Origin of the sequence: Nocardia brasiliensis IFM 10847 (assembly GCF_000710915.1) — a bacterium.
Lineage (GTDB): Bacteria > Actinomycetota > Actinomycetes > Mycobacteriales > Mycobacteriaceae > Nocardia > Nocardia brasiliensis_A.
Genome location: NZ_BAUA01000165.1, coordinates 1 through 55,845, shown reverse-complemented (window position 1 = coordinate 55,845; position 55,845 = coordinate 1). Strand labels below are relative to the sequence as shown.

Annotated in this window: 45 protein-coding genes, 1 tRNA gene and 2 pseudogenes; 31 read left to right on the top strand and 17 right to left on the bottom strand. The window is 68.6% G+C overall.

Annotated features, from left to right (window positions below; translation table 11 throughout):
• Positions 1–730: 730 nt before the first annotated feature.
• The 3 genes from NBRGI_RS32340 to NBRGI_RS32330 all read right to left on the bottom strand — a co-directional run bounded on the left by NBRGI_RS32340 (position 731) and on the right by NBRGI_RS32330 (position 2,331).
• Positions 731–813: transfer RNA gene (locus NBRGI_RS32340), tRNA-Tyr, on the bottom strand.
• Between the two features lie 217 nt (positions 814–1,030).
• Positions 1,031–1,450, bottom strand: coding sequence for a VOC family protein (locus NBRGI_RS32335; protein ID WP_081878323.1), 420 nt, complete (start codon positions 1,448–1,450; stop codon positions 1,031–1,033).
• Positions 1,447–2,331: a sigma-70 family RNA polymerase sigma factor gene (locus tag NBRGI_RS32330; RefSeq protein WP_029900974.1), complete on the bottom strand. Its 885-nt coding sequence runs from the start codon at positions 2,329–2,331 to the stop codon at positions 1,447–1,449. The genes NBRGI_RS32335 and NBRGI_RS32330 overlap by 4 nt, the downstream gene beginning before the upstream one ends.
• Before the next feature lie 101 nt (positions 2,332–2,432).
• Between NBRGI_RS32330 and NBRGI_RS32325 the strand changes: the two genes are divergently transcribed.
• Together NBRGI_RS32325 and NBRGI_RS32320 are read left to right on the top strand one after the other, a co-directional pair.
• Positions 2,433–2,846: a VOC family protein gene (locus NBRGI_RS32325; RefSeq protein ID WP_029900973.1), complete on the top strand. Its 414-nt coding sequence runs from the start codon at positions 2,433–2,435 to the stop codon at positions 2,844–2,846.
• Between the two features lie 47 nt (positions 2,847–2,893).
• Entirely contained in the window at positions 2,894–3,286 is a 393-nt protein-coding gene (locus tag NBRGI_RS32320) for a VOC family protein (protein WP_081878322.1), read from the top strand.
• A 5-nt stretch (positions 3,287–3,291) separates the two neighbouring features.
• Here NBRGI_RS32320 and NBRGI_RS32315 read toward each other — a convergent pair whose 3' ends face one another.
• Positions 3,292–4,821, bottom strand: coding sequence for a carboxylesterase/lipase family protein (locus NBRGI_RS32315; protein WP_029900971.1), 1,530 nt, complete (start codon positions 4,819–4,821; stop codon positions 3,292–3,294).
• A gap of 62 nt (positions 4,822–4,883) precedes the next feature.
• Here NBRGI_RS32315 and NBRGI_RS32310 point away from each other — a divergent pair, with 62 nt between their 5' ends.
• The 4 genes from NBRGI_RS32310 to NBRGI_RS32295 all read left to right on the top strand — a co-directional run bounded on the left by NBRGI_RS32310 (position 4,884) and on the right by NBRGI_RS32295 (position 9,518).
• The gene (locus NBRGI_RS32310) at positions 4,884–6,164 is read left to right on the top strand and encodes an ROK family transcriptional regulator (RefSeq protein ID WP_051728195.1); all 1,281 of its coding nucleotides are present in this window, start codon (positions 4,884–4,886) and stop codon (positions 6,162–6,164) included.
• Positions 6,165–6,220: 56 nt separating this feature from the next.
• Positions 6,221–6,592: a hypothetical protein gene (locus NBRGI_RS32305; RefSeq protein WP_148311028.1), complete on the top strand. Its 372-nt coding sequence runs from the start codon at positions 6,221–6,223 to the stop codon at positions 6,590–6,592.
• A 191-nt stretch (positions 6,593–6,783) separates the two neighbouring features.
• Positions 6,784–8,130, top strand: a complete 1,347-nt coding sequence (locus NBRGI_RS32300) for a hypothetical protein (RefSeq protein ID WP_029900968.1) — start codon at positions 6,784–6,786, stop codon at positions 8,128–8,130.
• Positions 8,130–9,518 carry an outer membrane protein assembly factor BamB family protein gene (locus NBRGI_RS32295; RefSeq protein ID WP_029900967.1) on the top strand — a complete coding sequence of 463 codons (1,389 nt, stop codon included), beginning with the start codon at positions 8,130–8,132 and terminating at the stop codon, positions 9,516–9,518. The genes NBRGI_RS32300 and NBRGI_RS32295 overlap by 1 nt, the downstream gene beginning before the upstream one ends.
• Positions 9,519–9,521: 3 nt before the next feature.
• On the opposite strand, the gene NBRGI_RS32290 is transcribed toward NBRGI_RS32295, so the two are convergent.
• The 6 genes and pseudogenes from NBRGI_RS32290 to NBRGI_RS32260 all read right to left on the bottom strand — a co-directional run bounded on the left by NBRGI_RS32290 (position 9,522) and on the right by NBRGI_RS32260 (position 16,927).
• Positions 9,522–10,601: a PQQ-dependent sugar dehydrogenase gene (locus NBRGI_RS32290; RefSeq protein WP_029900966.1), complete on the bottom strand. Its 1,080-nt coding sequence runs from the start codon at positions 10,599–10,601 to the stop codon at positions 9,522–9,524.
• A gap of 122 nt (positions 10,602–10,723) precedes the next feature.
• Positions 10,724–11,371 (bottom strand): response regulator transcription factor, encoded by a 648-nt coding sequence (locus NBRGI_RS32280; protein ID WP_029900965.1) that lies wholly within the window; start codon positions 11,369–11,371, stop codon positions 10,724–10,726.
• 112 nt (positions 11,372–11,483) lie between these two features.
• Positions 11,484–12,992: an alpha/beta hydrolase gene (locus tag NBRGI_RS44475; RefSeq protein ID WP_051728194.1), complete on the bottom strand. Its 1,509-nt coding sequence runs from the start codon at positions 12,990–12,992 to the stop codon at positions 11,484–11,486.
• Between the two features lie 335 nt (positions 12,993–13,327).
• Positions 13,328–14,119, bottom strand: a pseudogene (locus tag NBRGI_RS50105) (Acg family FMN-binding oxidoreductase); the annotation flags it as partial.
• A gap of 130 nt (positions 14,120–14,249) precedes the next feature.
• Positions 14,250–16,475 (bottom strand): catalase/peroxidase HPI, encoded by a 2,226-nt coding sequence (katG, locus tag NBRGI_RS32265; protein ID WP_029900964.1) that lies wholly within the window; start codon positions 16,473–16,475, stop codon positions 14,250–14,252.
• Between the two features lie 35 nt (positions 16,476–16,510).
• Positions 16,511–16,927 carry a Fur family transcriptional regulator gene (locus tag NBRGI_RS32260; RefSeq protein ID WP_370466279.1) on the bottom strand — a complete coding sequence of 139 codons (417 nt, stop codon included), beginning with the start codon at positions 16,925–16,927 and terminating at the stop codon, positions 16,511–16,513.
• 235 nt (positions 16,928–17,162) lie between these two features.
• On the opposite strand from NBRGI_RS32260, the gene NBRGI_RS32255 reads away from it, so the two are divergent.
• Both NBRGI_RS32255 and NBRGI_RS32250 read left to right on the top strand, forming a co-directional pair.
• Positions 17,163–18,173, top strand: a complete 1,011-nt coding sequence (locus tag NBRGI_RS32255) for an alpha/beta hydrolase (RefSeq protein WP_029900962.1) — start codon at positions 17,163–17,165, stop codon at positions 18,171–18,173.
• Complete coding sequence (locus NBRGI_RS32250) at positions 18,170–19,591, top strand: MFS transporter (protein ID WP_029900961.1); 1,422 nt, start codon at positions 18,170–18,172, stop codon at positions 19,589–19,591. The genes NBRGI_RS32255 and NBRGI_RS32250 overlap by 4 nt, the downstream gene beginning before the upstream one ends.
• Here the strand turns inward: NBRGI_RS32250 and NBRGI_RS32245 are convergent.
• Positions 19,584–21,689, bottom strand: coding sequence for an AMP-binding protein (locus NBRGI_RS32245; protein WP_029900960.1), 2,106 nt, complete (start codon positions 21,687–21,689; stop codon positions 19,584–19,586). The two genes, NBRGI_RS32250 and NBRGI_RS32245, sit on opposite strands and share 8 nt — an antisense overlap.
• 288 nt (positions 21,690–21,977) lie before the next feature.
• Here NBRGI_RS32245 and NBRGI_RS32240 point away from each other — a divergent pair, with 288 nt between their 5' ends.
• Together NBRGI_RS32240 and NBRGI_RS32235 are read left to right on the top strand one after the other, a co-directional pair.
• Positions 21,978–23,042, top strand: a complete 1,065-nt coding sequence (locus NBRGI_RS32240; protein ID WP_036561720.1) for an alpha/beta hydrolase — start codon at positions 21,978–21,980, stop codon at positions 23,040–23,042.
• 134 nt (positions 23,043–23,176) lie between these two features.
• Positions 23,177–23,857, top strand: coding sequence for a hypothetical protein (locus NBRGI_RS32235; RefSeq protein WP_029900958.1), 681 nt, complete (start codon positions 23,177–23,179; stop codon positions 23,855–23,857).
• A 33-nt stretch (positions 23,858–23,890) separates the two neighbouring features.
• On the opposite strand, the gene NBRGI_RS32230 is transcribed toward NBRGI_RS32235, so the two are convergent.
• Together NBRGI_RS32230 and NBRGI_RS32225 are read right to left on the bottom strand one after the other, a co-directional pair.
• Complete coding sequence (locus NBRGI_RS32230; protein WP_029900957.1) at positions 23,891–25,285, bottom strand: condensation domain-containing protein; 1,395 nt, start codon at positions 25,283–25,285, stop codon at positions 23,891–23,893.
• Positions 25,282–31,626 carry a type I polyketide synthase gene (locus NBRGI_RS32225; protein ID WP_029900956.1) on the bottom strand — a complete coding sequence of 2,115 codons (6,345 nt, stop codon included), beginning with the start codon at positions 31,624–31,626 and terminating at the stop codon, positions 25,282–25,284. The genes NBRGI_RS32230 and NBRGI_RS32225 overlap by 4 nt, the downstream gene beginning before the upstream one ends.
• Positions 31,627–31,970: 344 nt before the next feature.
• On the opposite strand from NBRGI_RS32225, the gene NBRGI_RS32220 reads away from it, so the two are divergent.
• From NBRGI_RS32220 to NBRGI_RS32170, 11 genes are all read left to right on the top strand, one after another.
• Positions 31,971–34,172: an MMPL family transporter gene (locus tag NBRGI_RS32220; RefSeq protein WP_036561718.1), complete on the top strand. Its 2,202-nt coding sequence runs from the start codon at positions 31,971–31,973 to the stop codon at positions 34,170–34,172.
• A 101-nt stretch (positions 34,173–34,273) separates the two neighbouring features.
• Positions 34,274–34,708 (top strand): SRPBCC domain-containing protein, encoded by a 435-nt coding sequence (locus tag NBRGI_RS32215; RefSeq protein WP_029900954.1) that lies wholly within the window; start codon positions 34,274–34,276, stop codon positions 34,706–34,708.
• The gene (locus tag NBRGI_RS32210) at positions 34,695–35,039 is read left to right on the top strand and encodes an ArsR/SmtB family transcription factor (protein WP_029900953.1); all 345 of its coding nucleotides are present in this window, start codon (positions 34,695–34,697) and stop codon (positions 35,037–35,039) included. The genes NBRGI_RS32215 and NBRGI_RS32210 overlap by 14 nt, the downstream gene beginning before the upstream one ends.
• Positions 35,040–35,051: 12 nt before the next feature.
• On the top strand, positions 35,052–35,486 hold the full coding sequence (locus NBRGI_RS32205) for a VOC family protein (protein WP_051728193.1): 435 nt from the start codon (positions 35,052–35,054) through the stop codon (positions 35,484–35,486).
• 194 nt (positions 35,487–35,680) lie between these two features.
• A complete protein-coding gene (locus tag NBRGI_RS32200; protein WP_148311027.1) occupies positions 35,681–36,649 on the top strand; it encodes a hypothetical protein in 969 nt (322 codons plus the stop codon).
• 160 nt (positions 36,650–36,809) lie between these two features.
• Positions 36,810–37,784 (top strand): ABC transporter ATP-binding protein, encoded by a 975-nt coding sequence (locus NBRGI_RS32195; RefSeq protein WP_051728192.1) that lies wholly within the window; start codon positions 36,810–36,812, stop codon positions 37,782–37,784.
• Positions 37,781–38,596 (top strand): ABC transporter permease, encoded by an 816-nt coding sequence (locus NBRGI_RS32190; RefSeq protein ID WP_029900949.1) that lies wholly within the window; start codon positions 37,781–37,783, stop codon positions 38,594–38,596. Before NBRGI_RS32195 ends, NBRGI_RS32190 begins: the two co-directional genes overlap by 4 nt.
• A gap of 5 nt (positions 38,597–38,601) precedes the next feature.
• Complete coding sequence (locus NBRGI_RS32185) at positions 38,602–39,735, top strand: sensor histidine kinase (RefSeq protein ID WP_029900948.1); 1,134 nt, start codon at positions 38,602–38,604, stop codon at positions 39,733–39,735.
• Complete coding sequence (locus NBRGI_RS32180; RefSeq protein ID WP_029900947.1) at positions 39,732–40,352, top strand: response regulator transcription factor; 621 nt, start codon at positions 39,732–39,734, stop codon at positions 40,350–40,352. The genes NBRGI_RS32185 and NBRGI_RS32180 overlap by 4 nt, the downstream gene beginning before the upstream one ends.
• Positions 40,353–40,524: 172 nt before the next feature.
• Positions 40,525–41,985: an alpha/beta hydrolase gene (locus NBRGI_RS32175; protein ID WP_029900946.1), complete on the top strand. Its 1,461-nt coding sequence runs from the start codon at positions 40,525–40,527 to the stop codon at positions 41,983–41,985.
• A gap of 60 nt (positions 41,986–42,045) precedes the next feature.
• Positions 42,046–42,531, top strand: a complete 486-nt coding sequence (locus NBRGI_RS32170; RefSeq protein WP_029900945.1) for a pyridoxamine 5'-phosphate oxidase family protein — start codon at positions 42,046–42,048, stop codon at positions 42,529–42,531.
• A gap of 56 nt (positions 42,532–42,587) precedes the next feature.
• Here NBRGI_RS32170 and NBRGI_RS32165 read toward each other — a convergent pair whose 3' ends face one another.
• A complete protein-coding gene (locus NBRGI_RS32165) occupies positions 42,588–43,430 on the bottom strand; it encodes a MerR family transcriptional regulator (RefSeq protein ID WP_029900944.1) in 843 nt (280 codons plus the stop codon).
• 396 nt (positions 43,431–43,826) lie between these two features.
• On the opposite strand from NBRGI_RS32165, the gene NBRGI_RS32160 reads away from it, so the two are divergent.
• The 5 genes from NBRGI_RS32160 to NBRGI_RS32140 all read left to right on the top strand — a co-directional run bounded on the left by NBRGI_RS32160 (position 43,827) and on the right by NBRGI_RS32140 (position 47,651).
• Positions 43,827–44,294, top strand: coding sequence for a helix-turn-helix domain-containing protein (locus tag NBRGI_RS32160; protein WP_324192196.1), 468 nt, complete (start codon positions 43,827–43,829; stop codon positions 44,292–44,294).
• A 159-nt stretch (positions 44,295–44,453) separates the two neighbouring features.
• Positions 44,454–45,464 carry a hypothetical protein gene (locus NBRGI_RS32155; protein WP_029900942.1) on the top strand — a complete coding sequence of 337 codons (1,011 nt, stop codon included), beginning with the start codon at positions 44,454–44,456 and terminating at the stop codon, positions 45,462–45,464.
• A 15-nt stretch (positions 45,465–45,479) separates the two neighbouring features.
• On the top strand, positions 45,480–46,133 hold the full coding sequence (locus tag NBRGI_RS32150; RefSeq protein ID WP_029900941.1) for a hypothetical protein: 654 nt from the start codon (positions 45,480–45,482) through the stop codon (positions 46,131–46,133).
• 103 nt (positions 46,134–46,236) lie between these two features.
• Positions 46,237–47,151 (top strand): bile acid:sodium symporter family protein, encoded by a 915-nt coding sequence (locus tag NBRGI_RS32145; protein ID WP_029900940.1) that lies wholly within the window; start codon positions 46,237–46,239, stop codon positions 47,149–47,151.
• 119 nt (positions 47,152–47,270) lie between these two features.
• On the top strand, positions 47,271–47,651 hold the full coding sequence (locus NBRGI_RS32140) for a low affinity iron permease family protein (RefSeq protein WP_029900939.1): 381 nt from the start codon (positions 47,271–47,273) through the stop codon (positions 47,649–47,651).
• 106 nt (positions 47,652–47,757) lie between these two features.
• On the opposite strand, the gene NBRGI_RS32135 is transcribed toward NBRGI_RS32140, so the two are convergent.
• Positions 47,758–48,483, bottom strand: a complete 726-nt coding sequence (locus NBRGI_RS32135; protein ID WP_029900938.1) for a GntR family transcriptional regulator — start codon at positions 48,481–48,483, stop codon at positions 47,758–47,760.
• Positions 48,484–48,604: 121 nt separating this feature from the next.
• Between NBRGI_RS32135 and NBRGI_RS32130 the strand changes: the two genes are divergently transcribed.
• From NBRGI_RS32130 to NBRGI_RS32120, 3 genes are read left to right on the top strand one after another with little or no spacing between them, the layout of a single operon-like run.
• Positions 48,605–50,020 (top strand): sugar porter family MFS transporter, encoded by a 1,416-nt coding sequence (locus NBRGI_RS32130; protein WP_029900937.1) that lies wholly within the window; start codon positions 48,605–48,607, stop codon positions 50,018–50,020.
• Entirely contained in the window at positions 50,017–50,919 is a 903-nt protein-coding gene (locus tag NBRGI_RS32125; protein WP_029900936.1) for an N-acetylglucosamine kinase, read from the top strand. The genes NBRGI_RS32130 and NBRGI_RS32125 overlap by 4 nt, the downstream gene beginning before the upstream one ends.
• A 51-nt stretch (positions 50,920–50,970) precedes the next feature.
• Positions 50,971–51,990, top strand: coding sequence for an SIS domain-containing protein (locus NBRGI_RS32120; RefSeq protein WP_200882255.1), 1,020 nt, complete (start codon positions 50,971–50,973; stop codon positions 51,988–51,990).
• A gap of 7 nt (positions 51,991–51,997) precedes the next feature.
• Here NBRGI_RS32120 and NBRGI_RS32115 read toward each other — a convergent pair whose 3' ends face one another.
• Complete coding sequence (locus tag NBRGI_RS32115; RefSeq protein ID WP_235211167.1) at positions 51,998–53,125, bottom strand: serine hydrolase domain-containing protein; 1,128 nt, start codon at positions 53,123–53,125, stop codon at positions 51,998–52,000.
• 891 nt (positions 53,126–54,016) lie between these two features.
• On the opposite strand from NBRGI_RS32115, the gene NBRGI_RS32100 reads away from it, so the two are divergent.
• The gene (locus tag NBRGI_RS32100; RefSeq protein ID WP_014984570.1) at positions 54,017–54,277 is read left to right on the top strand and encodes a hypothetical protein; all 261 of its coding nucleotides are present in this window, start codon (positions 54,017–54,019) and stop codon (positions 54,275–54,277) included.
• A 61-nt stretch (positions 54,278–54,338) separates the two neighbouring features.
• Entirely contained in the window at positions 54,339–55,316 is a 978-nt protein-coding gene (locus tag NBRGI_RS45595) for an LGFP repeat-containing protein (protein WP_081878321.1), read from the top strand.
• Positions 55,317–55,373: 57 nt separating this feature from the next.
• Here NBRGI_RS45595 and NBRGI_RS32090 read toward each other — a convergent pair.
• Positions 55,374–55,845 (bottom strand): annotated as a pseudogene (locus NBRGI_RS32090) (4-hydroxyacetophenone monooxygenase); the annotation flags it as partial.

The following is a 55,845-nucleotide window of genomic DNA, read 5'->3' as shown; positions in this document are numbered from 1 at the left end:
TATGGAAGGTCTGTGACCCCGCGACTCGCCCAGCGAAACACGCCGAGCCACAACGCCACTCGCTCGAAACCGCTGTTACCTCGTCAAGGAACTCTCGAAATCGGCACCACAGCCAGACGACCACGCCGGAACTCACCTTCATGCACCTGACGTGCGCCTACAGCCGGGAACCCCACCCGACGCGCCCAGCACCATCCCGGTAACTCCCGTGGCAGGCAGACCACACTGGGAAAGTCACGCTTCGGCAGCCAGCCAACAAGCCCAAACGCAAGCAAACCAAGCGACAGATGGCCCCGTGCCGACCGTGGCGCGACGCGCCGGGGGCCACCTGCTTCGACGAAACTCGCCGTCCGATACCAGGCCACGATCAATATCGCCGTCATCGACCAATGGATTCGGTACTGGTAAGGGCGGGCTACCGGCCCACCCAACCACTTCGAGACAGAACCTACTCGTCGTCCTCGTCGAAGTAGTCTTCGAGATGGCCGAGGTGGCGGAGTGGAAGAGACCAGCCGGTTACCTCCGAGAGGGCCGCTTCGTAGATCAGCATGGCCTTGCGCAGCCGTTCCCCTTGGCGGACAACGGCGACCGGGTCGTGCGGGGTTCTTCGCAGACGGAGGCGTGGGCACGCAACTCTGCGCAGACGTCCGCTGCTGCGCGGCTCAGGACCGAATCCGTCACGGCGAATACCCTTTACCTAGCCGCTGGCCGAACCTCATCGACCACATCGTGGGGCGGGAGGGATTCGAACCCACTCAGCGCGTGGCACTCGGTTTACAGCCGAGCCCGACTCTCCAACGTCGACGCCGCCCCGAATCGCTCGACAGCGCACTACGTTTCAGTGCAACCGGTCGAACGGTCGGAGACGGCGATATCGCGCTACCCGCACGTCGCCCTCCTTCGGCCCTTCGAAAGTCTCCGGTCTCATTGTGCCGAACCGGGCCGCCCCTTCCAACCCATTTCCGGCTCCTGCAGGGCTCGGATGTGATCGCTCCGTCGATGAACTCGCCGCGCTGCACGCGGGGCGAGTTCAGGGGTTCACCTGTTGGGTGAAGCGGAGGAGGTTGCCGGAGGGGTCCAGGAAGGCGCAGTCGCGGGTGTGGTCGGGGCGGGTGATGGGTTCTTGGATGACTTCGGTGCCGGCGGCCTCGAGGCGCTCGAAGGTGCTGTCGCAGTCGGTGGTTCGGAACTCCAGGCGACCGAGTAGGCCGACGGTCATCAGGTCCTCGATCGCGCGGCGCTCGGCTGGTGAGATGCCGGGGACGGCGTCCGGCGTTTCGAGAACGATTCGGACCGGCGGTTGCGCGGACGGGCCGACGTGCAGTGACAGCTTTCCGTCGGGTTCGCCGTGTACCTCGAGACCGAGCACGTCGCGGTAGAAGTCGACCGCCCGGCCGAGGTCGTGGACGGCGAGGCGCAGGGTCGTGAGGTGTAGATCCAGGTCGGTCATGCTTCGTCCGCGCTGCGTCCGGCGGCCGGGTCGACGAGATAGACGATGGTCGAGTCGGTGATCCGCTGTGCGTCGGTTTCGACGTCGACGCGGGTGATCTTCCCGTCGCGCAGGGTGAAGCCGATGACCGCCCGCGCCTGCCCGCGATGCAGCCACACCGCCGCCGGGACGCCGTCGACCAGTGCGAGCCGCGCGGCTTGCGCTCGCCCGGAGAAGAACGCCGCGACCGCCGCACCCCCGCGGATCTCGCCGACTACGGCATCGGGATCGAGCAACTCGACGAGGGCTTCGAAATCCCCGTGCCGGGACGCGGCGAGGAAGGCGGCGACGACCTCCCGCTTGCGCGAGCGCGCCGCTGCGGAGGCTTCCGCCGCACCCTGCACCCGCCGCCGGGCCCGGCTGGCGAGTTGCCGTGCCGCTACCGGGGAGCGGTCGATGATCTCGCCGATCTCGCCGAAGGACACCGCGAAGATGTCGTGCAGCACGAACGCCAGCCGCTCGGCCGGGGTCAGCACATCGAGCACCACCAGCAGCGCGACGCCCACCGAATCAGCCAGCAGCGCTTCGTTTTCCGGACCGGTTGGTGCCCCGTTTCGCGTGTCTGCGGCCGGGCCCGAAGGTTCGGGGGGCAGCGCTCCTGCCGACTCTTCACGACGGACGCGCCGGGCCTCGAGCATGTTCAAGCAGACCCTGGCGACCACCGTCGTCAACCATCCGGCCGGGTTCTCGATCTGGTCGGTGTCGGCCCGCCCGACCCGCAGCCAGGCCTCCTGCACGGCGTCCTGGGCCTCTTCGGGTGAGCCGAGCATGCGATATGCCACCGCCTGCAACCGGTCTTTGTGCTCGGTGAACTGTTCGCTCAACCAGTCCTGCTCGGCCATCTGTCACGTTCCTTCGTCCGGGGCTGTCATACCTATTGACCGGCCACACCACACCGATGTGACAACCCGCCGGTCCACGCCTCGAATCTTCAGGGAGAAATATGAAAGCGCATGTGAGTTCGATCCTGCTCGGCGTCGCAGATCTGGAGCGGTCCAAGCAGTTCTATGTCGACGGACTGGGCTGGAAGATCAAGGACGACTACGGCGTCTCGGTGTTCTTCGAGCCGGACGGCGGTTCCCGGGTCGGCTTCTACGGTCGCGAAGGGTTGGCCGGCCAGGTGGGCACGAGCCCGGAGGGCAGCGGTTTCAGCGGACTGGTCCTCACCTACGTCGTCCGGAGCGAAGAGCGGGTCGCGGAGATCGTCGCCGAGGCCGAGAAGGCAGGAGCCACCGTGCTCAAACCCGCGGGCGCGCTGCCCTGGGGCGGGTACGGCGGCTCGTTCGCCGATCCGGACGGCTACATCTGGAGTCTCGGCTACAGCGCCGAGGGAACCGATCAGCCGTATGCGGAATAGCCGCTGCCGCAACAGATCTGACGAGTACCGGTTTTGAAGGAGGAAACGTGCCGATACAAATGCGAGCCTTCATGCTCGGCGTGCGGGATCTGCACCGCGCCAAGCAGTTCTACGCCGAAGGCCTGGGCTGCGAAATCGACAAGGACACCCGTAAATTCGTCGCGTTGCGGTTGAACGACGGGGCCTTGAACCTGGCACTCTACGAATGGGACGCAGCGGCAGCCGATGCCGGTGTTTCCGCAGCAGGTTCCGGTTTCCGCGGTGCCTCATTCCACATCAACCCCGACTCCCGGGCGGCGGTGGACGAGATCATGCGTACCGCCGTCGCCGCGGGCGCCGCCGTGGTCAAGGATCCGGGTCCGGCCGAATGGGGCGGGTACTACGGCTATTTCAGCGATCCGGACGGCTACCTGTGGAAGGTGACCACCGCCGGTTCGTGATCCGGTCAGGTCAGCCAGAGCCGACGTTGGGCGGCGAACGCGTCGGCGCGGACCTGGCTGTGCGTCGACCAGATCATGGCTTGCCGCTGTTCGAGGGTGTAGCGCGGCCAATCTCGGCCGGGATCGGTCTCTTTCACGAAGGCGACCCAGGCGGAGTGGACGGCGTCGGCGAGCGCTTGCGGCGGTGCGGCGCCCTCGGCCTCGGTGACGCCGGACGCGTGCAGCAGATCGAAGGCGAAGGGTAGGTCCAGGCAGTGTGCCGCCATGCCCTGATAGCTCGGAGACGTTGCGGTCCAATCGAATTCGTAGAGCCAGGTAGGCAGGTTCCGGGCGGCGCGGGCCTCGGCGATCCGGTAGGAGGGGCCGCGAATGATCGTGTCGCTGATGGCCTGCCCGGCGAGTTCGGTGGGGTTCGCGCCAGGATAGGCGGCGCGCAACGCGTCCGGATCGACGCCGCGACCCGCTCGAGCGAGCGGGCTCGCGGCGGCCGCGTCCGGCTGCTGAGCGGCCATGGTCGCCGCCATGTTGAATTCGTGTCTGGTGAAGCCGAGTAGGAGCGGAACATTGCCGCCCGCATCACCTTTCAGCAACGCGGGGGTGGCCTCGGGGATCAGCGCACCGTCGGCGAACGGCGCGAGGCCGAGCATCGGCACGGCGTCGCTACCGGGGCCGGGCGCTTGCAGAGCGTCCTGCATATCGAGCAGCGTGTTCTCGGGCACCGCGCGCAGCGCCGCCGCGGTCGCGGGTACACCGGTGCGCCGGGTGAACAGTTCGGCCACCGCATGCCCTGCGGCGAGATCGTTCGGTTGTGTCACCGCCCCCGACGCGCAGATGCCGGCCCGGAACAATCCGCGCGCGGCGGGGGTGGCCAGCAGCGCCCAGACCGCGCCGCCCCCTGCGGACTGGCCCGCGACGGTGACCTTGTCCGGATCGCCACCGAAGGCGGCGATATTGTCGCGGACCCAGCGCAGGGCGGCTATCCAGTCGAGTACCGCCCGATTGTCCGGGGCGCCGTCCAGGCGCAGGAACCCGTCGATCCCGAGCCGGTACCCGACCGAAACCACGATCACGCCATCACGATTGAAGGACGCGCCGTCATACCACGGGCTGGCCGGACTGCCCGCGACGAAGCCGCCGCCGTGGATCCATACCAGCACCGGCAGCCCGCGGGCGGCCGGATCGGGCGTGAAGACGTTCACGCTGAGGACGGCGTCGCCGGGGATGCTCGGCTCGGGGATGGTCGTCACCGCGGCCAGTGATCTGCGCTGCGCAGTGGGTCCGTAAGCGCTGCATTCGAGCGTTTCGGTCCAGGGCGTGGGTGGTGCTGGCGCGGCGAACCGCAACTCGCCGACCGGTGGTCGGGCGAACGGGACTCCGAGGAAAGCCAGGCCGGTGTCGCGGCGGACACCCCGGACCGGCCCGTAGGTCGTCCGGACGACGTCCGAAGGCGAACGCTCGGTGGCGCAGGCCGCCGCGACCGCGAGGGCACCCGCGCCCAGCAGGACGGTGCGGCGCCGGATGCGCGAAGTGGACATGGCAGACCTCGATTCGGTTCGTGGGACCCCGGTATGTTCGCGAGTCGGGGGTGAATCAGTCAATGGTTGAAAAAATTCGTGACCTGCATAATCTCGAAGAGGTGGAGAGCAGTGGGGCACACGATTCGGTAGCGGTGCGGCGCCGCAACCTGGGCGCGGTGCTGCGGCACGTCGCCGAGCACGGCCCGTGCGCGCGCACGGAGATCGCGGTGGCGACCGGTCTGTCGCACGCCTCGGTCACCACCATGGTCGCCGATCTCGCGGTGCGCGGACTGGTGCGTGAAGACGGGGTACGGAATCTCGGCGGACGTGGCAGACCGCGGCGTCTGCTCCGGCTGGTGGCGCGGCGTGCCGTGACGGTCGCCGTGCAGATCAGTGCCGAGCACGTGCGCGTGGCCCTGGCCGATCTCGCGGGAATCCTTGTGTGGCAGGACATGTCATCCCACGACGGCACCGCCGGTGTGCCGGCGGCGCTCGCCGACCGGATCGCGGACGCGATACGACGGGCTCGAGCCGCCGCCCCAGGTGCGGAGCTGGTGCGCGTCGCGGTGGCGATGGCCGGGCCGGTCGCTGCGGACGCCGCCCAAACCGTGCTCGTCGCACCGGATTTCGGCTGGCTGCGTCCGGTTCGGCTGCGCGCGCTGATCGATCGGCGGCTCACGGAGCTGACCTGCCCGATCGACGTGATCAACGACGCGAACGCCGCTGCGCTCGCCGAATACCACGCGCATCCCGGGCGGCCGCGGGCCGTGGTCTACCTCGCGGCGGGCACCGGAATCGGCGGGGGCGTCGTGCTGGACGGTGTCATTCACACCGGCAGTCACGGGGTCGCAGGCGAGCCGGGACACATGCCGGTGGCCTTCGACGGGCCGCAGTGTGTTTGTGGTGCCCGTGGCTGTCTGGTGTGTTACGCCGGTCCCGAAGCGGTGCTCGGCGCGGCCGGTCTCGGTGACCTGTTGCGGCGCAACGGTCTAGCACCCGCCGCCGCTGAACTGGTTGCGGCGCTGGAGCGGGGTGACGAGCGCGCGCTGGCGGCGATCGCGAGTGCCGGGCGGGCTTTGGGGGCGGCGATCCTGTCCATCACCGCGCTGCTCGACATCGATGAGGTGATCCTGGGTGGCACACTCGCGCAATGGTTTCCGTGGCTGGAGCCGACCATTCGTCAGCAGTTCGCCGGGCGCAGCGCCCTCGTGCCCACGCTCGCACCGGAAGTCACCCCCGCCCACCTCGGCCCCGACGCCGCCCTGCTCGGCGTTGTCGAATTCGCCCGCCGCGCAGCACTGTCCGACCCCGCCACCGTCCCACGCCTGCACCGCCCGCCCGTCGGACAACCGTCGAGCTGAGAGCCGCGGCACGGGTCCGGGACGGAGAACTGCGGCGGGGTCCATAAGCTGCAGGGATGGCTGATGCTGCGGCGAACGGTGCGAGCGTGACGAGGATGGCGGCCTTGGGGGCCTTGGTCGCGGTTGTGCTGGCACCGGTGGCGGCCGCGTTGGTCGCGATCGTGTACCGGTTCCCGGTGCCGCTGTCGGGTTACGCCCGCGGGTTCGGTGGGGCGGGGGATGCGGCGTTGGGGAGTTTGTTCTATCTGATCCTCGGTGGTGCCCCGGTGCTCGCGATCCTCGGGGTGGTGGGCGGTGTAGTAGCGGTTCGGGTGGCCGGTGCGGACCGCCGCCGTGCCCGCATCCTCACCCTCGGTGCGGCGGCGGGCTCGGCATTGCTGGCGGCCGTCGCGTTGGCGGTGCTCGAATTCTTCATCGGCGCTTGGTAGCGGGGACCTGCTCGACGATTTTTCGCCGCCCGGGGCGCGCCGGTCAGGGCGGGCTGTGCGGCGGTGATGAGGTCGGTCGCACTCGCAACCGTCGTCGACCCGAGTAGCGCCGAACGCGCCTGCGCGATGTACCTCGTACCGCGTTTGGTAGACATCCCCTGGAATGTCGACGGCTAGGGAGGGCGTGACGCATGGACAGCGGTGAGAAGACCGACCCGGCCGAGCCGTCGCGCGCGGTGACCGGCTGGACAGTGGCTCTGATCTGTGTGGCGATCGTGGCGAGCGGCGTCATCGTCGGCGGGCTGCTTCACGAACGGGAGCCGGAGCTGACGACCGCGCCGGTGCCCGCGTCCAGTACGGAAGAGCCGTCGCGGGAACGCTCCTATGTCACCCCGCCGGTGGTGTTTCCGGTGGCGATTCCGGGTTGCGCCACTGTCGAGCCACCCAGCGAGGGCACATCGATGGCCTTCCTGGAGATGGCCGAGTTCGGCTACGACAACCCGGCGTATCCGTGGTTCTCCGGCCCCAAGGCGGTCGCGATGTCGCAGGCGGCGCAGGATGCGCTGCCGGGCGAGGTCGAGCTGGCCTTCGCGTCGGTCGCGGATTCGCTGCGCTTCCGTCCCATCATGGATCCCGAAGACTCCGACGGGCAGTCCGGCGTAGGCGGCTGGACCAGTGCGAACGCCAACCTGCGCCGGGGCAGTGCGACGGGAGATCTCCTGCTCTCGGTGCGGCGCTCCACCGCGGCGGTTCCGCCCTGTGTGGCAGGCGATCTCGACGAACGCAAGCACCTGGCCGACGGGATCGTCGACGTCGACGACACCTGGTACGAAGTGGACGGCGTCCGCACCCTGTCGCGCACCGCGCACGCCTACCTGTCCGACGGCACCGCGGTCACCGCCGCCGCCACCGACACCGACGGTGTCAACCATTCCGGCGCAGTGCCGTTGAGCCTCGACGAGCTGGTCGCCATGGTGACGGCACCGGGCTTGCGGGTCGGCGCACCGGTGCCACCGGGCACACCGGACGTGCCCGAATCCTGCAATGGCGAGACGGAGGGAGGCGGCACGATCGATCAGGCCACGGCCCGCAGGCTGGACGGCGTGCTGGCCCAGATCTCCCTCGACGGGCTCACCCTCGACCGGCCCTTGGGACAGTTGCGTCCCGCGGATTTCGGCGGCAACGGGGTGTGTCAGGCGGTCCGGATCACGACGCCCGGGCAGCAGTCGCGGCTGGAGGTCGCCGTCCTTACCGGGCAGCGTCTGCCGGATCCTTCGGCTTCCGCCTCGGACGGTGAGCGCGTGACCTCGCGCCGGCTGCCGGACGGAACCGTCGTCGAGACGAGGGAATCGCGTTTCACGACGACATCGACGCAACTCGGGGCGCAACCTGTTCCGCAGCTCATGCGCTCGGTCACGGTCACCCGCACGTCGGGCGCCCGGGTGCGCGTGGGCACTGTCGCCGACGAGCCCACCCCTGCCTTGCCGTTCGAGAAGCTCGAGGCGATCGCGCTGACACCTGGTCTCGAGGTCCGGTGATGCGCTTCGTTCCCGGCTTGCGCGGACTGATCCTCGCCGCGGTGGCCGCCGTACTCACCACGGCGGGTGCGGTTTACGTGCTGACCCAGCCCGCGGACGGCGTCCGCAAGATCACCGGCACCACGGCAGCGGCGCCAGGCCTGGCCTGGTCCGTCGCCGCCACCGCTCTCGGCGAGGGCGGGCTGGAGTTCCGTGACCCGGTCGCGGGCACCGAATTCGATGTCGGCGGGCCGGGATTCATCGATGCGGGGGATACCCTGGTCACGGTGACCGGCGTTGCGAACGGCGATATGGCGCTGCGGGATCCGGTGCTGGTCGGCATCGACGCGGGGTCGGGCGCGGTGCGCTGGCGTGCGCCCGCCATGGGCCTGCGTGGCTGCGCGGCGACCCCGGTCGACAGCCGAATTGTCTGCTACGCCAACGCGTCCGAGACCTCCGAGCTGGTCGGCTACGACATCGGCAGCGGAAAGGTCACCCGCACGCCCACGCCCTGGCTGGTCTTCGCGCTGGCAGCCACCGGTGCTCGCGTGTACGTCGCCGAGGGCGATGTCGAATCCGACGACGTGCGAGTGCACGCCGGAACGTTCGCGGACCCGCAGGCGTACTGGTCCCGCGACTTCGCCATGGGCACGGCCTGGGAGGACTTGTCGAGCGACGCACTGACGGTGACCGACGGTCAGGGCGTGTTCGCCCTCGGTGCCGGGCTCGCGGGATTCGACCTCGACTCGGGCGCGCCCACTTGGACGGCGGAACTGAACGGATGCTCCCGTGCATCGGGCCTGCGCGGCGCCGTGGTCGAGCGCGTGCACACCGAGTGCGCCGGCTATCGGGTCACCGGCTCCGACCTCCTCGACCGCACCGGCCGGGTGATCGCGACGACCGACCACGCAGCCACCCAGCCTCTTTCGATCGATAGTCCGGCCGACGACACCGTCCCGGTGCTGCTCGCCGACAGTGCCCGCGATCGCCGCACCGGTGCGGTCGTCTGGACCAACCCGGATCTCGTCACCGCACCGCGAGCGACCGATACCGGCAACACCACCACGGGTACCGCGATCGCCGTTACCGGCGAGGCGGCGTTGCTCCGAGATGATCAGGCGCACACCATGACCGGACTGAACATGCGCACGGGCCACCGATTGTGGCAGGTCCGTGCCGAGCGCTACGGCACGCCCGCCGCCTGGGACGGGGAGGTCGTCGTCCTGTCCGATGCCACCGGCCTGTGGGCGGTCGACCCGAAAACCGGTGCGACGGTGTGGGATATCCCGTTCACCGCGGTGGACGCCACGCCCGAAGCGCTGAGCGACGGTGGACAATTGCGCGCCCGCACGGCGGGCAACTTCCTGTACGCCTCCGCCCGCACCCTGATCGCGTTACGGCCACTCTGACGCTCAGCGCGCCGGGAACCGGACGACGCGGTCGTCCCCGGTGCGAACGGTGCCGCGTCCGTCGGTGTTGGACGTGCTGACCCAGAGCGAGCCGTCCGGCGCGACCTGCGCGGTGCGCAACCGGCCGTACCGGTCCCGCAGCTGCGTGACGGGCTGGCCGAGGGTGCCGTCGCTGCGCAACGGGATGGTCCACAGCCGCTGTCCGCGTAAAGCCGCGACGTACAACGTGTTCGCGGTGATCGCGAGCCCGGACGGCGAAGCCTCCTGGGTGGTCCAGGTGACCAGGGGATTGGTGTACTTGCCGCCCTGGGTGTCGCCCTTGCCCTCGACGACCGGCCACCCGTAGTTGCGTCCCGCCTCGATCCGGTTGACCTCGTCGTAGGTGTCCTGGCCGAATTCGGTCGAATAGAGCCGCCCGGTCGGATCCCAGGCCAAGCCCTGCACGTTCCGGTGGCCGAGGGTGTAGACCGGTGAGTTCGGTGTCGGATTGCCCGGTGCGGGCCGGCCTTCGGGCGTCAGACGGAGAATTTTGCCGTTGGGGCTGGCCGGATCCTGCGACCGCTGTTTCTGTCCCGCGTCGCCGGTGCCCGCGTAGAGCATGCCGTCGGGCCCGAACGCGATCCGGCCGCCGTTGTGGGTGCTCGCCTTGGCGATTCCGGTGAAGACCGCCTCGGGTTGGCCGTCCAGGCGGAAGCGGACGATCCGGTTGTCCGCACTGGCGGTGAAGTACGCGTATACGTAACCATTTTCGGTGTACTGCGGCGACACCGCGAGGCCGAGCAGACCTCCCTCACCGCGCGCCACCACGCCCGGAACGCGATACGCCTGAACCGGTCTGGCGCCGGGTGCGATGCGCAGGATCACACCGGTATTGCGCTGCGCGACCAGGGCCGACCCGTCCGGCAGGAACGCCAGACCCCACGGGATGGCGATATCGCGCGCCACCTCCTGCGGTGCGTTGAGGTCGGGCACGCCCGCGGAGCGCTCCGCCAGCGAATCGGGCGTGGCCACGAAAGCCGTTGCCATCAAGAAGATCACCGCGGCACCCGCGTAACGTGCCGCACGTCGAAGTGCCGAAGTCATGACTTAGTAGAACCACATCCGAACGCCCGACTCGACTGGCGACGGAAGTGGGGAGGGTGGCGCGGTGTCGAAGCCGTCGTCGCGCACCATCACCGGAACGCCGAGAAAAGTGAGTTCGCGGGTCATTCGCCCTTCGGCGGTGCATTGAGTTTGGAGGCGAGCACCGCCGCCTGGGTGCGTCGCTCGACCCCGAGCTTGGCCAGCAGCCGGGAGACGTAGTTCTTCACCGTTTTCTCGGCCAGGAACATGCGCCCGGCGATCTGCCGGTTGGTCAATCCCTCACCGAGCAGCTCGAGCAGGGTGCGCTCCTGCTCGGTCAGGCCGGCCAGTGGCCCGGTTCTGTCCGCGGCTTCGTCCCGGAGTTTCGCCATGAGTGCGGCGGCGGCGCGATTGTCGAGCAGTGAGCGCCCGGCGCCGACCTCGCGAATGGCGTCCACGAGTTCGAGGGTGCCGATGTCCTTGACCACGTACCCGCTGGCCCCGGCCAGGATCGCGTCGAGCATCGCCTGCTCGTCGGTGAAGGAGGTCAGGATGAGACAGTGCAGACCGGGGTGCCGGTCGAGCAGTTCCCGGCACAGTTCGATACCGTTGCCGTCGGGTAGTCGCACGTCGAGGACGACGACGTCCGGACGCAGTGCCGGAATACGTGCCATGGCCTGGGCCACGGTGCCCGCCTCGCCGATCACCTGGAGGTCGGTTTCGGCGTCGATCAGGTCGGCGACCCCGCGTCGCACGATCGCGTGATCGTCCACCAAAAACACTGTCACCATTGCGTTGCACCTTCCTGGACCGTTACTTCAGCCTACGAAGATTTCCCCGCCGCAAGCCCGGCGTCGGGCCTCGAATCGGTGACCGAAGTCCCTTGACAAACGGGGTCGCACCTCACTCGGCGTGCGCGCAGCGCACATCTTCCGGAGGCAGGGCCAGGTCGATCAGGTAGCGGAGCACGGGCTCGTCCACGCACGCCACGCCGTCACCGAACGCGCCGTGCTGCACGCTTTCGTAGGTGATCAGCGGAGCGTGCAGGGCGCGGGCGAGCGCGGCCCCGCCCGGATACGGCGTCGCGGGATCGCCGGTGGCGGCCACGACGAGCACCGGGGGCAACCCGGTCACGTCCGGGACGTGTGGTTGCGACGCGGGGGGCAACGGCCAGAACGCGCACAGGTCCAGCGGCGCTTGCCCGCTCGCCCGCCCGTCGTCGAATATGGGTGCGGCCGCTCGCGTTCGGCGATCGAGTTCGGCCGCCGCGGCGCGATCGGTGACTCGGACCTCCTCCCGGCACATCACGGCGTTGTGCAGGTCGCGTGCCACCGTGTCCGGACGCGCGAAGAAGTCCGCGACCGCGAGCAGGGTGTCACCGCGACCCTCGGTGAGTTCGGTGAGTCCCTGGGTGAGCCGCGGCCAAGCGTCCGGTGTGTAGAGCGAATTGCCGATCCCAGCCGAAGCATCGGAATAGCCGAGCCCGCGTTGGTCGGAGGTGGCCGCTGGTCGCTCGATCAGCGGGTCCAGCAACGCACGCACCGCGGTTCGGACTCGTGCCGGATCGGGGTCCACGCCGATCGGGCAGGTCGGCGTCTTGACGCACGCGGCCGCAAAAGCCTCGAACGCGTGCTGGAATCCGGCCGAGAAGGTGACCGGGTCGATCATGTTCGTCGCCGGGTCTACGCCGCCGTCCAAGACCATGGCGCGGATGCGCTCCGGGAACAGCTCGGCCATCGTCGAGCCGAGCCGCGTGCCGTACGACCCGCCGAAGTAGTTCAGCTTCGGATCGCCGAGCACTGCCCGGATGACGTCGAAATCCCGTGCCACATCCGCTGTTCCGACGTGGGCGAGCACGTCGAGGCCGGTGCGTTCGACGCATTTCGCGACATAGTCCCGGTGCTCCTGCTCGGTGTGGGCGATACCGGCCGGCGAGAAATCGAGGTCGAGGTCGCTGCGCTGGGCCTGGAACTCTTCTTCGGTCAGACAGGTCACCGTAGGCGTGGACGCGCCCAGTCCGCGCACATCGACGCCGATCAGGTCGAAGCGTTGGGCCAGCGGCGTTTTCGCGAGAACGGCCGGGTAGGTCAGACCAGGGGCGCCCGGTCCGCCCGGATTGGTCAGCAGCGAGCCGATCCGGTCGCCGTCGGCCGGGCGACGGGAGATGGCGATTCGTGCAGTGGCGCCGGCGGGTTCGGCATAGTTCAACGGCACTTCCACATGGGCGCACTGGTATCCCGCGCCGGCGATTTCGTCGGCGTCCTGGAATTCGGCGCACGAAACCCACTGCGGCGACTGCCGATAGAACTTGTCCAGCGCGTCGGGTGCCCGCTCGGAGCCGCCGCACGCCGTGCCGAACAGCAGCGCCGCGGCCGCCGAGATCGTCCCGATCCTGCGTGCCCGGATACGCATGGCCTACCCCCATCGCCGATCCCACCGGGATCCATTCTGCCGCAGCACAACAGAACAGACCACTGGGCAGGCGCCGGGGCACCACGACTAACGGGCGAAGCCGTGCCCCGGGCCGGTCCTGTCGTTATCCCTGACGAAACGACAGGATGTCGGAGACCGGGCGGCGCCGCGAGAGGACTGGCGCCTCGCTGTCGGGTGCGACGCCGATCCGGAGCACGACCTGCGGGGTGCCGGGATGGGGCAGCAGGTTCGCGATCGTCCTTCGAGCGGTGGCCATTTCGGTTGATGTGGGTGAGCGTGCAGGTGGCCAGCCCCGCCGCGGTGGCTTCCAGCAGCACCGCCGAGAGCGCCTCGCCCGTGTGCAACCACTCGCGGACCGAGTCGGCGGCGGAGCTGAGCACCACCAGCCGCGCACGGTCCTCGGTCGCCGCGCGGCGCTCGGACTGCGCCGTGGCGGGGAACGTGCGTCCGACGGGCACGCGAGCGGCCTCCTCACGGGAGATCATGGCGCTGCGCGGCACCCCGTCGACCAGATCGGAATGCCCGGTCCACCAGTGCAATTCGGCCTGATACTCCATGTCGTACCGATGCAGCGCGGTCGTCCGCTGCGCCGCGAGCGCGAGGCGCGGGCTCGCCGCGGGGCCGAGCACATCGAGTTCGATGTGATGCGGATTGGTGAGCAACCGTGCGGCGTGCAGGAATTCGGGCCAGTCCCGCGGCGGCAGCATCGGCAGCCGATCGGTCCGCCGTAGCTCGATCACCCTGGCCCTGGCGTGCACGCCGGCCGGCGGATCCGGCCACGGCCGGAACGAGACCGTCGCCAAGCGATCGGGCCGGGCTGGATCCGGCAGCCGGACGACGTCGGTGTGCCAGCCCCGCACGGCGAGCGCGGTGCGCAGATGATGCAGCACCGCCCCGCAGCTGATCACCAGCTGCCTGCCGCGCGGGTCGGTCGAGGCGAGGAGCCGGTCGTCGTCTCGATGCAGATGCAGGTAGGTGCCGTCGAACACCCACCGCCACGGCTGTGTGTTGTGCACCGAGGGCGCCCGCCCCGCCAGTCGCACGGCCGCCGTGAGCGTCGGCTGATCCGGCGCCAGTGTCCGGGGGAGTGCGTCGCTTGCGGTCATGGATCCAGTGTCCGGTGCTCAGGCGGACCGCCGATACGGGACTCGGACCCGAATCGGAAGGGCGAAAGTCACTCGCGAGCAGCATGAAACAGGCCGCCCCCGAAGGAGCGGCCTGTTCTTCGATCGACTATCAGGCGAGGTCGAACCGGTCGCTGTTGACGACCTTGACCCACGCGGCGACGAAGTCGTCGACGAACCGCTGGCCCGCGTCCTGCTGTGCGTAGACCTCGGCGATCGCGCGCAACTGCGAATGCGAGCCGAAGATGAGGTCGTTGGCGGTCGCGGTCCAGGTGGGCTGACCCGCCCGCACACCCTGGTAGACGTTCTCCGCCGACTCCGAGGCCTTCCACTCGACGCTCTGGTCGAGAAGGTTGACGAAGAAGTCGTTGGTCAGCGTGCCCGGACGCTGGGTGAAGACGCCGTGCTCGGAGCCGCCGTAGTTGGCGCCCAGCGCGCGCAGACCACCGATGAGCACCGTCAGCTCCGGCGCCGTGACGTCGAGCAGGTAGGCCCGCTCGAGCAGCAGCCGCTCCAGCGGCGCCTTCTCACCGGCCCGCACGTAGTTGCGGAAACCGTCGGCCCGCGGTTCGAGCACCGCGAACGACTCGACGTCGGTGTTCTCCTGCGTCGCGTCGGTGCGTCCGGGGGCGAACGGCACCGTCACGGCGTGCCCAGCGTCCTTGGCCGCCTTCTCGATCGCCGCGGAACCGGCGAGGATGATCAGGTCGGCCAGCGAGACCTGCTTGCCGCCGGCGGCTGAGCCGTTGAAGTCCTGCTGGATCTGCTCCAGCACCGGCAGCACCTTGGCCAGTTCGGCGGGTTCGTTGAGCTCCCAGTTCTTTTGGGGCTCGAGCCGGATCCGGGCGCCGTTCGCGCCGCCGCGCTTGTCGGTGCTGCGGAAGCTCGACGCGGAGGCCCAGGCCGTCTTGACGAGCTGTGCCACCGACAGGCCGGATTCGAGCACCTTGCTCTTGAGCGCCTCGATGTCCTGTGCATCGATCAGCGCGTGATCGACGGCCGGAACCGGGTCCTGCCAGAGCTGCGGTTCGGGCACCCACGGGCCGAGGTAGCGGCTGATCGGACCCATGTCGCGATGCAGCAGCTTGTACCAGGCCTTGGCGAACGCCACGGACAGCTCTTCGGGGTGTTCCAGCCAGCGGCTGGTGATCTCCCGATAGATCGGGTCTTCGCGCAGGGCCAGGTCCGAGGTCAGCATGGTCGGGGTGCGGCCGGGACCGCCGAACGGATCGGGGATGGTGCCCTCGCCCGCGCCGTCCTTCGGCTTCCACTGCCACGCGCCGGCGGGGCTCTTGGTCAGCTCCCACTCGTAGCCGTACAAGTTCTGCAGGAACCCGTTGCCCCACTGGGTCGGCGTGGACGTCCACACCACCTCCAGGCCGCTGGTGATGGCGTCCTTGCCCTTGCCGGTACCGTGGGCGCTCTTCCAGCCGAGGCCCTGCTGCTCGATCGGCGCGGCTTCGGGTTCGGCGCCCACCAGGTCGGGGTTGCCCGCGCCGTGCGTCTTGCCGAAGCTGTGGCCGCCGACGATGAGCGCCGCGGTCTCCTCGTCGTTCATCGCCATGCGGCCGAACGTCTCTCGGATATCGCGCGCCGAGGCGACCGGATCGGGCCGACCGTTCGGCCCTTCCGGATTCACGTAGATCAGGCCCATCTGGACCGCGCCGAGCGGGCCCGAGAGCTCACGGTCACCGCTGTAGCGCTCGTCGCCGAGCCAGGTGTCCTCCGGACCCCAGAAGATCTCTTCGGGTTCCCAGATGTCGGGGCGGCCGAAGCCGAAGCCGAAGGTCTGGAAGCCCATCGAGTCCAGTGCCACGTTGCCCGCGAACACCAGCAGGTCGGCCCAGGAGATCTTGTTGCCGTACTTCTGCTTGACCGGCCACAGCAGCCGGCGCGCCTTGTCCAGGTTCGCGTTGTCGGGCCAGCTGTTGAGCGGGGCGAACCGCTGCGCGCCCTGCCCGCCGCCACCACGGCCGTCGGCGATGCGGTAGGTGCCCGCGGCGTGCCAGCTCATCCGGATGAACAGGCCGCCGTAGTTGCCGTAGTCGGCGGGCCACCAGTCCTGCGAGTCGGTCAGGACCGCCGCGACGTCCGCCTTCAGCGCTTCGACATCGAGCTTCTTGAACTCTTCAGCGTAGTTGAAATCCTCGCCGAGCGGGTTCGACTTGGACGAATGCGCGTGCAGCACCGAGAGATCGATCTGCTCCGGCCACCAGTCCTTGTTGGTGCGGGGGCGGTGGTCGGTCTGCGGCGTCGGAGACGGGATCGCCGGGTTCTCGCTCTCGCTCGCGCTGCGAGTTTCGGTATCAGGAGTAGGTGGACGGTTGTCGGACGTCACGGTATTCCTTCCTTGATGAGTAGTGCGGGCTGTGGTCAGGGACGTGGTGGAGCGGCGGTCTCCGCCGCACAGTCGGGGCAGCGGCCCCAATAGATGACTTCGGCCTCGTCGATGGCGAAGCCGCTGTCGTCGGACGCGGACAGGCAGGGCGCTTCGCCGATCGCGCAGTCGACGTCGGCGATCCGGCCGCAGTGGCGGCACACGACGTGATGGTGGTTGTCGCCGACCCGGGTCTCGTACCGCGCCACCGAACCGGACGGCTGGATGCAGCGCAGCAGGCCGGCGGCGGTGAGGGTGTGCAGCGAGTCGTACACCGCCTGGTGCGACACCGCGGACAGGCGCGAGCGCACGGCCCGGATGATGGAATCGGTGTCGGCGTGCGGGTGCTCGTGTACGGCGCTCAGTACCGCGACCCGGGGCGCGGTCACGCGCAGCGAAACTCCCCGCAGCATCTGCTGGAATTCCATGGCCGTAGGCACGAACCAGAGTCTTGTCCGTTTTCTGGAATGAGTCAACCATTTGCCGCCGGTCGAATCCGGGTGCGCGCCCGTTGTGATCGACACCAGGAGCCCGCGGTGACGGTCGGTCAGGTGTCCCAAGGAATTCGGGAAGGACGGGCCGGGGCGACCGGGGCCCGTTAGCGTCTGCGCACATCGGACGAGTGCACGAAGTGGCCGGAGGTGCCGCGTGGTCGATCGGATTTTCCGGGGCGCGTCGGTGGTCGCGGCACGGTGCGCGACCGCGGTGCTGGTGGGCGCGCTGCTCGTGAGCACCGCACGCGCCGAGCCGCCGGTGACGGCACCGGACGGCTCGCGCGTGCTGAGCTTCGCCGAGGGTCGGGCAGGCATCGACATGAGCGTCCACTCCGCGTTGATGGGAAAAGCGGTGGCCTTGAAAGTGCTTCGGGCACCGGATGATTCGAAACCGGCGCCGACACTGTATCTGCTCAACGGCGCGGACGGCGGGATAGATCGAAATTGGGCCGACGCGACCGATGTCGCGGAGTTCTTCGCCGACAAACAGGTCAATATCGTCATCCCGTTCGGCGGCGAGGGCAGCTACTTCACCGACTGGCGCGCCGACGATCCGGCGCTGGGCAAGCAGCGCTGGGCCACCTTCCTCACACGCGAGCTGCCGCCGATCGTCGACGCCATGCTGAACACGACGGGCGCGAACGCGATCGCGGGCATCTCGATGGCGGGCACGGCCGTGTTCCAGCTGGCTCTGTCCGCGCCCGGGGTGTATCGCGCGATCGGTTCGTACAGCGGGTGCGTACGTACCAGCGACGCGCGCGGTCAGGCCGTGGTCAACGCGGTGGTGGCCAGTCAACAGGGCAATCCGGTGAACATGTGGGGCCCGCCGAGCGATCCCGCGTGGGCCGCCAACGATCCCTACTTGCACGCCGAAAAGCTGCGTGGCACAGCAATATACGTGGCCAGCGGGAACGGCAGTCCCGGACCCTACGACACCGTCGACGGCGTCCGCGGCGATCTGCTGCAACTGACCTATCAGCTGATCTTCGGCGCACCGCTCGAGGCCATCGCGGCCGTCTGCACCCGGCAACTGCGAGACCGGTTGCGGGAGTTGCGTATTCCGGCGACCGTCGACCTGCGCGCGACGGGCACGCACTCGTGGGGTTACTGGCAGCAGGACCTGCACAACTCCTGGCCGATCTTCAGTGCGGCGCTGAACCGGTGAGGGCGCTCGGCGCCAAGCTGCCCGATATCCGGCTCGCGGGCGGCCTCGACGCGTGGCTCGCGTTCACCGGCTGCCTGATCGCGGTGTTCATGCAGATGATCGACGTGACCATCGTCAATACCGCGCTGCCGGAACTGACCCACGAGCTGAACGCATCGGCGGCACAGCAGTTGCTGGTGGTGTCCGGCTATTCGCTCGCCTTCGCCTGTACCTTGCTGACCGCGGCGCGGATGGGGGCCATCCTGGGTCGTCGCGCGGTGTTCCTGGTGTCGGTCACAGCTTTCACGGTGTTCTCGGTGTGGTGCGGAATATCCACCAGTGCCGTGGAATTGGTGATCGCGCGTATCTTCCAGGGCGCCGCGGGCGCCGGCATGGCCGCACAGACCATCGCCATCCTGATCGCGAGCTTCCCGCCGAGCCGGCACCAGCTGGTGTTCGCGCTCTACGGTGCGACCGCGGGCTTCGCGGGCATGCTCGGACCGATCGTCGGCGGCGCGCTGGTCACGGCCGATATCGCCGGTCTCGGTTGGCATTCGGTGTTTCTGATGAACCTGCCGATCGGGCTGCTCGCCTTCGCACTCGGGTACCGATACCTGCGGCTCGAGCGGCCGCCGGAACGCGACCGGCTCGATCTCGGCGGGGTGGCGCTGTCCACCGTCAGCCTGTTCGCTCTGCTCGCCGCGCTCGTCGATATCCAGCAGAACGGCTGGCGTCCGGCGCCTTTCGCGGTGCTCGCGGCGGCGCTGGCGCTGGGCGCGGTGTTCCTCGCCCACGAGCGCAGGCTGGTCTGGCGCGGCGGCAGCCCGCTGGTGCGCCTGGATCTGTTCGCCGACCGGGGTTTCGCGATCGGCGCGGGACTGGTGGCGTGCTTCTTCGGGTTGTTCACCGCGTTCGTGTTCACCGTCTCGATCACCCTGCAGGACATCCTGCACTTCTCGCCGCTGCGCACCGGCATCGCGATGACACCGTTCGCGCTCGGGGCGGGCGCGGGTGCGCTGGCCTCTCCGTTTCTCGTAAAGCGTTGGGGAGTCAAGGTACTCGCGGGCGGAATCGCAGGGTACGGCGGCTTGGTCGCGGTCGGTGCGGGATATCTGCGCCTGACCAACGGGGAGGTCGATCTGGCGCTGGCGCTCGGCCCGGTCTTCCTGTCCGGACTCGGCGTCGGTCTGTTCGGGGTGCAGTTGCAACCGCTGATGCTGTCGGGACTGCGGGAGCGTCAGATGGCCGAGGCGTCCGGTCAGTTGCCCACCATCGAGCAGATCGGCAACGCGGTGGGGCTGGCGCTGCTCAGCGTCGTGTTCTTTCGCGTCCACACGCTGGGCGGCAGCGTGCTGATGCTGTCGGCCATCGCGATCGGGGCACTCGCCGTGGCCGCGGCGACCCTCGCGCTGCCCGATCCGGCGGACAAGCTCAGGTGACCAGGTGGGGCCCGCCGAGCGGGGACTGCGCCGAACCGTCCGCCGGCGGGCCGCCGGTGAGCAGATGTTTGATGATCTTGCCGGTTTCCCCGCGCGGCAGCGTCGGCAGGAAGGTGACGTCGCGCGGCACCGAGAAGCGGCTCAGGCGATGCCGGATATAGGACCGGATCATGTCCGAATCCAACCCCGCCCCTTCGCGTTTCACCACGAAAGCGGCGAGCCGCTGGCCGAATTCCTGATCCGGTACGCCGACCACGGCGACCTCGCTGACCTGTGGCAGATGCGCCAGGGCCTCCTCGACCGGGCGGGGGAAGACGTTCTCGCCGCCGGAGATGATCATCTCGTCGTCGCGTCCCGCGATGAAGAGCCGGCCCGCGACATCGAGGTAGCCGAGGTCGCCGGTGTCGAGCATGCCGTCGGCCTCGGTGGGCGGCGCGGAGTTCACATAGCCGTCGAAGAGCATGTGGTTGCCGACGAAGATATGCCCGGTGACGCCCAGCGGCACCGGGCGCTGATCGGGGCCGAGCACCGCGACGCGGGTGCCGAGCGGCGGCCTGCCCGCGGTGGTCGGCGCGGTGCGCAGGTCGTCGGGGGTGGCGATGGTGGCCCACGAGACCTCGGTGGAACCGTAGACGTTGTAGAGGATGTCGCCGTAGACATCCATGAATTGCAGCACCGTCGCCCCGGCCAGCGGCGCGCCGCAGCTGACGACGGCCCGCAGGCTCGAGGTGTCGTAGCGGGCGCGTACCGCGGCCGGGAGATCGAGAATGCGGTTCACCATGGTCGGCACCACGATCATGCTGGCCACGCGGTGCTCGGCGACCAGCCGCAGGCAGTCCTCGGCGTCGAAGCGCTCCGGCAGTACGACGGTGGCGCGCAGAGGTGTGCTGATCTGCAAACCGGCCAGGCCCCAGGTGTGGAAGAGCGGCGCGGGGATGAGCATCGGCTCCGCCATCGGCAGCGGAATCCGCGACAGCAGCGCGGCGATGGTGCCGAAGCCCTTCGGTTCCGGGCGGCGCGCGCCCTTGGGGGTGCCGCTGGTGCCGGAGGTCAGCACGATCAGCCTGCCCGCGCGGTTCGGCAGCCGGAACGGCCGCTCGCCCTCGGCGATGAGATCGTCGAGGGTGGCCCGGCCCGGCACCGGCGGGCGGCCGTCGGTGTTGAAGCGCGGCAGGTCGGCGTGCAGGTAGTGGACCAGTTGTTCGAGGTCGCCGTCGACGAACAGCGCGGCGAGCCGGTGGCGCTGCACGATGTCCTCGATCTGCCTGCCGGACAGTCCGACGTTCAACAGCGCCACGTCGACGCCGAGTTTGCCTGCGGCGACCATGCATTCGACCATGCCGGCGTGGTTGCGGGCGAGCAGCCCGATGGTGTCGCCGAAGCCGAGGTCGAGCTCGGCCAGCGCACCGGCCAGTGCGCTTGTCCGCGTGTGCATCTCGGCGAAGGTGCGGGTGCCGGAATCGTCGATGATCGCGATCCGGTCCGGTGCGTACGCGGCCGCCGTCGCGTAGCCGCCCGCCAGGTTGAAACCCCACTTGGCAAGGGAACGAGCCTGTTTCACGCCGGTCGCCAGGCTGCTGGTGCGCCCGACGCCGACGGTGACCATCTGCTTGGCGACGCTCACCTGCCTGCGCAGCGGCGAGTTCTCGGCGTTGACCACGGTCGAGGTCCGGGCGCCGCGGATGACGTCCACCGCCCGGCGCAGGCCGGCGTTCACCCAGGACATCACCGCGGCGTTGGACCCCTCGGCGATCCCGGGGTGCAGCCGGCCCGGGGCGAACACGGTGACGACGATCTTGGTGCGCTCCTCGTCGCCGCGCAGGCGGACCGACACGAAACTGCCGGTACCCGGGCATTGCAGTTCGAAGCTCTCGTACCAGCGGCGCACGGTGAGACGCAGCTGATGCGTGCGAATGCCGGATTCGGCGGTGCCGATGCGCACCCGCACGATCCGGCTGTCCGGACTCTCCTCCACGAGCTCGCAGGCGCCGATTCCGGTGAACAACCGTGGATAGGTCTGCGGTTCCAGGAACAGATCCCACAGCGCTTTACGGGCGACCGGGAAGTCCGCCCCCACATCGATGACGTCGGTAACCAACTCACGCACTTCTCGTCGGCCGGTTCGAACAGCTCGGGGCCGGCGGGTGCCCCTCGATCCGCGGGTCACCCGTCGCGCCGATGCGTCAGCGGACCGGCAACCTGCAATCGCTCCCAGTATGGGGCTGATCTGCCCTGTTGCTCACCATTTACTCCCACATTGTGTGCGCTGCCCAACGGTGCCCCGGCAGCGATGTGAATCCACCCAATCCGCAAAAGGATTGCGGCTCACGACCGCGAAAGCGGCTTACCGTCGGGCGATTACCCCTGGTGGTGTGCGGAGGTGCGGATGGGCGGCGCGGACGGACAGATCCGCCGCCGGGTAGCTGCGCTGCTCGGCGTCGCGGTCGTGCTGTGCTCCGGCGGAGGGGCTTTCGCGGAGCCCCCAGCGACGCTCGGGGCCCAGGCGCAGGCGGCGGCGCGGCCGTCGGCGAACGGGTCGCGGCTGATCGACGTGCGGCCGGGTCCGGGACGCGTGCTCGACCTCATCGTGCACTCCGTCGCGATGGGCCGGGCTGTGACGGTCGAAGTGCTTGCGGCCGCCGATGTTTCGAAGCCCGCACCGGCCTTGTATCTGCTCAACGGCATCGACGGCGGCGGCGAGAACGACCGGTGGCGCGACGGCGGGAACTGGCTGACCGAGACCGACGCCGAGCGCTTCTTCGCCGATCAGCAGGTGACGGTGGTGATGCCGGTCGGCGGGGGCGGCAGCTTCTTCGCGGACTGGCGCGCCGATGATCCGATCCTCGGCAGGCAGCAGTGGACGACCTTCCTCACCGCGGAATTGCCCCCGATCATCGATTCGGCGTTCCGCGGTACCGGCGCGAATGCCATTGCGGGGCCTTCGATGGCGAGTTCGGCGGTGTTCCGCTTGGCCCTGGCGGCACCCGGCCGGTTTCGCGCGATCGGTTCCTACAGCGGCTGTGTGCGTACCAGCGACCCGTTCGGGCAGGCGATGGTCGATGCCGTCGTGCTCGGCAAGCAGGGCAACCCGCTGAATCTGTGGGGCCCGCCCACCGATCCCGCCTGGGCGGCCAATGATCCCTACCTGCACGCGGACCGGCTGCGCGGCACGACCATCTACGTGTCGACGGGGAGCGGCCGTCCGGGGCCGCTCGACACGCTGGACGGACCCGGCATCGACGCGAATCCGCTGAAACTGCTGGATCAGCTCACGGTCGGCGGCCTGCTGGACGTCGCCGCGTCGGCCTGCACGGCGCAACTGCGTGCGCGACTGCGGGAGTTGAACATTCCGGCGACGTTCGATCTGCGGGAGGGCACGCATTCTTGGGGCTATTGGCAGCAGGACCTGCACAATTCCTGGCCCTTGCTGCGTGCGGCGCTCGTCCGGTGACCGACTGTGCGAGAACAACTTCGGGCCGGACCGATTTTGTGAATCGTCGTAGCGCCGGTGAATTCGAGCCGGGCTTTCGGCCGGAACGCATTTGAATAGGGTCGAGGGTTTGTTCCGGCCACCAAGGAGGAAATGTGGGCGCCACGTTCCGTGATCCCGTGATTCCCGATGGCGAGAAATCCGTCTATACCGGGGGAGTCGCCGATCAGCCGCCGTCATTCGAGGTCAGCAGCGTGGTGACGAGGGCCGAACTCGACTACCACTCGACGCTCGAATTGCGGACCGGCGAGGGAACGACGACGGTGACCGTCGAACAGCGGTTCAGCCGCGCGGGCGGCTGGTTGCGCGCGGCGGACTATCGGGCCGAAACGCGGTCGCGGGACGTCGTGGTGTCTCGCGAGGAAGCGCACTTCCTCGACACCACGCACCTGCAATTCGGCACCGGCATAGCGCCTTTCCCGTCGGACGTGGTGCCGTTCCTCGGCGGCCTGACCTTGCTGCGTGGCTTGGACTTCTACGAGGGCGCGGAGTTGTCGCTGGATCTGTGGCTGGCCTTCTCGGTGCACTGGCCGGTGCTGGCCCGGGTCCAGAAGCAGACCACCGTCGAGGTGCCCGCGGGCCGCGTACGCTGCTGGCCGGTGTACCTGCGGCCGGGCTTCGCACACGTGAACACCATGCTGGACAAGATGATCGGCGGATTCCTGCCCGCGTCCACCGCCCACTTCGAGGTGGACCCGCCGCACCGGCTGGTGCGGTTCGGATTTCCGACCGAACCTGCCGCCGCCCCTCGAGGAGTGATGGAGTTGGTCGCCTAGCCGGTCCGGCCCGGCCTGGCCCACGAGCCAGGACTACGGCGACCGGTCGGCCACCGCGGCGAAGATCGTCCGCATCGCCTCGACGTAGCGGCGCACGGACTCGTGGGCCACCGGCGTATCCGGATAGATGACGCTCAACGTCGTTTCCGACGGCATCCGGTTGATCCAGACCAGCACTTCCTCGGAGGCTGCCCGGTTGGCGAAGATGCCCCCGTGTACCAGGTCGAAGAATTCGTGGCCGACGAAGTCACGCGCGTCCACGAACGAGATCATCGGTGCCGCCCAGCCGGGCCGCACCTTGACGTCGGTGTCGGCGGGCAAGAGTTCGAGCACGCGATGAAAGGGGGTGGGCGCGAGCCTTATCCCGTTCTCGTAGGCCCGCTGCGCCATCGCCGCCACCCGGGTGAAGGCGGTGGTGGTGATCGGGAAAGCCACCGGTACCAGCGCGACATACCATCCCACCGAGGCCCGTTCGGCGGGTGTGGTGCGGGTACTGATCGGGGTCATGCCGAAGTAGTAGTCGCTGTCGGTGAGTTCGGCCTCGGCCAGGGCCGCCGCGGCGAAGATCCCACCTACGAACTCGGCCCCGTGGCTGCGGCAGACCTGCTCGAACCGGCGTGCTCCGGCTTCGGTGAGCAGCGTGGTCGTGCGGTGCGCGCTGCGGTTGTAACCATCGGTGCGTTTGCCGAGATCCAGCGGGAAAGAGGGCAATTCGCCGTCGTTGCCGCGAATCAACTCCAGCCATTTCTGCACACCGGGTGAGGTGAGGCTCAGGCGGGCCGTGAGTTCGCGTTCGGCGCAACAGTATTCGAGGTAGCTGGCAGTGGGGTCGAGCAGGTCGCCGACCTGCCAGGCCTCCCGGGCGTAGAGGTAGGCCAGGTCGGCGCAGGACAGGTACTGCCCGAGGCCGTCGGTGTGCAGATGGTCCACCGCGAGGTAGACCGTGGTCGACTCGCCGTGCGCGATCGCGCCGAAGGAGAAGCAATCCCATTGGAACGGGCCGGGCGTCGTCTTCTGCACGTGCTCGCGAATGGCGGCCGCGTCGTCGAGTTCGCCGTAGTCGATCGGCGCGAACTCGACTACTTCTTCCGGCACCAGGTGCCGCTGGACCGTGCCGTCGGATGCCAGGGCGAACCAGGTCCGAAAGGTGTCGTGGCGCAGCAGGAACGCGTTGACGCTGCGCGTCATCGCGGCGTAATCGAGTTCGCCCGTGGGTATTTCGGCGGTCACCAGGCACAGACCCGAATAGCGGAAGTCCGCGGCGGCGTGCCGGTCGGCCAGCCGCAGGTACTCCTCCTGTTGGTGCGAGGGCGGCGCGGGATGCGCCGGGGCCGAGGCCGCCCGCGCCACGGCCTCCGGGGTGGCGACCCAGGTCACCAGGCGACCAGGCGGCGGGTTCCAGTCGTCGATCAGTCCGAGGTCGATCACGGCGCCGCCACCGGCTCGAGCATCGGTTGCGGCCGAACGGGTTCGGCGGCGAGCACGAGTTCGGCGACCTTGGGCCCCGCCTGTTCCAGGCTGAACGATCGGCCCATCTGCAAGGACATCAGGTCGATGCCGAGCGTCTTGGTGACCCGTGCGCCGAGTTCCACGGCCATCAGGGAATCCAGTCCGAGCTCGGGAACCGGCACCGTCATATCGATCGACTCCACCGGCACGCCCATCACCACGGCCAGTTCCGCGGCCATCTTGCGGGCGATGAACGGCCCGCGTTTGCTGTCGTCCAGTTCTACGAGTTCGGCGCGCAGGCGAGCGAATTCGGAGGAGTCCTTGGCCGAGGCCTTGGCGAGCTCGATCGTCCGGCCGGTGCGGGTCAGCTGTGGGAAGGTGCCGGTGAGTTTGGCCCAGTCGGTGGGGATGATGGCGACGTTGGTATCGCGCAGTCGCAGCGTCTGCTCCAGATACGCGGTGGCGTCGGCCATGTCGATCGGGCCGAAGCCGACCAGGTCGAGATACTTGGTCGCGGTCGCGTCCGCGGCCATCCCGCCGGTCGCGCCGGAAAGGTGACCCCAGCCGATGCACAGGACGTGCTCGCCGGCCCTGGCCCATTCCTCGGTCAGCGCCTCGACCGCGACATTGGCCGCGCAGTAGTTGTATTGGCCGTAGATGCCGTACATCGAGCCGCCGGAGGAGTACAGCACGAACATGTCCAGCTCGATGCCCGCCTCGGTGACCGCGCGGTGCAGGGCACGAGCGCCGTGCACCTTCGGCCGGTACACCTGTGCCAGCTGCTCGGGCGTCATGAGCTCGATGCGGTTGTCGGACACCGCGCCTGCCGCGTGGAACACTCCGCGCAGCGGGTGTTCGGCCGTGTGCGCCCGGGCGAGCACGGCGGCGACGGCCTCGGTGTCGGTGACATCGACGAGTGCCTCGATCACCTCGACGCCGACGGTCCGCCATGCCTCGAGTTGCCGCCGGGCCTCGTCGGTGCTCGCCCCGCTCCGACCGAGTAGCACGAGTCTGCGCGCGCCGCGCAGCACCAGCCAGCGCCCGGTGGCCATGCCGAAGCCGCCGAACCCGCCGGTGACGAGATAGCTCGCGTGCTCGTGGATCTCGATATCGGGCAGGTACGGTCGCACCGGCGGGTGCGGCGCATCGATGCGCAACGCGATCCGAGCCAGCCCGGTCGAGCGGATGACCTCCTCGAAAGCCGTTCCCACCTCGTGGGTTTCGAACATCTTGTACGGCAGTGGCCGGTAGACGCCCGCCACGACCTGCTCGTACACCCGCTGGAGCAGGCCGGCCAGTCGTTGCGGGTGGACCGCGACCAGACGGTCGAGATCCATCGAGTAGTAGGCCACGTTCTTGTCGAAGTTGGCCAGCTCCAGCAGACCGCCGGTGTAGATATCGGCCTTGCCGACCTCGACGATGCGCCCGAATTCGGCTACGGCGGTGAAGTTCTGCCGCAGAATCTCTCCCGGAGCGCTGCTGAGCACCACCGCTGCGCCGACACCGCCGGTCAGTGCGAGCACGTCGTCGACGAAGTCGAGGGAGCGTGAGTTCACCGCGTGATCCGCGCCGAGATCCAGGATGTGCCTGCGTCGTTCGTCGGTACTGGCCGTGCCGATGATCCGCGCGCCCCGCGCCTTCGCGACCTGGATGGCGGCGGTGCCCACACCGCCGGCCGCGCCGTGGATCAGGACTGTCTCGCCCGGCTCCAGCCGTGCCAGCTCCAGCAGGGCGTATTCGGCGGTCGCGAAAGCGATGGCGCTGGTGCAGTAGCCGGGGTCGGTATCGGCGGGCAGGGGAATGACGAGTTGCCGGTCGATCAGGGCGAAGCGTCGCATCATGCCCTTCGCCGCGACCGCCACCAGATCGCCGACGCCGAGACCGTCGACGCCGGGGCCGACCCGCACCACCGTGCCGACGCCCTCCATACCGGGGATCGTGCCGAAATAGGTGGGCGCCAGCTCTCTTTCGCCGAGCAGACCGATGACCTTGAGCGGATCCTTGTAGTTCAGCCCGATGACCTGCATTCGAACCTCCACCTGCCCGGGTCCCGGCGCGCGGCGCGGGCATTCGCGCCAGGCCAGTGCCGAGAGCAGCCGGGTGCGGGGGAGTTCGAGCTCGAAGTTCGCCTCCGGGTCGGTGAGCGGTGCCGCGGTGTCGTGCGCCGCGAGACGGTCCGGCAGCGGCTTGGTCACCACCGGGGCCCAGCGCTGACCGCCGCGCAGCAGCACCTCGTCGGTGTTGTCGTAGGAGAACGCGCCTGGTATCGCGAGTTCGGTGACGATCTCGGCGATACCGGTCTCCGGGGCCACATCGATCAGCCGCCAGCGCAACGAGGTCTGCTCGTTGAGCAGCACCCGCCGTGCCCCGGCCAGTGCGGACTGGTGCGAATCCGGCGCGATCGTGCTGTCCGGCAGCGTGAACGCGCGTTCGGTGATCAGCGTGACGTGCACCGAGCCGTCGCCGAAGACGGACTGCGGTGTCTGCTCGTCGGTGTTCGGATCGGCGAATTCGCGCACGGTGACGGCGATCCGCTGCAACGTGCGCAGATCGTCCAGATCGTCGGCGCCGCAACCGGCGACCACGCACACGTGCAGCCGGGCGGATTCGTCTGTGCGGGACTGTCGTAACTGCTCGGCGAGCGTCGTTTCCAGATCGGATCCGGCGAGATAATGCCGGGCGCCCGGGATCGCGGCCGCCAACTGCTCGGCGCGAGCGCTGTTTCCGAGGGCGATCACCAAGGTTGCGGCCGTGCCGGCGTCCGGCAGTGCGGTGAGGTCGATGGGGTCGCGTCGCTCGATGGTCTCGCGGTAGTAGAACTCGGCCATCCGGTGCAGCGGATCGTCACCGGGCTGCAACGCGCCGATCTGGAGTCCGGTCAAACGCAGGACGAGATTGTGCTCCGCATCGAGCAGGTCGACGTCGGCGCGCAACCGCGCCTTCGGGTCGCGGCGGGCGACCACCGTGGCTCGCTCGGGTATCGGGGCGAGCAACCGGACGGCGGCCACGCCGACAGGCACCATGACGCCCTCGTTGATCCGCTCATCGGCGAAAAGCAGTGCCGCCGTTTGCATGGCGGCGTCCACCACCGTCGGGTGCGCGAGATGGCCGGAGGCCGCGGCGATCGTGCCGTCGACGGTGGCCACCGCCGTATCCCGGCCGACCCGCATGGCGGTGACCCGGCGGAACGACGGCCCGTACTGGAGCCCGGCCGCGGCCAGCCCGGTGTAGAACATGTCCGGGTCGATGTCGATACCGACCTCGATCTGCGGAACGGTTGCCTTCGAGGGCAGGTGACTGCCGGTGAGGGTGCGCCCGAAGGCGTGCACGGTCCAGGCCGTTCCGGTCGCGTTGCGGGACCGGATCAGGAAGCGACCGCTGGACTCCTCCACACTCAGCGCCATGAGCGGCACATCCGGTGCGGCCATGATCAACGGTGCGACGAAACGGACCTGTTCCAGCGCAACGCGTTTGACGCCGAGCCGGGTCGCCGTCGCACTGAGTGCCGCGTCCAGGTAGGCGGCGCCCGGCATGATCCGGACCCCGTTGACCACGTGATCGGCCAGCCACGGCAGCAATTCGGAGCCGACCTGGAGCAGCCAGTCCGCGCGACCCTCGACATCCGGATCGCCGAGCATGGCGTAGGTGTCCGGGGAGCCGAGCCTGGCCTGCTCGAAAAGTGGCAGTGGCGAATGCAATCGGGTGCGCTGCCAGGGGTAGCGGGGGAGCGGGACGTGTGCGGTCCGGGGGCCGTCCGCGGGGAACAGTTGTTCCGGGTCGAGCGCGCCCGCGCTGTAGAGGCCGATGAGGGAGCGGCGGATACTCACGGAATCGGCGGCCTTACGGTCGAGCGTCGGCACCGTGGTGCCGTGCACATCGGCCTCGACCAGGGCCTCCCGAATGTTGCCGGACAACACCGGATGTGGGCCGACCTCGAGGAACACCCGGCTGCCCGCACCGATCGCCCGCACCACCGCGTCGTAGAAGCGCACCGGCTGACGGACATTCGCGCACCAGTATTCGGCGTCCCATGTCTCCGCGGTGACGAGTTCGCCGGTCACCGTCGAATACAGCGGTACGGTAGGCGCGTTCGGCGCGAGATCGGCGAGCTCGGTCCGCAGCTCGGCGAGGATCGGGTCCATCAACCGGCTGTGGTACGGCACCTCCACCCGGAGCCGGCGCGCGAAAGCGGCTTCCTCGGTGAGCTTTTCCGCGATCTCGTCCAGACGTTGCGGGTCGCCCGACAACGTGAGCGAACTCGCGCTGTTGATCGCCGCGAGATCGACGCGCGGGTCGCCGGCGACGAGTTCGCGGGCCCGCTCGAGCGGCAGGCCGACGGCCAGCATGCCGCCGGAGCCCGCGGTGCTCGCCTGCAATCGGGCTCGGTGGTAGGCGACCCGCACGGCCTCCCGCAGCGAGAGCATGCCGCTGACATAGGCCGCCGACACTTCGCCCACGCTGTGGCCGATGATCGCGGCCGGGGTGATCCCGTACTGGGCCAGCTCGCTCACCAGCGCCACCTGAACCAGGAAGTTGGCCGGTTGTGCGACCTCGGTGCGCGAGACCCGGGACTGCGCCTCGGGCTGCAAGAGCGCGTCGATGATCGACCAGTCCGCCAACTTGCCGAACTCGGCATCGATGCGCGCCGCGGTCTCGGCGAAGACGCCACCGGCACAGAGCAATTCGCGGGCCATGCCCCACCACTGCGGTCCCATGCCGGAGAACACGAAGACCGGTTCGGCGATGCGTGCCGCGACCGTGCGCGCCGCGTCGCGGCCCTCGCCCGCGGCGAATTGCCGCAACTGGTGCAGCACGTCGTCGGAGTCACCGATCAGCACGCCGGTGCGGAACTGGTGATGCGCCGAACGCGTCCAGGCGGCCTCGGCCAACCGCTCCGGATCGGCGCCGGTGTCGAGCAGATCGGCGAAGCGCCCGGCGATGTCGCGCGCCGCGGCGGTGCTGCGTGCGGAGAGGGGCAGGATTCCGTAGTGCCGTGGGGCGGGCGCGGGTCCGGCGTGCGCCGGTTGCGCGCGGTACTCCTGGAGTATCGCGTGGGCGTTGGTGCCGCCGTAGCCGAAGCCGTTGACCGCGATCGTCATCGGATCGGCATGCCGCGGCAGCGGTTCGGCGTCGACCTGGATGCGCAGGCCCAGTTCGTCGAGCGGGATGTCCGGATTCGGCTTGTCGAGCCAGCCCTGCGGCGGAATCACCCGATGCCGAATGGCCAACGCCGCCTTGATGACGCTCGCGACGCCCGCCGCGGCTTCGGTGTGGCCGAGGGTGGCCTTGACCGAGCCGACGCCCAGCGGTCCGGTGCGGCCCGCCGGTGCGCCGAAAGCGCGCCCGAGCGCCCGCAATTCGACCGGGTCGCCGACCAGGGTGCCGGTGCCGTGCGCCTCCACGTAGGTGATCGCGTCCGGGGTCAGGCCCGCCCGGGTGCACACCGTACGGGCAAGCGCCTCTTGGGCATCCGCGTTCGGCACGGTGATCGCCGTGGTCCGGCCGTCCTGATTGGCGCCGGTGGCCTTGACCACGGCGTACACGCGGTCACCGTCGCGCACCGCGTCGTCGAGCTTCTTCAGCACCACCATGCCCGCACCCTCGCCCCGGCCGTAACCGTCGGCGGCGGCGTCGAAGGATTTGCACCGGCCGTCCGCGGCGAGGAAGCTGCCCTTGCACATCAGCACGAACGTCTCCGGCTGCAGCATGACGTTCACGCCGCCGGCCACCGCGATGTGACAGTCGTCGTTGTCGAGCGCCTGGCAGGCGAGATGGAAGGCCACCAGGGACGACGAGCACGCGGTGTCGACCGTGAGCGCGGGACCGGTCAGATTGAGCGCGTAGGCGATCCGGTTGGACAGCATGGTGTACGAGGCGCTGGCCGGGGTGTGCATATCGGTGTGGAACAGCGCCGGACCGACCACGCCGATCACCGACTGGTCCACCACGAAACCACCCACGTAGACCCCGACCGGGGTTCCGGCGGTGCGGCCCGCGAGGCCCGCGTCGTCGAGCGCCTCCCAGGTCACCTCGAGCAGCAGGCGCTGCTGCGGGTCGAGCACGGTCGCCTCGCGGGCCGAGATACCGAAGAAGTCCGGATCGAACGCCCACGGGTCGATCGTCATGAACGCGCCGTGCTTGGTATAGCTACGGCCGGGCGTGCGCGGCTCGGGATCGTAGTATCGCCGATAGTCCCATCGGTCCGGTGGCACCTCGACGACGCCGTCCCGTTTGTCGAGGACGAAATCCCAGAATGTCTCGGGCGAATCGATCCCGCCCGCGTATCGGCAACCGATACCGACAATAGCGATATCCGACATGGAGAGCCTCCCGAATACGGCCATTCGTTATCGCCGGGCAAATCGACGATACGTATAACAATGTCCGACACAATAGTGAGCCGGGTCGAGTATATCGGCGGCGAGTAGTGCTCTGGAACAGTCTGGAGATCGCTTCAAACAGATATGAGATTATTTGTGAACCAACCTAATTCGGCTTGTTCTACCGGCTGTTATCTGCTGTTCTCCCGCCGTCGTAGGTACGGGTCACAGGAGTCCGGAGAGAGAATTGTGCACTGTCGGAACTCCGGCCTGTTCTGTGGTCGGGACGCGTGGCTATTGGTACGTTCCAAGCGGCTTCGTCGAGTCGGACAATTCACGCGCAGATGAGGAGGCGGCGTTTGTTCGCCGATTTCGGACAGTGGGCAGATTTCGTCGTCCGACGGCGCTTCGCGGTGCTCGGCGTCGTCGTTTTCGCCATGCTCGCGCTGGGTGCGTACGGTCTCGGGCTCGGCGACGAACTGAGCGCGCGCGGCTGGGACGATCCGACCTCGGAATCCGCACAGGCCACCCGGCTGCGGGACGAGGTCTTCGGCCGTGACCACAGCGGTGATCTCCTGCTGCTGTTCCACGCGCCCGCCGGAAAGACGATCGATGATCCCGTGTTCGCCGGTGCGATCGTCGCGGGACTGAACGAGCTGCCGCGGCGCTTCCCGGACGAGATCGCGAAGATCAACGGCGCGTACTGGCCGACCGAAACCGGCCTGACACTGCCGGATCTGTTCGGTTCCGCGGACCGCACGCACGCTTTCGCATCCGTCGCGGTGCGCGGCGGCGACGACACCACGCTGCTGCGCAACTACGGCAAAGTGGCTGGACGACTGGACATTCCGGGCGTCGACATGGAGGTCGCGGGCGGGCAAGCCGTCGCTGGCGCGCTCAACGACACCATGGTGCGCGACCAGCGGCGGCTGGAGTTGATCGCGATCCCGATCGTCGCGGTGCTGCTGTTGTTCCTCTTCGGTGGCGTGGTCGCGGCGGCGTTGCCGCTCGTGGTCGGCGGCCTGACCGTGCTCGCGGCCTGGGGGGCGATCCGCGGGATCACCGCCGTGGTCGAGGTGAATTCGTTTGTTTCGCCAGTGGTTTCGATGATCGGACTGGGTCTGGCCATCGACTACGGGTTGTTCATCGTGAGCCGGTTCCGGGACGAACTGGCCGCGGGGCACGACGGTCCGGCGGCGGTCCGGCGGACGGTGCCGACGGCCGGTCGGACGGTGGCCTGCTCGGCGACCGTCGTAGTGGCCGCGGCGGCGGGGATCCTGCTGTTCCCTCAGGGATTTCTGCGCTCGTTCGCCTACGGCGCGATGGTCACCGTCACGCTGGCGGCGCTGACCGCGCTCACGGTGCTGCCCGCATTGCTCGCGCTGCTCGGTCGGCGGGTGGATGCGCTGGGGTTCGCCCGGTTTCGCCGGGCCAGTACCGGAGACGATGTGCGGCACAATATTTGGGGGCGGATTGCCGGGGCTGTCATGAAAAGGCCGCTCTTGGTCGCGGTGTCGGTGTGTGCCGGGCTGCTGCTGCTCGTCGCCCCCGTGCAACACGCGACGTTCGGTGGGATCACCGAGAAGTTCCTGCCGCCGACGGACCCGACTCGGCTGGCGCAGCAGCACTTCGACGAGATCTTTCCGCTGCGACGGATCGATCCGATCCAGCTGGTCATGATCACCTACCGCACCGCGGACATCGACACGGTACTCGCGCGGGCGAATCGGGCACCGGGTCTGGCCGCGCCGTTCCCCGCACCGCTACCGGGCCCGGCCGACCCGTTCGTCTACACCACCGACACCGTCCTGGCGGGCTCGGACCAGGCCGACGCGGCGATCAACTATCTGCGCTCGATGGAATTGCCCAGCGGGACAACGCTACTGGTGGGTGGTCAGCCGGCCGCGCAGCGCGACAGTATCGACGCGCTGCTGCACCGGTTACCGATCGTGCTCACACTGGTGTTCCTCGCGACGACCGCGCTGCTATGGCTGACCTTTCGCTCGCTGGTACTGCCACTCAAGGCCGCGGCCCTGAACCTGCTCGGCCTCGGCGCCACCATCGGTGTCCTCACCTGGGTCTTCGTCGAAGGACACGGGTCCGGTGTGCTGGGCTTCACCGCGCAGCCGATCATGCCGCTGGTCCTGATGCTGATCGTCGCCGTAATCTACGGTCTGTCCACTGATTATGAGGTCTTCCTGCTGGCTCGCATCGTGGAGGCACGGCGCGCGGGGGAGTCCACCGCCGACGCGATCCGCACCGGCGTCGCGCACACCGGCCGCATCATCACCGCGGCCGCCGCCATTCTCGTCGTGGTCACCGGTGTCTTCGCCCTCTCCGACCTCGTCATGATGCAATACATCGCCCTGGGTTTGGTCACGGCGCTGCTCATCGATGCCACCATCCTCCGCCTGCTGCTGGTCCCCGCCGCCATGAAACTGCTGGGCGATCTCTGCTGGTGGCCTCCCGATCGGGCTTCGAAAGCGTTGCCCCGCAACACGATCCCTGAAGAGAAGATCCTCACCGTCGCAGACGACCGCAGCTGAGTCTGTGCACGGCACCCGCTCGCTGCCCTTCTCCGCTTGTTGCAACACTTTGGTTGCGATACAGTATGGCAACCTATTAGTTGCTATATCTGGAGACTGTGATGCCCCTGCCTGATCGCATCGAGCGTGTTCTCGAACTGCAGCATCCTCCCGAGAAGGTGTGGCATGCCCTGACCACGCCGGAAGGACTCGGTGGCTGGTTCGGATCCCGGGCCGAAATCGACGAGTTGCGTCCCGGCAGCACAGCGCGGGTGTGGTGGGCGGCAGACGGACCGCACACCCTGTGGATCCAGCACGTCGAGCCGCCCCGCCGGTTCTCGTTCACCTGGGCGATCGAAGGGTTGCCGAGCGGTGATCCGCGCCGGACACACGTGGAATTCGCGCTGGCCCCGACGCCGAACGGCACCCGGCTCACGGTGACCGAAACCGGCTTTGCCCAGCTGCCCGAAGCTCTGTCCGGCGCGTACGACGGCAACGTCGAGGGGTGGGTGACGGAACTGACCGAGCTGACCGAGTACCTCGATGCCGCGGCCTGACGATCTCGAAACCGAGCTGATCGCCCAGGCGGTATTCACCGCCCTGGCTGACCCGACGCGTCGGTCGCTGCTCGCCGAACTCGCCGCGCGCGGCCCCGCGACCGCGACCGATCTGGCTGCCCGCCTGCCCATTTCGCGCCAGGCGATCACCAAACATCTCGGCCTGCTCGCCGAGGCCGAACTCGTCCGCGCCGAACCCGGCGAGCGACGCCGGATCCGCTACCGGTTGCACACTCGGCCGATGGCCGTGGCCCAGTCGTTTCTCGCCGCGCTCGCGCACACCTGGGACAGCCGCCTGAGCGCGCTGCACGATCACCTCGATCGGATATAGGAGAACAGCACCATGACGCCCCTTTTCCGCGGTGGACACAACATCGCCATGAAACTCCCCAAGGCTCAGTTCGACCGGACCGTCGCCTTCTACCGCGACGTTCTGGGCATGGAGGTAACCGACGACAGCAGCGATCCCGTCACCGAGGGCGTGATCCGAAGCGCCGCAGTACGGTTCGGGCCCGTGACCCTGTGGCTCGACCGTGTCGACAACTACGCCCACGCCGACCTGTGGTTGGAACTGTTCACCGACGACGTCGACCGCGCGACCGAATACCTTGTCACCCAGGGCGTAGCCGTGCAGGACGAGCTGGAACCGCTGCCTGCGGGCATGGACGCCCACTGGATCAGCAACCCGGTCGGCGTCCCGCACATCGTGCGCCTGCCGGAGACGAGCGGATCTTCCAGTACCCGCAACGTGGCCACGCTGCGTCCGCCGACAAGCTGAGCGCTGCTGCCCCGATAGTTCAGGGGCATGCGAGTTCGTCGCGATGTCGCTATCTTCGCTGGATGATCTACCTGGGGCCCAGTTGTACGGTGCCTGTTCGTTATTCGGAGTGTCGACCCGTCCGGCGGGACTCCGTTTCTTCCGTGGTCGCGGCGGTGCGCGACCGTACAGGGCGACGGCGGTGGCAGTGGGCCGTGATGGCGCTGGTCGGCGTCTTGCTTTGCGCGTGCAGCGTAGAAACGCAGGAGCAGAAGGACATGGTGGCTGCGCTCGCCGGACTGCCCGGCGTGCAGCAGGTTTCGACCGAGATCGAGGAGAATTTCTCGACCGTGGTCGTGCTGACCGGGGACGCGTCGGCCCAGCAGACCACAGCGGTGATCGAGGCTTTCGGTGCGCAAATAGCGGCCACAGCGAAGTTGCCGCGGCGGCGGGTGGACATCGAGCTCCGTTGGCACGAGGGGAGCAGCTCGTTCAAGGCGGGCCGGGACGGGTTGGCGACCGCACCTGAGCGCGCCGCGCAGTGGCACAGTGTGAGCCGAGCGTTCCCCCGGGACGAGGTGGTGTGGACTTACCAGTGGGCCGAGTTCTGTTGCGACGCCTTCGGCCCCGGCGATCTCGTGCAAAAGGGATACACCGGTTTGGGTGATATTTCAGTGCGGCCGGAAGCCGAGGACTTTCGTGCGGTGAGCGAAACGTACCGGCGTGTGATGGCGGAGTTCCCTGACTTCGCGGATGTCGCATGGGAGGTCGGAGCGTGGGGCCGGCCGGGTGGGCTATTGCGGGTGGACAACCGGTATCCCAGCGAGAGGGAGCTCTCGGTGTGGGACCGGCTCAATCAGGACCAATCCGTGCCGCACAGCGTACAGATGACGACCATGACCGAGGGACGTCCCTACCCGATGCGCCCTTCCGTTGTCGTGCGACTGCGGTCCGAGGACTTCGCTGACGTGAAGCGGCTGACCGAGCAGCACATCCCGATCGCGACAGAGCTCGGTGCGCCCGATGTCGACTACTTCGCCACCACAGACCGCCTCGACGGCCCCGGAAGCTACGACCCCGATCATGGGCTGCGGGTAACCATCGGCGGTTGCCAATACACCGACCGCCCACCCAGCCCAGCCGAACAGCCCTTCGTAGATCGCTATGGCAAATGCACCAGATGACCGAAGGCCTGACCCGACAACAGCCGAAGGCGTCCTGATCGGAGTTCCTGCTCGCGCGACGCCCGATGACATTTGTCATGGCGGGTTCGTGTGGGATTGCACGGGATTCGGTGACTGGGCTTACTACTGGGGGTGGGCTGGGTTCGCGATCGTTGAAGGCATGAATAGTGCAACGTTCGGGGCGCAGCCGGGGCGGCGCAATGACGAGGTCATCGCCGCCCGGGGACTGCGCCGCAGCTATGGTCACGGGAAGAATGCGTTCGAGGCGGTCAAGGGGGTGGATCTGCGTGTCGCCGAGGGGGAGGTCTTCGCCCTGCTGGGCACCAACGGCGCCGGTAAGACGTCGACGCTCGACATGTTGGAGGGGCTGGCCGCGCCGTCCGACGGTGTCGTGGAGGTTTTCGGCCTCGATCCGCGCCGGGACCGGGCGCAGGTGCGCGCACAGGTCGGCATCATGTTGCAGTCGGGTGGGTTGCCCGCCGAGCTGACCGTTCGCGAAACGCTGGAGATGTGGCGCGGGACGTGCACCAACCCGACGACCAGCGCCACGGTGCTCGACCTGGTCGATCTCGCGGACCGGGCCGATGTCCGGGTCGGTTCGCTCTCGGGCGGTGAGCAGCGCCGCGTCGATCTGGCGTGTGCGCTGCTGGGACAGCCGCGACTGCTGTTCCTGGACGAGCCGACCACCGGACTCGATCCCGAAAGTCGCCGGGGCACTTGGAAATTGCTCGCCGATCTGAAAGCGTCCGGCGTGACCATGGTGCTCACCACGCACTACCTGGACGAGGCGGAGGCGCTGGCCGACCGGATCGCGATCATGCACAAGGGTGCGGTCGCGCGGGCTGGCACCCTGCGCGAGATCGTCGACGGTCATCCGGCGCGGATCGTCTTCGATCACCCCGGCCTGCCGTTGCCGCCGTTGCCCGGCGCGCAGCTCGACGCGCAGGCTCGCGTCACCGTCACCACGCACGATCTGCAGGGGCATCTGTTCGAACTGCTCGGCTGGGCGCGGGCGCACGGCTTGCAGCTGGGCGGCCTGGAGGCCCGCGCCGCCTCCCTCGAATCGGTGTTCCTCGACATCGCCGACGAACCGGTCGCCGCCGCGACCCCCGAACTGATCGGAGCAGCCCGATGACCACCCTGACATCCACCGACACCACGTTTCGCCGGCGCCCGCTGGCCGCGCTCGCGAAAGCGGAGTGTCTGCAATTCCGGCGGAACAAGACGCTGATGTATCTGGCGACGCTGTTCCCGGTCGGCATACCGCTGGCGCTGTACTTCATCGCGATCAAGGACACCGCGCCGACCACGTCCACGGCGGCGGTGACGTTCGAACTGCTCGCGCTGTCGGCCCTGCTGTTCGTGCAGTACTACTCGGTGCTGTCGATGGTGACGACCCGGCGCAGCGAAGGTGTGCTGAAACGGTTGCGCACCGGTGAGTCCGCGGACTGGCAGATCATGCTCGCCCCGGCCGTTCCCGGTGCGCTCGCGACGCTGGCCTGCACGGTGGTCGTCGCCGCGGTGGTGTACGGCACCGGCGCGCCCGCTGCGGTCAACCCGGCCGCGATCGTGCTGGCGCTGCTCGGCGGGATCGTGCTGTTCTCCCTGCTCGCACTGGCGACCAGCGCCGTGACGAAGAATGCCGAGGCCGCGCAGATCACCTCGCTGCCGGTGATGACGATCGCGATGCTCGGCCTCGCGTCCATCCGGAAGGTATTGCCGGACCGGCTGGCCGACCTGGCCGACTGGACGCCGTTCGCGGCCGTCTCGGATCTGGTTTCGCTCGGCGCGTCGGGCCGGTTGGCGACTGCGGCCACCACCGATCCGGCGCTCGACTTCGCGGGCACCTGCGCCGAACTCGGCCGTCCGTTTGCCACACTGGCGATATGGACCGTCCTGGCGCTCGCGCTGACCCGCAAGAGCTTCCGCTGGGACGACCGCGGTTGAACCGGATGCGCAGCTGGTGGCACGAGCTGTCCGGACCGGACAAGTTCCGGCTCTACACCAGGCTCACCCTGCAGTCCAGCGTGGCCGCGGTGGTCGTGGTGATGGCGTTCACCGTGCGCGAGCCTTGGGCGGTGGCGGGGATACTGGCCGCCGGGGTCACGGCGATCCTGGCGCTGGAGGTGCAGCCGGAGTTCGTCAGATCGGCCGGATGGGTCTCGCGCCGGTGGGTCCTGCCGGTGGCGGTCGCGGTGCTGACCGGGATTCTGCTGACATTCGCGCTGATCGCTCGCCTGGCCACCGACGACGACGTCACCGATCGGGCTGCGGTGACCGGGCTCTACACGGCCATCCTCGCCACCTATTCGCTCGTGTCGTTCATTCGGCACAGATGGTGGGCGACCCTGGGGATCGCGCTGATCACCGGGCTGCTCTACGGATCGTCGCCGCTGGCGATGCTCGGCTTCGCGGGCGGCACCTACCTCGCCGGAATCATCCTTGTCGGAACGACATTGCTCACACTGTGGGGCCTGCGCGTGGTCGAAGAGCTGGATCGGGCCAAGGGCGTCGAAGCCGAATTGCAGGTCGCCGAAGAGCGTTTGCGTTTCTCGCGGGACCTGCACGATGTGGTGGGCCGCAGCTTTTCCGCGATCGCGGTGAAAAGCGAACTCGCCGCGGTGCTTTCCCGATCCGGCAAGGCCGAACCGGCGGCCGCCGAGATGGACGAGGTCAGGACACTGGCCGTCGAATCCATGGACCAGATGCGCAAACTGGTCCGCGGCTACCGCGGCATCGATTTGATGAACGAGGTGGCGGGTGCGCGGTCGCTGCTGTCGGCGGTGGGCTGCCGACTGGACGTCGAAGGCGATCCGGCGAACGTTCCGGCGCGCTGCCACGAGGTCGCCGCCTGGGTGGTGCGGGAGGGCACCACGAATATCGTGGAGCACTCCGCGGCGACCACGGCGGTGCTCGCGCTCGGTGCCGCCGGAATGTCGCTGCGCAACGACCGTCCGCACGGCGCGCCGGGTGCGCGTTCGGGGCTGCGCGGGGTCGGCGAGCGGCTCGCGGCCATCGGCGCAACCCTGGACGTGCACGCCTCCGACGAGCAGTTCCTCCTCGAGATACGTTGGGAGAAAGAATGATTCCGGTATTTCTCGCCGACGACGAAACGCTCGTCCGGGCCGCGCTGGCGACCATGCTCGACCTGGAAGCCGATCTCGAGGTGATCGACCATGTCGGCTCCGGCGAAGAACTCCTCGCCGCGTGGCGGCGGCGCAGCGAGGCGGGCGCGCCGGTCGCCGTCGCCGTGATCGATCTGCAGATGCCCGGCATCGACGGCATCGAGACCGCCACCGAACTGCAACGCCTCACACCCGGCGCGGCCACCTTGATCGTCACGAGTCACGGCAGGCCCGGCTATTTGAAACGCGCACTGGCCGCGGGCGTGCGGGGCTTCCTGCCCAAAACGACCTCGGCCGCGACCTTGGCGGCGGTGATCCGCACCGTGCACGGCGGCGGCCGCTATGTCGATCCCGAACTGGCCGCCGAAGCCATCAGCGCGGGCGACACACTGCTCACCGCGCGCGAGGCCGATGTGCTCGAATACGCCATCGACGGCGCGTCGGTCGAGGACATCGCGCGCCGCGCGCACCTGTCACCGGGCACCACCCGCAACTATTTGTCTTCGGCGATGGCGAAACTCGGGGTCGCCAACCGGTATGAGGCGGCGCTCAAAGCCCGCGAGAAGGGCTGGATCTAGCGGCCGGGCGCGGAAGACCCGCCCAGCAGTACTACTGGGCGGGTCGCTTCCCCGTGCACCGTGTGGACGCCGCCACGCCTCACGGCACGACCCAGCATAGGGCGGATCGGCGCCGCCGCCGTGGTCTTGCGCCCCCGTGTCGCCGATCGGATGTGCAGAATCAGGAGAAACCATGCGAAAAGCCATGTTGCCGGTCCTCGTCGCCCTCGTGGCGGTCTCGATGGCGCCCGCGGTCGCTACCGCTACGCCCGGCTTGGCGTGGGGCGCCTGTCCGGCCGACGTCACCGCACCCGGCCTGCAATGCTCGGTCCTCGAGGTGCCGCTCGACTATCGGAACCCGGACGGACCGCAGATCGAGGTCGCGATCTCCCGGTTGCGCAGTGCGGACCCGGCCCAGCGCCGAGGCGTGCTGCTGACCAACACCGGCGGCCCCGGTGGAGCGGGGCTGAGTTTTCCCGCGGACCTGAAAAAGCTAGGGCTGCCGCAGAGCATCCTCGACCGCTACGACGTGATCGGCTTCGATCCGCGCGGGGTCGGCCACAGCGCACCGGTCACGTGTGCGCTGTCTCCGACACAGCGCACGAGCAACATCCCGCCCTACCCGCGAGATCCGATCGACGTCGCACAGCGCGCTGCGGCAGCGAAAGATATTGCGCGGCAGTGCGCTACGTCCGCATCCGCGGCGACCCTGCCGTTCATCAGCACCGCGAACACCGCTCGCGACATGGACCGGATACGGGCTGCGCTGGGGGAGGAGACGGTGTCATATCACGGGATCTCTTATGGCACCTATCTCGGTGCCGTGTACGCGTCGCTGTTCCCGGAGCGCACCGACCGCGTCGTGCTCGACAGTGCCGTCGGCCCGGGCGGTTTCGACAACCTGCACTCACGCAGGCTGGGCGAGGGGTTCCAGGATCGGTTCCCGGATTTCGCCGCGTTCGCGGCGAGCCATCCCGAATACGGCCTCGGGAACACCCCCGAGCAGGTCACCGCGAAGTACTTCGAATTGGCGGCCCAGCTGGATGCGGTACCGAATCCAGCGGGCGGCGGTTACGGTTCGCTGTTCCGGCAAGCCACCTTCAGTTTGCTTTACTACGACAAGAGCCTGCCGGCCCTGGCCGAGTTGTGGCGCACCGTGAGTACCGGCGCCGCCGAAGAAACGCCGCCGGTCGACGCCGAGGCGCCCGAAGTGGACAACTACCTGTCCAGCCAGTTGCACGTGCTGTGCAACGACACCGCCTGGCCGCGTTCGGATCTCAGCTATCAGGCCGATGTCGCGATCGACCGGGTCCGCTACCCGATGTTCGGCGCGGCGGCGGCCAATGTCTGGCCGTGCGCGTACTGGCCGTCCGACCCGGTGGAACCGCCGGTGCGGATCGGCGACCGCGGGCCCTCGAATGTGCTGATCGTGCAGAATCTCCGGGATCCGGCGACGCCGCTGTCCGGCGCGCGCGAGCTCGAACAGGCCTTCGGCGACCGTGCCCGGCTGGTGACCGCGGATCAGGGTGGCCACCTCGCCTACCTGTTCAAGGACAACACCTGTCTGAACGACGCCGTCACCGCGTTCCTGACCACCGGGCAACGGCCGGCGCACGACGTGGCCTGCGCGGCGGAGCCGGCGGGCGAACGCTGAGCCGAGCGCCGGCCGAAGTTGTCGTGACTCCGCATTACGATCGAGCCGAGGAGGTGCCGCATGGCAGAAACATTCGAGGCGATCGAAGCCGACTTCGTTCGGTTCACGCAGGAGATCGTCTGGTGCACAGTCACTTCGGTGGACGGCAAGGGCCGCCCGCGGTCGCGGATCCTGCATCCGCTGTGGGAGGTGCGCGACGGTCGTCCGATCGGCTGGGTCGCGACGGGCAAGACGCCGGTGAAGGCGCGGCACTTGGCCGCCAATCCGGTTGTGGCATTTTCGTATTGGAGCCCGGCCCAGCATGTGGTGCAGGGTGAGGCCGTGGCCACCTGGGTGGACGACGTGGCGCAGAAGCGGCGGGTGTGGGATCTGTTCCAGACGACACCGCCGCCGGTCGGTTACGACCTGAGCATGTTCGCCCCCGCCGGGCCGGAGAGCCCGCAGTTCACGCTGCTGCGTTTGGATCCCGAGCGGATCCAGGTGCTCGACGGCGCGGGTTTCCCGACGAACTTCACGCCGCGCATCGCCCGGTTGGGCAAGCCGTAGCACGCGTTCGGTACGCGGGTCGCCTTATGGCGCAGTCGATTACCTGACCTTGTTGATCACTGCTCCGGAGATTGATCGGCGGCCAGGAATTTGTCCACCGCCTCGATGCCGTCGTTTGCGGGTTCGAGGAGGCGCTCGTTGAGCACGGGGATCGGACGGTCCAGCCAGGCGGGGAGTTCGCCTCCGGCGGGGAGCAATTCGTGCCGGGTGGCGAATTCTTCCGCGAGATGGCGCACCGACTCGCGCAACGCGCTGACCACCACGCCCTCGGCCAGGCCGGTCAATTCCTCCAGCAGGGCACGGACTCGGTCGAGTTGGTCGGTTTCGGTGCTGTCGGCCTGGATGCGCGGCCACAGGGTGCGTTCGAAGATATCGCCGAAGTCGGCCGCGATCTGATCGGTGTGCGCGCGCAGCCGAACCACCTGGTCGAGCACCTCGGCGGGCGGGATTTCGAGGTCGGCGACCCGCATCCCGCTGGTCAGCGCCCAGCGCCGGGCCTGTGGGCGCCCGCGCCGCCAGCGGACCAGCCCGAGCTGAGTTGCCTTGCGCAGCAAGGTGGGTCGCAGATCCTTGGCCTTGATCATCACCCGGATCTCGCGCAGGCCGAGCGGTACCCAGTCCTCCGGGCCGCCGGGTAGGGCGAGTAGATCCGCCACCGTCGCGCCTTGTTCGCGGGCCGTGAGCAGTTCGGTGATGGAGGTGAGCGAGAAACCGCGATCCTGTAGGCGCTGCACCAATTCGAGCCGTTGCAGGTGTGAGCTGTCGTAGCGCGCGGTGCGTCCGGCGCGGCGCGGCGCGTGCAGCAGTCCTTTCGACTGATACATCCGCACGGTGCTGGTGGGCACGCCGGCGCGCGCGGCCAGGTCTTCCACGGTGAGGTCGATGCTCTTCGTTCGCACGGGTCCAGCGTTGCAGTGCCGAGTCGGCTAGTCAACACTCTTCTAGTAAATACTCATAGTGTTTCAGTTTTAGCAGATCAGGGCATATAGATTGGTGAGATTTCTTGGAGTCGAAGAGTTTTCTGGTGCGCTGTGAGGCGCAGGTGGCGCGGCGGATCGGGGACTTTGGTCCCGGGGATGAATTGCCGACGGCTCTATCGGAGGCGGCCGCCGCACCTCGATTCTTGTTCTGCCGGAAGGTGTGGACGTGAAAACTGCTGTGGTTGAAGGTAATACCTAACGGAGTGACCTCGATCACATTGTTAGCTGAGTGATTGCGGAGATCATGGACGGTCTGCTGTTCTGGGAAAAGTTACGTGCACGGTTGGATCGCTCTCTTGTGGGGTGGGTGAACTGGTGAAGACGATTTCGGGACAGGCAGCGGCCCCGCCGGGGACCGGCGACGACACGGCCGACGCGTTGGCCGCGCGGCTCGACGCGCTGTTCCACACGGTGCGCGATCCGATCGGCAAGCCCTATACCTACGCGCGGGTCGCCGCAGCCTTGCAGGCCGCCGGTTGCCCGGTATCCAACTCTTATCTGTCGCAACTGCGTTCAGGGGTCCGGAGCAATCCGTCCGAACAATTGCTGGCCGCACTGTCGGCATTCTTCGGCGTACCGCTCGACTACTTCTACGGCGGCGTCGAGCCGGTAGCGGCGTCCGGCGATCGCCCGCTGCTCACCGGCCTGTGTAACGAGAGCCTGCGCAAACTGCTCGATCTGGCCGCCGACCTGTCCGACGAATCGCAGGAACTGCTCACCGCGCTGGCCGAACGCCTGCGCATCAGCGAAGAGCACGCGCCTGCCACGGCAGATCTGGACTGAGCGCACCAGGTGCGATTTCGGGGCGCGTGCCGGTTCTTGCCCCCGGTGGCGTTGCGGGCCGCTTTTCCGCTGTACCGGCGCGTTTTGGAAGTATCATGATGATCCGCCGACGGCTCGGCGCAGACGGATCATCGCGTCATTCGACTGGGGATGTTGGCTATGTGGTGGAATCCGGTCGACGAGGAATCGGAAACCCTGCGCCGCAATGTCGAGGTGCTGACCGCCCGTTATCGCGACCATCTGGCTGCCGTCGCGAACGGCCGGACCCCGCAACTGGTCTGGGGAGTGGGTAGTGCGCCGGATCCGAGTGGCCGATGGAACAACGAACTCGTGCTCGTCGAATGCGACGCGCTCGGCGCCGACAGCGGAATCACGGTCGGTCGCTATACCGCGTTCGACTTGCTGCAGCGAGTGGACCCGCGTGCGCGGCGGCAATTCGCGGATGCGCCCGCCCTGCGACTGCTGATCGAGTGGCGGATCGGTCCGACGACGCTCATCGACGTCACCACCCGTCCGCTGCCCGCGGCCGCGCAGGTACAGCTGCGAGACCTGGTACGCGAGAACGCGGTACCCAACCGCACCGCGACCGTCGGGGTGTCGTGCACCCGCACCGCGACGCACACGCCCGCGATCGTCACCGCGGGTCACCTTGTCACCGGGGTCGGCGATCGGGTGCAGATCTACGCGTCCGGTCAGCCGACACCGAGCTGGATCGACGGCACCGTGACGCACTGGTCCGATCCCGCGGTCACCGGCGGCGCGGGCTACGACTACGCCGTGGTGGAGTTGCTCGACCAGCGCGACCAGATCCTCAGCGTGACCCACACCGGACCCGCCGGGACGCCGCGGCCACCGTACGCGCCGATCGACGTGACCGCCTATGGCGCAACCTCGGGCAGTCGCGCCGGCCAGGTCAGCGGCGCGCTCACCCAGCTCGGCGACGTCGCCCGGCAGTGGTCGGACTGCTGGCAGATCGGCCCGTCCTACCTGCTCGGCCCAGGCGACTCGGGTGGGCTCGTGCTCGGCACCGGCGGCGCGTACAGCGGAAAGGTGCTGGGGCACTTCGTCGGCGGCTCCTACTGGCCGAATCAGCCTGGCCTGGTGCACCAATACGTGCAGGACATGGCCTCCTGTCTCAATTCCGGTCTCGGCCGCCACATCACGCTTTGACGCAGAGGACTCCTCATGACCATCGCCTCCATCGCCCAGCTCGCCGTCGATCGGCATCCGGTATCGCACCCGGATTCGCCCAAGGGTTCGGGGGTGACGCCCGCGTCCACTGAAGGGGGTGGACCGGGCAGGCAGGCCGAGAGCGGGACGGCTGTCCTGGCGCGCGCGGTGCCGACCGACATCATCGTCTTCTACACCGCGCTGGTCGGCCTGCTCGAAGGAATACAGAAGGACAGCAACGATTCCTACTATCCGCTGCGCTGGTTCATCTACGCGGCCGCGTTGCTCGCCACGCTCGTCGCGGTCACCGTCGCGAGTCGTCTCGCGCTCGACAAGGTGGGCGCTGCCGGACCGCCGCTGCCTGTCGGCCCTCCGATCGGGCAACCGGCGCCGGCGAGCCCGCCTGCCCCGCCGAATCGCCCGCTGCCGGACGTCCGGCGGCGGCAACTGTCCGCGTGGTGGCAGCGGTGGCGCCCGCCGCCTGCCGAAACCATCACCGCCACCTTTGCTTTCGCGGTGTGGGGATTGATCACCCCCGGCTCACCGCTCTACGTGGCGCTGGATTCTCCGGTCCTGCCGATCGTCGTCGGAATTCTCACCGCGGGCGGCGCTCTCGTGATGACCGTGGTGATTTCGCCGATTCTGGGGCGGGGCCGCCTGAGCCCGTAGTTCTATGGGCGTGACGTTATCTTGCTTCCCCTGAACACTTCTGGCAGGTTCGGAGTCATCCGCGCGCGCCGGAACAAGCCGGTGACTGCGATTGGAGGACACCATGGACTCTCCGCTCGTCTCCGTGGGTCTGCCCCTGGTGTTGATCGTGATCATGTTCGGGCTGGGGCTATCGCTCACGGTGCCCGACTTCACGCGAATCGCCAAGAACCCCAAAGTCGTCAGCATCGCGCTGGCCTGTCAGCTGCTGTTGCTGCCGTCGATCGCGTTCGGTCTGGTGCTGCTGTTCGATCCGTCACCGAATCTGGCGGTGGGGGTGATGTTGCTCGCGGCTTCGCCGGGCGGCACGGCGGCGAATCTTTTCAGCCATCTCTTCCACGGCGACGTCGCGCTGAATGTGTCGCTCACCGCGGTGAATTCGGTGATCGCGGTGGTCACCGTCCCGTTGGTGACGAACTTCGCCCTCGGCTATTTCGATCCGGGGGAGTCGGGCACGGTGGGGTTGCAGTTCGGCAAGACCGTGCAGGTGTTCTCGATCGTGCTCGTTCCGGTCATGCTCGGCATGCTGGTGCGCCGGTTCGCGCCCGGTTTCGCGGACCGGATGGACAAGCCCGTTCGGATCGGTTCCGCGCTCACGCTGACGCTCGTGATCACCGCGACGATCATCGACCAGCGCGGCGATGTCGTGGCGTATGTCCGCGCCATCGGCGTCGCCATGATCCTGTTCTGCCTGATCAGTCTGACCGTGGGGTATCTCGTTCCGCGCGTGCTCGGCGTCGAGGACCGCCAGGCCATCGCCTGCTCGATGGAAGTCGGCATCCACAACGGCGTCATCGCCATCACCATCGCCATCAGCGTGCTGGGCAGCACCGAAATGGCCATCCCCGCCGCCGTCTACGGCGTCGCCATCTTCCCCCTCGCCGCGGGCTTCGGCTGGCTGGTCACCCGCAAACACCCCGAACGCACCCGCGCCGCCGCGGTCGACCGTGGTGGCGACCCCGCCGAGACCACCCGTTGACCCGCCCGTGCGCGTCACTGTTTGCGTGCGCTTAACCGGGCTAACCCGAGGGTGACCGGTGTTCGAGGATGGGATGAGTCATGCGGGATACAGCGCGACGTGGTGGGGGCAGTAGGACTATGCCGTCGGACGTGCGAGGGAAATTGACGATCTTCGATCGCTTCGCCACCGGGGCCGCGGCGCTCACCGCGAAGGCGGGGTTCTTCGTGTTCTGCGTGCTGCTGGTGCTGCTGTGGGCGCCGACGTTCCTGGTGCTGCCGAGCGTCGACACCTGGCAGTTGGTGATCAACACCGCGACCACGATCATCACGTTCCTGTTGGTGGCGCTGCTGCAGAACACGCAGTCGCGCTCGGATGAAGCGGTGCAGCAGAAGCTCAATGCGATCGCCGACGCGCTGGCCGACTTCATGGGCGAATTCAGCGGCGATCACCCGGAACTCGAACGCCACCGCCGCGAACTCGCCGACGCGGTCGGCCTGGAAAACCGCGAATCGGCCTGACCGGCACGCCTGCGCCGCATCGGCCGTATTTCCGTGATGGCGACCATCGTGCCGCCGTGCCGGGCGCGCGTCCCGTGTCCAATCCGCCCACCGAACCGCGCCGGCATCAGGTACGGGCGACAAAACGGAAGCGGTCGCCGCGATAGATCGAGCGGGTCCACTCGATGGGACGGTCCGCGGGATCGCAGGCGCGGCGCTGGATCAGCAGGGTGGGAGAGCCGACCGCGACATCGAGCAGGGCCGCCTCCTCCGGTGTGGTGAGCGCGGTCTCGACGGTGTCCTCCACCCCGGCCACCTCGATCCCGTAGCAGTCGCGCAGGGTCGCGTAGAGCGAGCCTTTGTCGGCGAGCCGCCGGCGCAGGTCCGGCAACTTGTCGGCGAGGTGCGCGATCTCGATCGCCAGCGGCTCGCCGTCGACCGAGCGCAGGCGCTCGAGGCGATGGATCGGGGTGCCGGGCGCGATCCCGAGCCGACCGGCGACCACCTCGTCCGCCGCCACTTTGGTCAGCTCCAGGATGCGCGAATCTACTTGCAGCCCCTGTGCGTCGAGGTCGTCGGTCAACGACGTCAACTGCTGCAGGTGCACCACCTTGGGCGGCGCGACGAACGTCCCGCTGCCCTGCACCCGCCGCAGCAGCCCCTCGGCGGCGAGTTCGGCGAGGGCCTTGCGCAGCGTGGTGCGCGAGGTGGCGAGCTGTTCGGCGAGCACCCGTTCGGGCGGGAGCGCGGTGGACGATTCCAGCGTGCTGATGAGCTGGCGCAGCGCCAGTTTGGTGCCGTAGTAGCGCGGCTGCTGCGTGGTGTCCGGCGCGGTTCCGGTGGTGTTGCCCATGTCGCCGAACCTACCGCGCCGCCCCCGGAGTTGACGCCGGAATTGGTGTATGCCAATCTCGTCACCGGCAAATTGGTGTACACCAATTACTTCCCTGATCAACGGTGAGAGGCGAAGAAACATGGGGTTCGTGGCCGAGCTGCGGGCGTCGTCCCGGTTGGGGGTGCTGGTCGGCGTAGCCGCCGCCAGCGTCGGGGTGATCTACGGCTACGACCTGTCCAACATCGCGGGCGCGTTGCTGTTCATCACCGACGAGTTCGGGTTGACCACGCGGCAGCAGGAACTGCTGACCACGGCCGTGGTGATCGGTGAGATCGCGGGCGCGATCGGGGGCGGCGTGCTCGCCAACCGGATCGGCCGCAAGAAGTCGATGGTGCTCGTCGCCGCGACCTACGGCGCGTTCGCGGTGCTGGCCGCGTGTTCGACGGCCTTGCCGATGCTGATGGCGGCGCGGCTCGCGCTGGGCATCACGATCGGCATCTCCGTGGTCGTGGTGCCGGTGTTCGTCGCGGAGTCCGCGCCGACCAGGGTGCGCGGCGCGCTGCTGGTGGCGTACCAGGTCGCCACGGTGATCGGCATCATCATCGGGTACCTCGCGGCGTATCTGCTGGCGGGTACGCAGAGCTGGCGCTGGATGCTCGGTCTGGCGGCGGTGCCCGCCGTGCTCACCACCGTCTTGCTGCTGCGGCTGCCCGACACCGCGCGCTGGTATGTGATGAAGGGCCGGATCGAGCAGGCTCGTCAGGTGCTGCGCCGCGTCGAGCCGGACCTCGACGCCGACGCCCAGCTCGCCGAGATCGAGCACGGGCTGCGCGAGGAATCCGGTGGCGCGCTGCGGGAGATGCTGCGCAAGCCGTACCTGCGGGCCACGGTCTTCGTGGTCGGGCTCGGCTTCTTCATCCAGATCACCGGCATCAACGCGATCGTGTACTACAGCCCCCGGCTGTTCGAAGCGATGGGATTCCGCGGACACTTCGCCCTGCTCGTGCTGCCCGCACTGGTGCAGGTGGCCGCTTTGGCGGCGGTGCTGGTCGCGCTGGTGCTCGTCGATCGGCTGGGCCGCAGGCCGATTCTGCTGTCCGGGATCGGCATGATGATCGCGGCCAACGCGCTGCTCATCGCGGTGTTCGTGGCCGGCTCCGATTTCGGCGGGGTGCTGACCGTGCTCGGGTTCGTCGGCGTGCTGCTGTTCACCGTCGGTTTCACTTTCGGATTCGGTGCGCTGGTGTGGGTGTACGCGGGCGAGAGCTTCCCGGCGCGGCTGCGTTCGACCGGGTCGAGTGCGATGCTCACCTCGGATCTCGTCGCGAACGCGATCGTGGCGGGTGCGTTCCTGACCATGCTCGAATCCCTGGGTGGCGCAGGCACTTTCGCGGTATTCGGCGCGCTCGCGATCGTCGGCTTCGGGTTCGTGTACCGGCTGGCGCCGGAGACCAAGGGCCGCCAGCTCGAAGAGATCCAGTACTACTGGGCCAACGGCGGCCGCTGGCCCGCGGACGGGCGTGCGGTCATGCGGGATCAGGACGTGCGCGCATGACCGCGGTATTGGGCTTGGACATCGGCGGCTCGAAAACGATGGCGGTGCGAGCCGAGGACGCAGTGGTGGTCGCCCAGGCGCGGGCGGGCAGCGCCAACGTGGCCTCGGTCGGCGCGGACGCGGCCGGTCATCAGCTCGACCTGATCCTCGAGCGTGTCGGCGGCGACGGGGTCCGAGCCGTGTGCGCGGGCGCGGCGGGCGCCGACACCCCGGAAGGTCGCGCGCGGCTGCAGGATCTGCTCGCGCAACGCCTGCCCGATGCGATGATTCGGGTGGTGCACGACAGTGAGCTCGTCCTCGCGGCCGCGGGGCTCGACGAAGGCATCGCGCTCATCTCGGGCACCGGCTCGGTGGCGTGGGGCAGGCACGCGGGCCGAACCGCGCGCGCCGGCGGCTGGGGCTACCTGCTGGGTGATCAGGGCAGCGGCTACTGGGTGGCGCGCGAGGCGGTGTGCCGAGCCCTCGCGGCGGTGGACCGCGGCGAGCCCGCCGACCCGCTGGGCCGGGCGCTGGCCGCCGAATGCGGGCTGCGCTCGACCGAACAACTGCTCGACCATTTCTACGACCACACCGACCGCAGATACTGGGCTCGGCGCGCCCGCGTGGTCATCGAGCTGGCGGCGACCGGCGATCCGGTCGGCCGGGAGATCCTGGCCGCGGCCGTCGCCGATCTGACCGACCTGGTCGGCACCGTCGCCGACCGACTGTCCTACCCCGGGCCGGTGATCGTGGCCGGTGGGCTAGCGGTGCACCAGCCGCTGCTGCAAGCCGAGTTACGGCGCGCGCTCGCCGGGCGCGGACTCGACGACGTGCGCGTGCTCGACGTCGACCCGGTGCACGGCGCGGTGCGGCTGGCGCGGCAACTGCCGGCCCGCAGCGCGGCGGCCCTGCCCGGATAACCTTCTACTTCGAGGAGTGACATGACCGACCAGGACAATCCCGGCGCCCTGATGGCGAGCGAGATTGCCGAACAACCCGCGGCGTGGCAGCGGCTGCTCACCGAGGGCACCGACGCCATCCGGCGCGCGGCCGCCCGAATCGCGCAGTACCAGCCACGATTCGTGCTGTTCGTCGCGCGCGGCACGAGCGATCACGCCGCGCTGTACGGCAAGTACCTGGTGGAAATTCAGCACGCGCTACCCGCGGGCTTGGTCTCGCCGTCCACCATGACGATCTACGACAGCGCCCCCGACCTGCGTGACGTGCTGTTCGTCGCGGTGAGTCAGTCCGGCGGCTCACCCGATCTGGTGCAGTCGGTGGAAGTGGCACGGCGCCAGGGCGCGTTGACCGTGGCGCTCACCAACAACCCGGCCTCCGCGCTGGCCGCTGCGGCCGAGATCCACGTCGACGTGCTGGCCGGTCCGGAACGCGCGGTCGCGGCGACCAAGTCCTACACCGCGGAACTGCTCGCGCTGTATCTGCTGCTCGATTACGCGCGGGGCGGCGACGGCGCGGGCACCGCCGAGTTGCCCGGCCTGGGCAGCCGGGTGCTCGATTCCGGTGCCGCCCTGGCCGGTGTGGCCCAGCGCTACCGGTTCGCCCAGCGCCTCATCACCTCCGCGCGCGGGTACTCCTATCCGACCGCGCGCGAGGCGGCGCTGAAACTGATGGAGACGTCGTATCTTTCGGCGCAGGCCTTCTCCGGTGCGGATCTGTTGCACGGCCCGCTGGCCACCGTCGACCCGTCGGTGCCGGTGCTGGCGATCGTGCCGGACGGCGCGGGCGGACAGGCGATGCTGCCCGTGCTGTCCCGGCTCGCCGAGCTGCGCGCCGACGTATTCGGTGTCGGCACGGCCGACGCGCTGGCCGGACTGTCCGGCGGCGTCACTCTTCCGACCGGCATCCCCGAACCCCTGTCACCCCTCGTGGAAATCCTGCCGCTGCAACAGCTCGCCCTGCACCTCGCGATCGCCCGCGGCGGCGACCCGGACCGCCCCCGCGGCCTGAAAAAGGTGACCGAAACCCTCTGAGCCGCCTTCACTCGCACAGCGCGTGGGTGAGCAGGGCGCGGATGTCGACGGACGTGGGGGTGCCGGTGTAGACGATGGTGACCGCGCGTCCGTTGGTGGCGCCGGCGATGGTCGAGAAGCCCGCTATGCCACCGACATGGCCCACATACTTTGTGCCGCAGGGGAGTTGGGTGTAGCCGACGCCGAGGCCGTAGGACATGCCATCGCCGTACCCCATGTCCGTGCCGTCGAGCATCTGCGGCAGGAGTGACTGCGGGACCACCGCTGCGGTCAGCAGTGCGGTGTAGAAACGGTTCAGGTCGGCGCCGGTGCTGACCAGCGCACCCGACGTCCACAGCGCCGACGGTTCCACCCGGGTCGTGTCGGTGACGACGCCGTCGATCGTGGCGTAGCCGTTCGGATGCGGGGCGCGCAAACCGGTTTCGCCGGTGGCAGGCATATACGTCTCCGACATGCCCAGCGGCGTCAGGATCCGGTCACGCAGTTCGTCGGCGTAGCGGTGTCCGGTCACCGCTTCGATGAGCATCCCGGCGACGATGTAATTGGTGTTGGTGTACTCGAATCGGGTGCCCGGCGCGAACCGCGCGGGATGCGCCGAGGCCAGGGCGATCTGTTGCGCAGGAGTGAAGGTGCGGCCCTCGCGCGCCACCGTGTACTCGTCGGTGCCGGGGGATTCGGCCGGTCGCGGCAGTCCGCTGCGGTGGCCGAGGATTTGGCGGACGGTTATGGCGCGACCATCGATGCCGTCCCCGGCGAGCAATCCCGGTAGATATGTCTCGATCGGTTGATCGAGGTCGACGCGGTGTTCGGCGACCAATTGCAACACGATCGCGGCGGTGAACGTCTTGGTGACGCTGCCGACCCGGACGTACTGCGGGCGATCGGTGCCGATCGCAGACTTCGCCGCGATGTCCGCGACACCGGCGGTGACGACCGTGCTGACGTCGTTGTCGGTGAGCGTGGCCACGGCGCCGACCGCGCCGGAACCGATCATCGCGTCGAGGTCGTCTCGCACGCGGTCCGCGCCGGTGGCGGCGAGTGCGGGCGCGGAGGCCGGCGCGACCGAGGCCGTCGTGCAGGCGGACAGCAGCACCGACACGGCGCATATCGGGAGGGCGAAAGCTCGAAACCACATGGCCCGACCGTAGAAACCCAAGGCCCGCAGGCACATTGCACCGCAGTACTACGGTGCCTCGCACTGGAGTATCAGACGGGGCGCTGGTCCATGACCGAACGTACGTGCGCGGCGATGTGCTGTTCGATCTTGGTGAGACAGTCGTAGCCCTGCTGAGTGCCGGAGACCCAGGCCGCCGTCATGCCGCCGACGACGTCGCGCGGCGCCGGGGCCTCGGGTTCGGCTGCCTGCGGGGTGGCCGCGGGCGGGGTCCAGGGGGGAGACGGGCGGTTCGACCGGCGCGGGTGGGGCCTCGTAGATCGGCGGCTCCGGCACGGCTTCCGGCCCGCTGACCGGCGGGGGCACGAGGGGGCGGTCGGACAGGCCCGAGGTCGTGTGGTCCTGGCTCGACGCGGCGCGACCGGCCGGCGGTCCGTCGCGGTGGGTGCAGACCAGCGCGGTGAGCACGGCGGCGGTGGAGACCACCGCGAACTGCAACGTGACTTCGGACTTTCGTGGTGCGCGGTGTCTACCCATCGGCTGCTTTCCCTCGAATACCCGTCGGGTCTGAGAGTTTATGGCGCGCAATCGATTCGGGCCAGAAATGTTAGCGTTTCTGTAAACGAGTTAAGCGGCACCGACACTGCCCTCTGGGTGCCGCCGGGATCAGCCGCGACGGTGGTCGGTCGATGCGTCTCTACCTGCGGGTTCCTCGTTCGCTCACCGGCCGCCACGCCTTCCCGCCGCATAGGGCGGCATTTTCCGCGTAAATACCTGGTTGCGATTGAAATCGATCATGCCGGGTAGATCGAAGGGGCACTATGGGGTCTTGACGCCAGAACTCGATGATTTCCACAACTGCTGTTTGTCTCGATGTACGCAACATCCGTGGCATTGCGAAGGAGGAAACCCATGGAATGGCTTCTGGGATTACTGGGCGGGGTGGTCGGTGGCGGGATCGGTGGTTCGAAGAACCCGCTCGGCCCCGTGGTGAACGGTGCGGCGGGTGCGGTCGGTGGTGGCATCACCGGCGGGATCATCCAGGCCGCGACGGGTAGCGGGCTGGACTTCGGGCAGATCCTCGCCCAGGTCGCCGGCGGCGGCGTGGTGGGCGCCGTGCTGTCCGCGATCATCGGCGTGGCCACCAAACCGAAGGCCGGCGAAGTTCGCTGACCGACAGCTTCGAGATTGCCTGCAAGTGCTAGCCCTGTCGCCCCTTGTGAGGAGTCTTTCGATGAAGAGCTTGAGGAAATCCCTATCCGCTGTTGCGTTCGCCGGCGGATTGATCGCGACGTTCGGCGCCGGTGTGCTGCTGAGCCCGAGTGCCGGTGCGCAACCGGCCGACGCGGACGCCGCGATCACCGCGCACTACGAGGAGAAGGGCGGCGCGTCGACGCCGCTCGGGGAAAAGGTCGGTGCCGTCTACGCTTTCGGGCCGGACGGGGCCGCACAGGATTATCGCGGCGGAAAGATCGTCTACTCGCCGGAGACCGGCGCGAAGGTGATGTACGGCGCGATCCTGGACAAGTATCTCGCGCTCGGCGGTGCGAGCACCGACATCGGCTACCCGGTGAACGACGAGTCCGACGCCCCGGTCGCGGGCACCGCCCGCTACAGCGAGTTCTCCGCCGCGGACGGCGCGACCATCCAGTGGAGCCCGCAGAACGGCGCGTGGCTGGTGCGCGGCCCGATCCGTACGGCGTGGTCACATCTGAAAGCGACCGACGGTCCGCTGGGTAGCCCCACCTCCGACACCACGGTGGCCGACGGCGTCTACACCCAGACCTTCAGCGGCCAGAACGGCAATCCGGTGCAGATCCGCTGGAGCAAGGCCGACGGTTTCACCACCGTGCCGCCGGAGATCGCGGGTCAGTTGAGCGGACTGGATGTATCGGCGCCCGGTGCGGCCCCGGGTTCGGTGGTGTCCGGCGGTAATCCGGAGCCGGCGACCGAAGCCAAGTCCGACTCCGATTCGGGGTCGAGTTCGAACGCGAAGTGGTGGGCGCTGCCGATCGGTCTGGTGATCGCGGCCATCGCGGGTGCGCTCGCGGCCATGGTGGGCCGCGGCGGATCCAACCACAGCGCGTCCGGGCGGGGCCGGGGCACGCCGGTCGCGGCGGGCACCGCGGCCGCGGCGCGTCCCCGTGGTGGATCGCATGTCGCCACCCCCGAGGAAGCGCACACCCGTATGGGCACCACGCGCAATCCCTGATCGCAGGCACGACGTGGGCTCCCGGGGACGAAATCCCCGGGAGCCCAGACGTATTCGCTACCCGGCCGCAGCCGTGCCCAGGTCGGCCCGAGCCGCGGTGGCGAACTCGAAGGCCGCGGGTTCGGGCTTGCGTGTCGCACGCCAGTAGCTCGTGCCGGTGCCCGCCCAGGACTGGCGGTTGTGGCCGGTGTGGTCCAGGAACCAGCTGTGACAACCGCCGGACACCCACACGGACCGGTCGAGTTTGCCGTGCAACCAGGTGTTGAACTCGTCCTGCTTCGCGCCGCTCACCTCGATCCGGGTGGCGCCCCGGCTCTGCATCAGCCGCAGGCACTGCACGATGTAGCGGACCTGAGCCTCGATGAGGAACACGATCGACTGGGCGCCACCACCGGAGTTCGGGCCCATGATCATGAAGAAGTTCGGGAAGCCCGCCACGGTCATGCCGAGGTAGGCCTGCATGCCGTCGCGCCAGGCGTCCTGAATGGTGAGCCCGTCGCGACCGACGATGTGTTCGGTCGCGCACCGA

What these genes read in the sequence shown, in the direction of transcription:
- NBRGI_RS32335 (WP_081878323.1), bottom strand. Translation starts at nt 1,450, where the DNA reads ATGACCGACCTGGATCTACACCTCACGACCCTGCGCCTCGCCGTCCAC.
- NBRGI_RS32330 (WP_029900974.1), bottom strand. Translation starts at nt 2,331, where the DNA reads ATGGCCGAGCAGGACTGGTTGAGCGAACAGTTCACCGAGCACAAAGAC.
- NBRGI_RS32325 (WP_029900973.1), top strand. Translation starts at nt 2,433, where the DNA reads ATGAAAGCGCATGTGAGTTCGATCCTGCTCGGCGTCGCAGATCTGGAG.
- NBRGI_RS32315 (WP_029900971.1), bottom strand. Translation starts at nt 4,821, where the DNA reads ATGTCCACTTCGCGCATCCGGCGCCGCACCGTCCTGCTGGGCGCGGGT.
- NBRGI_RS32310 (WP_051728195.1), top strand. Translation starts at nt 4,884, where the DNA reads ATGGTTGAAAAAATTCGTGACCTGCATAATCTCGAAGAGGTGGAGAGC.
- NBRGI_RS32305 (WP_148311028.1), top strand. Translation starts at nt 6,221, where the DNA reads ATGGCTGATGCTGCGGCGAACGGTGCGAGCGTGACGAGGATGGCGGCC.
- NBRGI_RS32300 (WP_029900968.1), top strand. Translation starts at nt 6,784, where the DNA reads ATGGACAGCGGTGAGAAGACCGACCCGGCCGAGCCGTCGCGCGCGGTG.
- NBRGI_RS32295 (WP_029900967.1), top strand. Translation starts at nt 8,130, where the DNA reads ATGCGCTTCGTTCCCGGCTTGCGCGGACTGATCCTCGCCGCGGTGGCC.
- NBRGI_RS32290 (WP_029900966.1), bottom strand. Translation starts at nt 10,601, where the DNA reads ATGACTTCGGCACTTCGACGTGCGGCACGTTACGCGGGTGCCGCGGTG.
- NBRGI_RS32280 (WP_029900965.1), bottom strand. Translation starts at nt 11,371, where the DNA reads ATGGTGACAGTGTTTTTGGTGGACGATCACGCGATCGTGCGACGCGGG.
- NBRGI_RS44475 (WP_051728194.1), bottom strand. Translation starts at nt 12,992, where the DNA reads ATGCGTATCCGGGCACGCAGGATCGGGACGATCTCGGCGGCCGCGGCG.
- NBRGI_RS32260 (WP_370466279.1), bottom strand. Translation starts at nt 16,927, where the DNA reads ATGCTGCGGGGAGTTTCGCTGCGCGTGACCGCGCCCCGGGTCGCGGTA.
- NBRGI_RS32240 (WP_036561720.1), top strand. Translation starts at nt 21,978, where the DNA reads ATGGGCGGCGCGGACGGACAGATCCGCCGCCGGGTAGCTGCGCTGCTC.
- NBRGI_RS32225 (WP_029900956.1), bottom strand. Translation starts at nt 31,626, where the DNA reads ATGTCGGATATCGCTATTGTCGGTATCGGTTGCCGATACGCGGGCGGG.
- NBRGI_RS32220 (WP_036561718.1), top strand. Translation starts at nt 31,971, where the DNA reads ATGAGGAGGCGGCGTTTGTTCGCCGATTTCGGACAGTGGGCAGATTTC.
- NBRGI_RS32215 (WP_029900954.1), top strand. Translation starts at nt 34,274, where the DNA reads ATGCCCCTGCCTGATCGCATCGAGCGTGTTCTCGAACTGCAGCATCCT.
- NBRGI_RS32210 (WP_029900953.1), top strand. Translation starts at nt 34,695, where the DNA reads ATGCCGCGGCCTGACGATCTCGAAACCGAGCTGATCGCCCAGGCGGTA.
- NBRGI_RS32205 (WP_051728193.1), top strand. Translation starts at nt 35,052, where the DNA reads ATGACGCCCCTTTTCCGCGGTGGACACAACATCGCCATGAAACTCCCC.
- NBRGI_RS32195 (WP_051728192.1), top strand. Translation starts at nt 36,810, where the DNA reads ATGAATAGTGCAACGTTCGGGGCGCAGCCGGGGCGGCGCAATGACGAG.
- NBRGI_RS32190 (WP_029900949.1), top strand. Translation starts at nt 37,781, where the DNA reads ATGACCACCCTGACATCCACCGACACCACGTTTCGCCGGCGCCCGCTG.
- NBRGI_RS32185 (WP_029900948.1), top strand. Translation starts at nt 38,602, where the DNA reads ATGCGCAGCTGGTGGCACGAGCTGTCCGGACCGGACAAGTTCCGGCTC.
- NBRGI_RS32180 (WP_029900947.1), top strand. Translation starts at nt 39,732, where the DNA reads ATGATTCCGGTATTTCTCGCCGACGACGAAACGCTCGTCCGGGCCGCG.
- NBRGI_RS32175 (WP_029900946.1), top strand. Translation starts at nt 40,525, where the DNA reads ATGCGAAAAGCCATGTTGCCGGTCCTCGTCGCCCTCGTGGCGGTCTCG.
- NBRGI_RS32170 (WP_029900945.1), top strand. Translation starts at nt 42,046, where the DNA reads ATGGCAGAAACATTCGAGGCGATCGAAGCCGACTTCGTTCGGTTCACG.
- NBRGI_RS32155 (WP_029900942.1), top strand. Translation starts at nt 44,454, where the DNA reads ATGTGGTGGAATCCGGTCGACGAGGAATCGGAAACCCTGCGCCGCAAT.
- NBRGI_RS32150 (WP_029900941.1), top strand. Translation starts at nt 45,480, where the DNA reads ATGACCATCGCCTCCATCGCCCAGCTCGCCGTCGATCGGCATCCGGTA.
- NBRGI_RS32145 (WP_029900940.1), top strand. Translation starts at nt 46,237, where the DNA reads ATGGACTCTCCGCTCGTCTCCGTGGGTCTGCCCCTGGTGTTGATCGTG.
- NBRGI_RS32140 (WP_029900939.1), top strand. Translation starts at nt 47,271, where the DNA reads ATGCCGTCGGACGTGCGAGGGAAATTGACGATCTTCGATCGCTTCGCC.
- NBRGI_RS32135 (WP_029900938.1), bottom strand. Translation starts at nt 48,483, where the DNA reads ATGGGCAACACCACCGGAACCGCGCCGGACACCACGCAGCAGCCGCGC.
- NBRGI_RS32130 (WP_029900937.1), top strand. Translation starts at nt 48,605, where the DNA reads ATGGGGTTCGTGGCCGAGCTGCGGGCGTCGTCCCGGTTGGGGGTGCTG.
- NBRGI_RS32125 (WP_029900936.1), top strand. Translation starts at nt 50,017, where the DNA reads ATGACCGCGGTATTGGGCTTGGACATCGGCGGCTCGAAAACGATGGCG.
- NBRGI_RS32120 (WP_200882255.1), top strand. Translation starts at nt 50,971, where the DNA reads ATGGCGAGCGAGATTGCCGAACAACCCGCGGCGTGGCAGCGGCTGCTC.
- NBRGI_RS32115 (WP_235211167.1), bottom strand. Translation starts at nt 53,125, where the DNA reads ATGTGGTTTCGAGCTTTCGCCCTCCCGATATGCGCCGTGTCGGTGCTG.
- NBRGI_RS32100 (WP_014984570.1), top strand. Translation starts at nt 54,017, where the DNA reads ATGGAATGGCTTCTGGGATTACTGGGCGGGGTGGTCGGTGGCGGGATC.
- NBRGI_RS45595 (WP_081878321.1), top strand. Translation starts at nt 54,339, where the DNA reads ATGAAGAGCTTGAGGAAATCCCTATCCGCTGTTGCGTTCGCCGGCGGA.